General features: G+C 32.4%; 53 protein-coding genes, 2 tRNA genes and 1 pseudogene (1 of these 56 running past the window's edge). 18 read left to right on the forward strand and 38 right to left on the reverse strand.

Going from position 1 to position 57,671, the window contains the following annotated elements:
- From B0A78_RS08005 to B0A78_RS08020, 4 genes are all read left to right on the forward strand, one after another.
- A partial coding sequence (locus B0A78_RS08005; RefSeq protein ID WP_123907276.1) for a DUF4435 domain-containing protein occupies nucleotides 1–362 on the forward strand: 362 nt, incomplete at its 5' end.
- Nucleotides 363–372: 10 nt separating this feature from the next.
- On the forward strand, nucleotides 373–1,458 hold the full coding sequence (locus B0A78_RS08010) for a PDDEXK nuclease domain-containing protein (RefSeq protein ID WP_065213380.1): 1,086 nt from the start codon (nucleotides 373–375) through the stop codon (nucleotides 1,456–1,458).
- 201 nt (nucleotides 1,459–1,659) lie between these two features.
- Nucleotides 1,660–1,932, forward strand: a complete 273-nt coding sequence (locus B0A78_RS08015) for a GxxExxY protein (protein WP_231138892.1) — start codon at nucleotides 1,660–1,662, stop codon at nucleotides 1,930–1,932.
- A 52-nt stretch (nucleotides 1,933–1,984) separates the two neighbouring features.
- A complete protein-coding gene (locus B0A78_RS08020) occupies nucleotides 1,985–4,690 on the forward strand; it encodes a DNA gyrase/topoisomerase IV subunit A (RefSeq protein ID WP_065213381.1) in 2,706 nt (901 codons plus the stop codon).
- A gap of 167 nt (nucleotides 4,691–4,857) precedes the next feature.
- Here the strand turns inward: B0A78_RS08020 and B0A78_RS08025 are convergent, their stop codons facing one another.
- From B0A78_RS08025 to nadA, 13 genes are all read right to left on the reverse strand, one after another.
- A complete protein-coding gene (locus B0A78_RS08025) occupies nucleotides 4,858–5,598 on the reverse strand; it encodes an acyl-[acyl-carrier-protein] thioesterase (protein WP_097609553.1) in 741 nt (246 codons plus the stop codon).
- Nucleotides 5,599–5,600: 2 nt separating this feature from the next.
- A complete protein-coding gene (miaA, locus tag B0A78_RS08030) occupies nucleotides 5,601–6,536 on the reverse strand; it encodes a tRNA (adenosine(37)-N6)-dimethylallyltransferase MiaA (protein ID WP_097609554.1) in 936 nt (311 codons plus the stop codon).
- Entirely contained in the window at nucleotides 6,533–7,894 is a 1,362-nt protein-coding gene (locus B0A78_RS08035) for an exonuclease domain-containing protein (RefSeq protein ID WP_065213383.1), read from the reverse strand. Before B0A78_RS08035 ends, miaA begins: the two co-directional genes overlap by 4 nt.
- Nucleotides 7,895–8,507: 613 nt before the next feature.
- On the reverse strand, nucleotides 8,508–9,170 hold the full coding sequence (locus B0A78_RS08045) for a YggS family pyridoxal phosphate-dependent enzyme (RefSeq protein ID WP_014165631.1): 663 nt from the start codon (nucleotides 9,168–9,170) through the stop codon (nucleotides 8,508–8,510).
- A 1-nt stretch (nucleotide 9,171) separates the two neighbouring features.
- Nucleotides 9,172–10,230 (reverse strand): acyltransferase family protein, encoded by a 1,059-nt coding sequence (locus B0A78_RS08050; RefSeq protein WP_014165630.1) that lies wholly within the window; start codon nucleotides 10,228–10,230, stop codon nucleotides 9,172–9,174.
- An 881-nt stretch (nucleotides 10,231–11,111) separates the two neighbouring features.
- Nucleotides 11,112–12,344, reverse strand: coding sequence for a DUF1015 domain-containing protein (locus B0A78_RS08060; RefSeq protein WP_014165628.1), 1,233 nt, complete (start codon nucleotides 12,342–12,344; stop codon nucleotides 11,112–11,114).
- A 75-nt stretch (nucleotides 12,345–12,419) separates the two neighbouring features.
- Nucleotides 12,420–13,313: a 3-hydroxyacyl-CoA dehydrogenase family protein gene (locus tag B0A78_RS08065; RefSeq protein WP_065213386.1), complete on the reverse strand. Its 894-nt coding sequence runs from the start codon at nucleotides 13,311–13,313 to the stop codon at nucleotides 12,420–12,422.
- Between the two features lie 53 nt (nucleotides 13,314–13,366).
- Nucleotides 13,367–14,368 (reverse strand): PDDEXK nuclease domain-containing protein, encoded by a 1,002-nt coding sequence (locus B0A78_RS08070; protein ID WP_065213387.1) that lies wholly within the window; start codon nucleotides 14,366–14,368, stop codon nucleotides 13,367–13,369.
- Nucleotides 14,369–14,376: 8 nt separating this feature from the next.
- Nucleotides 14,377–15,222 (reverse strand): NgoPII family restriction endonuclease, encoded by an 846-nt coding sequence (locus tag B0A78_RS08075; RefSeq protein ID WP_077225008.1) that lies wholly within the window; start codon nucleotides 15,220–15,222, stop codon nucleotides 14,377–14,379.
- A complete protein-coding gene (locus B0A78_RS08080) occupies nucleotides 15,215–16,264 on the reverse strand; it encodes a DNA cytosine methyltransferase (RefSeq protein WP_065213389.1) in 1,050 nt (349 codons plus the stop codon). The genes B0A78_RS08075 and B0A78_RS08080 overlap by 8 nt, the downstream gene beginning before the upstream one ends.
- Nucleotides 16,265–16,339: 75 nt before the next feature.
- Nucleotides 16,340–17,305 (reverse strand): Gfo/Idh/MocA family protein, encoded by a 966-nt coding sequence (locus B0A78_RS08085; RefSeq protein ID WP_065213390.1) that lies wholly within the window; start codon nucleotides 17,303–17,305, stop codon nucleotides 16,340–16,342.
- 49 nt (nucleotides 17,306–17,354) lie between these two features.
- A complete protein-coding gene (gene nadB / locus B0A78_RS08090) occupies nucleotides 17,355–18,929 on the reverse strand; it encodes an L-aspartate oxidase (protein WP_077225009.1) in 1,575 nt (524 codons plus the stop codon).
- The gene (gene nadA, locus B0A78_RS08095) at nucleotides 18,929–19,921 is read right to left on the reverse strand and encodes a quinolinate synthase NadA (protein ID WP_097609555.1); all 993 of its coding nucleotides are present in this window, start codon (nucleotides 19,919–19,921) and stop codon (nucleotides 18,929–18,931) included. The genes nadB and nadA overlap by 1 nt, the downstream gene beginning before the upstream one ends.
- 120 nt (nucleotides 19,922–20,041) lie before the next feature.
- Here nadA and B0A78_RS08100 point away from each other — a divergent pair, with 120 nt between their 5' ends.
- Nucleotides 20,042–20,683: a protein-L-isoaspartate(D-aspartate) O-methyltransferase gene (locus tag B0A78_RS08100; protein ID WP_014165620.1), complete on the forward strand. Its 642-nt coding sequence runs from the start codon at nucleotides 20,042–20,044 to the stop codon at nucleotides 20,681–20,683.
- Nucleotides 20,684–20,692: 9 nt separating this feature from the next.
- On the opposite strand, the gene smpB is transcribed toward B0A78_RS08100, so the two are convergent.
- Entirely contained in the window at nucleotides 20,693–21,148 is a 456-nt protein-coding gene (gene smpB, locus B0A78_RS08105) for an SsrA-binding protein SmpB (RefSeq protein ID WP_014165619.1), read from the reverse strand.
- Between the two features lie 119 nt (nucleotides 21,149–21,267).
- Between smpB and B0A78_RS08110 the strand changes: the two genes are divergently transcribed.
- Together B0A78_RS08110 and B0A78_RS08115 are read left to right on the forward strand one after the other, a co-directional pair.
- On the forward strand, nucleotides 21,268–22,779 hold the full coding sequence (locus B0A78_RS08110; protein WP_014165618.1) for a S8 family peptidase: 1,512 nt from the start codon (nucleotides 21,268–21,270) through the stop codon (nucleotides 22,777–22,779).
- 257 nt (nucleotides 22,780–23,036) lie between these two features.
- Nucleotides 23,037–23,594, forward strand: coding sequence for a hypothetical protein (locus B0A78_RS08115; RefSeq protein ID WP_097609556.1), 558 nt, complete (start codon nucleotides 23,037–23,039; stop codon nucleotides 23,592–23,594).
- Between the two features lie 133 nt (nucleotides 23,595–23,727).
- Here B0A78_RS08115 and B0A78_RS08120 read toward each other — a convergent pair whose 3' ends face one another.
- Nucleotides 23,728–25,179 (reverse strand): amino acid permease, encoded by a 1,452-nt coding sequence (locus B0A78_RS08120; protein ID WP_097609557.1) that lies wholly within the window; start codon nucleotides 25,177–25,179, stop codon nucleotides 23,728–23,730.
- 580 nt (nucleotides 25,180–25,759) lie between these two features.
- On the opposite strand from B0A78_RS08120, the gene B0A78_RS08125 reads away from it, so the two are divergent.
- The 6 genes and pseudogenes from B0A78_RS08125 (at nucleotide 25,760) to B0A78_RS08145 (ending at nucleotide 29,958) form a co-directional block, all read left to right on the forward strand.
- Nucleotides 25,760–27,151 carry an RtcB family protein gene (locus B0A78_RS08125; protein WP_097609558.1) on the forward strand — a complete coding sequence of 464 codons (1,392 nt, stop codon included), beginning with the start codon at nucleotides 25,760–25,762 and terminating at the stop codon, nucleotides 27,149–27,151.
- A gap of 8 nt (nucleotides 27,152–27,159) precedes the next feature.
- Entirely contained in the window at nucleotides 27,160–27,789 is a 630-nt protein-coding gene (locus tag B0A78_RS08130) for a hypothetical protein (RefSeq protein WP_014165614.1), read from the forward strand.
- Nucleotides 27,774–28,523 (forward strand): peptide chain release factor H, encoded by a 750-nt coding sequence (prfH, locus tag B0A78_RS08135; RefSeq protein ID WP_065213395.1) that lies wholly within the window; start codon nucleotides 27,774–27,776, stop codon nucleotides 28,521–28,523. Before B0A78_RS08130 ends, prfH begins: the two co-directional genes overlap by 16 nt.
- A gap of 159 nt (nucleotides 28,524–28,682) precedes the next feature.
- The gene (locus B0A78_RS14870; protein ID WP_231138891.1) at nucleotides 28,683–28,895 is read left to right on the forward strand and encodes a hypothetical protein; all 213 of its coding nucleotides are present in this window, start codon (nucleotides 28,683–28,685) and stop codon (nucleotides 28,893–28,895) included.
- Nucleotides 28,896–28,955: 60 nt separating this feature from the next.
- Nucleotides 28,956–29,102 (forward strand): hypothetical protein, encoded by a 147-nt coding sequence (locus tag B0A78_RS14875; RefSeq protein WP_242658810.1) that lies wholly within the window; start codon nucleotides 28,956–28,958, stop codon nucleotides 29,100–29,102.
- Between the two features lie 94 nt (nucleotides 29,103–29,196).
- A pseudogene (locus B0A78_RS08145) lies at nucleotides 29,197–29,958 on the forward strand (S8 family peptidase).
- A gap of 158 nt (nucleotides 29,959–30,116) precedes the next feature.
- Here B0A78_RS08145 and B0A78_RS08150 read toward each other — a convergent pair.
- From B0A78_RS08150 to B0A78_RS08210, 13 genes are all read right to left on the reverse strand, one after another.
- Nucleotides 30,117–32,600, reverse strand: a complete 2,484-nt coding sequence (locus tag B0A78_RS08150) for a S8 family peptidase (protein ID WP_097609559.1) — start codon at nucleotides 32,598–32,600, stop codon at nucleotides 30,117–30,119.
- A 7-nt stretch (nucleotides 32,601–32,607) separates the two neighbouring features.
- A complete protein-coding gene (locus tag B0A78_RS08155) occupies nucleotides 32,608–33,561 on the reverse strand; it encodes an AAA family ATPase (RefSeq protein ID WP_097609560.1) in 954 nt (317 codons plus the stop codon).
- A 26-nt stretch (nucleotides 33,562–33,587) separates the two neighbouring features.
- Nucleotides 33,588–35,711: a methylmalonyl-CoA mutase gene (gene scpA / locus B0A78_RS08160; RefSeq protein WP_097609561.1), complete on the reverse strand. Its 2,124-nt coding sequence runs from the start codon at nucleotides 35,709–35,711 to the stop codon at nucleotides 33,588–33,590.
- 5 nt (nucleotides 35,712–35,716) lie between these two features.
- Complete coding sequence (locus B0A78_RS08165) at nucleotides 35,717–37,045, reverse strand: methylmalonyl-CoA mutase subunit beta (RefSeq protein ID WP_041253424.1); 1,329 nt, start codon at nucleotides 37,043–37,045, stop codon at nucleotides 35,717–35,719.
- A 174-nt stretch (nucleotides 37,046–37,219) separates the two neighbouring features.
- A complete protein-coding gene (locus tag B0A78_RS08170; protein WP_014165604.1) occupies nucleotides 37,220–39,175 on the reverse strand; it encodes a lipase family protein in 1,956 nt (651 codons plus the stop codon).
- Between the two features lie 88 nt (nucleotides 39,176–39,263).
- Nucleotides 39,264–39,593: an FtsB family cell division protein gene (locus tag B0A78_RS08175; protein ID WP_014165603.1), complete on the reverse strand. Its 330-nt coding sequence runs from the start codon at nucleotides 39,591–39,593 to the stop codon at nucleotides 39,264–39,266.
- A gap of 42 nt (nucleotides 39,594–39,635) precedes the next feature.
- Nucleotides 39,636–40,244 (reverse strand): uridine kinase, encoded by a 609-nt coding sequence (gene udk, locus B0A78_RS08180; protein WP_014165602.1) that lies wholly within the window; start codon nucleotides 40,242–40,244, stop codon nucleotides 39,636–39,638.
- A 104-nt stretch (nucleotides 40,245–40,348) separates the two neighbouring features.
- A tRNA-Pro gene (locus tag B0A78_RS08185) sits at nucleotides 40,349–40,423 on the reverse strand.
- A gap of 27 nt (nucleotides 40,424–40,450) precedes the next feature.
- A tRNA-Pro gene (locus tag B0A78_RS08190) sits at nucleotides 40,451–40,525 on the reverse strand.
- 379 nt (nucleotides 40,526–40,904) lie between these two features.
- A complete protein-coding gene (gene tpiA, locus B0A78_RS08195; protein ID WP_097609562.1) occupies nucleotides 40,905–41,654 on the reverse strand; it encodes a triose-phosphate isomerase in 750 nt (249 codons plus the stop codon).
- Nucleotides 41,655–41,739: 85 nt separating this feature from the next.
- Entirely contained in the window at nucleotides 41,740–42,234 is a 495-nt protein-coding gene (locus tag B0A78_RS08200; RefSeq protein WP_014165600.1) for a TlpA family protein disulfide reductase, read from the reverse strand.
- 1 nt (nucleotide 42,235) lies between these two features.
- Nucleotides 42,236–43,324 carry a MauE/DoxX family redox-associated membrane protein gene (locus B0A78_RS08205; protein WP_041253223.1) on the reverse strand — a complete coding sequence of 363 codons (1,089 nt, stop codon included), beginning with the start codon at nucleotides 43,322–43,324 and terminating at the stop codon, nucleotides 42,236–42,238.
- A gap of 57 nt (nucleotides 43,325–43,381) precedes the next feature.
- The gene (locus tag B0A78_RS08210) at nucleotides 43,382–43,924 is read right to left on the reverse strand and encodes a DUF1599 domain-containing protein (protein WP_097609563.1); all 543 of its coding nucleotides are present in this window, start codon (nucleotides 43,922–43,924) and stop codon (nucleotides 43,382–43,384) included.
- A gap of 67 nt (nucleotides 43,925–43,991) precedes the next feature.
- Between B0A78_RS08210 and folP the strand changes: the two genes are divergently transcribed.
- Entirely contained in the window at nucleotides 43,992–44,819 is an 828-nt protein-coding gene (gene folP / locus B0A78_RS08215) for a dihydropteroate synthase (protein WP_014165597.1), read from the forward strand.
- Between the two features lie 145 nt (nucleotides 44,820–44,964).
- Here folP and B0A78_RS08220 read toward each other — a convergent pair whose 3' ends face one another.
- The 9 genes from B0A78_RS08220 to B0A78_RS08260 form a co-directional block, all read right to left on the reverse strand.
- Nucleotides 44,965–45,381, reverse strand: a complete 417-nt coding sequence (locus B0A78_RS08220) for a tetratricopeptide repeat protein (protein ID WP_014165596.1) — start codon at nucleotides 45,379–45,381, stop codon at nucleotides 44,965–44,967.
- Nucleotides 45,382–45,449: 68 nt separating this feature from the next.
- Nucleotides 45,450–45,866 carry an acyl-CoA thioesterase gene (locus B0A78_RS08225; RefSeq protein WP_014165595.1) on the reverse strand — a complete coding sequence of 139 codons (417 nt, stop codon included), beginning with the start codon at nucleotides 45,864–45,866 and terminating at the stop codon, nucleotides 45,450–45,452.
- A gap of 7 nt (nucleotides 45,867–45,873) precedes the next feature.
- Nucleotides 45,874–47,625: an ABC transporter ATP-binding protein gene (locus B0A78_RS08230; RefSeq protein WP_065213403.1), complete on the reverse strand. Its 1,752-nt coding sequence runs from the start codon at nucleotides 47,623–47,625 to the stop codon at nucleotides 45,874–45,876.
- On the reverse strand, nucleotides 47,612–48,358 hold the full coding sequence (gene truA, locus B0A78_RS08235; protein WP_014165593.1) for a tRNA pseudouridine(38-40) synthase TruA: 747 nt from the start codon (nucleotides 48,356–48,358) through the stop codon (nucleotides 47,612–47,614). Before truA ends, B0A78_RS08230 begins: the two co-directional genes overlap by 14 nt.
- 124 nt (nucleotides 48,359–48,482) lie before the next feature.
- Nucleotides 48,483–49,052 (reverse strand): hypothetical protein, encoded by a 570-nt coding sequence (locus B0A78_RS08240; protein ID WP_014165592.1) that lies wholly within the window; start codon nucleotides 49,050–49,052, stop codon nucleotides 48,483–48,485.
- An 81-nt stretch (nucleotides 49,053–49,133) separates the two neighbouring features.
- Nucleotides 49,134–49,715 (reverse strand): Maf-like protein, encoded by a 582-nt coding sequence (locus B0A78_RS08245; RefSeq protein ID WP_014165591.1) that lies wholly within the window; start codon nucleotides 49,713–49,715, stop codon nucleotides 49,134–49,136.
- Nucleotides 49,702–50,628 carry a geranylgeranylglycerol-phosphate geranylgeranyltransferase gene (locus B0A78_RS08250; protein WP_050855776.1) on the reverse strand — a complete coding sequence of 309 codons (927 nt, stop codon included), beginning with the start codon at nucleotides 50,626–50,628 and terminating at the stop codon, nucleotides 49,702–49,704. Before B0A78_RS08250 ends, B0A78_RS08245 begins: the two co-directional genes overlap by 14 nt.
- 25 nt (nucleotides 50,629–50,653) lie before the next feature.
- Entirely contained in the window at nucleotides 50,654–51,181 is a 528-nt protein-coding gene (locus tag B0A78_RS08255; RefSeq protein WP_065213404.1) for a KdsC family phosphatase, read from the reverse strand.
- The gene (locus B0A78_RS08260; protein WP_065213405.1) at nucleotides 51,174–51,926 is read right to left on the reverse strand and encodes a Rossmann-like and DUF2520 domain-containing protein; all 753 of its coding nucleotides are present in this window, start codon (nucleotides 51,924–51,926) and stop codon (nucleotides 51,174–51,176) included. The genes B0A78_RS08255 and B0A78_RS08260 overlap by 8 nt, the downstream gene beginning before the upstream one ends.
- A 162-nt stretch (nucleotides 51,927–52,088) precedes the next feature.
- Here B0A78_RS08260 and B0A78_RS08265 point away from each other — a divergent pair, with 162 nt between their 5' ends.
- The 4 genes from B0A78_RS08265 (at nucleotide 52,089) to B0A78_RS08280 (ending at nucleotide 57,225) form a co-directional block, all read left to right on the forward strand.
- Nucleotides 52,089–52,532, forward strand: coding sequence for a hypothetical protein (locus B0A78_RS08265; protein ID WP_014165587.1), 444 nt, complete (start codon nucleotides 52,089–52,091; stop codon nucleotides 52,530–52,532).
- 150 nt (nucleotides 52,533–52,682) lie between these two features.
- On the forward strand, nucleotides 52,683–55,814 hold the full coding sequence (gene ccsA, locus B0A78_RS08270; RefSeq protein WP_041253222.1) for a cytochrome c biogenesis protein: 3,132 nt from the start codon (nucleotides 52,683–52,685) through the stop codon (nucleotides 55,812–55,814).
- Nucleotides 55,815–55,833: 19 nt separating this feature from the next.
- On the forward strand, nucleotides 55,834–56,367 hold the full coding sequence (locus B0A78_RS08275) for a glutathione peroxidase (RefSeq protein ID WP_225556218.1): 534 nt from the start codon (nucleotides 55,834–55,836) through the stop codon (nucleotides 56,365–56,367).
- Nucleotides 56,368–56,607: 240 nt separating this feature from the next.
- Complete coding sequence (locus B0A78_RS08280; RefSeq protein WP_097609564.1) at nucleotides 56,608–57,225, forward strand: glutathione peroxidase; 618 nt, start codon at nucleotides 56,608–56,610, stop codon at nucleotides 57,223–57,225.
- Nucleotides 57,226–57,246: 21 nt separating this feature from the next.
- Here B0A78_RS08280 and B0A78_RS08285 read toward each other — a convergent pair whose 3' ends face one another.
- A protein-coding gene (locus tag B0A78_RS08285) for a serine hydrolase domain-containing protein (RefSeq protein WP_014165583.1) crosses the window boundary here: on the reverse strand, nucleotides 57,247–57,671 show its 3' end. It continues 661 nt past the right edge of the window; the window shows 425 of its 1,086 coding nt (coding positions 662–1,086); its start codon lies beyond the right edge, outside the window — the gene reads right to left on this strand; it ends in the stop codon at nucleotides 57,247–57,249.

A 57,671-nucleotide genomic window follows, 5' to 3' on the forward strand; every position in this document is an offset into this window, starting at 1 on the left:
TAGATGATAAATTTCCTAAAAACTTTATAAACTTTACCATTGATCAAGTTTCAATAAATTATGATCTTTCAAGATTAAATGCAGAATTTCCTTCTGCGATTGATATTGATGAAAATATATTGACAGCGAAAATTAATGAGTTCCAAGATTGTGATAAGTTAAAGGTATTTAGAGGGAAATATGAAATGGAATTTCTAATAAAATTTATTGATATGATGATATTAGAAGAAAAAACAAATAATAAAAAATTAAAATTTTCATTTGCTGGTGCTCTAAATAATGAGAGAGCTATCGCGATTTTTAGTAATTATGCAGAAACCCCAGAAAGTTTGAATCTTTACATTCAGAAGGTGATTAATTAACTAGATTTTAATGGAACAAAACAACAACAATAAAACACCCCTCAATCCTGAAAATAATTTCTTTCAGGAGGTGATTACTATTGTTAAAAGTTCACATCAGCAGTTAGTAAGTACTGTAAATCAAACACTGGTTACTACTTACTATGAAATTGGTCGGAAAATAGTTGAAGAAGAACAAAAGGGCAATGAACGCGCAGAATATGGCAAATATTTAATCCAATTACTATCTAACAGACTCACACAAGAATTTGGCAAAGGATTTAGTATTCGTAATCTTGAGCAAATGCGCAGATTTTATCAAGTATTTACAATTCCGCAGACACTGTCTGCGGAATTAGAAAACTCAAAATCCGAATCACTGTCTCGGATTTTTGATATAAAACAAAAAACGCAGACACTGACTGCGCAATTCAAACTTTCTTGGTCACATTATATATTTCTTAGTTCGATGGATGATAAACTAGAACGCAATTTCTATGAAATAGAATCTATCAAACACAATTGGAGTGTTCGAGAATTAAAGCGTCAATACAATTCGGCATTATTTGCAAGATTATCATTAAGCAGAGATAAAGAAGAAGTTTTTAAACTTGCCCAAGAAGGTCAAATTATTGAAAAACCAAAAGATTTAATAAAAGACCCGTATATATTAGAGTTTTTAGGATTAGCTGAAAAAGTACAATATTCGGAAGAAGAACTTGAAACTGAAATCATAGATAAATTAGAAGCCTTTTTGATGGAATTAGGGCACGGTTTTACCTTTGTGGCGCGTCAAAAAAGAATTTCATTTGATGAAAAACATTTTTATATTGACTTAGTATTTTATAACCGAATTTTAAAATGTTTTGTACTTATTGATTTGAAAATAGGCGAACTCAAACATCAAGATTTAGGACAAATGCAGATGTATCTCAATTATTATGATAAGGAAATGCGTTTGGAAGACGAAAACAAAACCATTGGAATAATATTGTGTCAAAATAAAAGCAATTTACTGGTTGAATATTCTTTACCAGAAGAAAATGACCAAATATTCGCTAGTAAATACAAAACGGTTTTACCAACAGTAGAAGAATTTAAAAAGATAATTTCGTAAGAAAGCTACACAAAGTCACCCTAAGTTTAGCACAAAGTCAAAGAAGTTAAAAAAACTTTGTGAAACATTGTGAAGTACTTTGTGTAACAAAAATATGATTATGCAAGAAGAAAACGATATCAGTAAAATAATCTTAGACTGTGCCTATAAAGTGCATACAAAATTGGGCTCAGGATTATTGGAAAAGTATATCGCGAGTGTTTGGTTTTTGAATTAGAAAAATGTGGATTGAATGTTAAACAAGAAAAAGGATTTCCAGTCGTTTATGAAGATATCAAATTTGATTGCGGATATAGAGTAGATATAATAGTAAATGATAAAGTTATTATTGAGTTAAAAGTACTTGAAGAATTTAGAATCGAACATATTGCACAATGTTTAACATATATGCGGTTAACAGATTGTAGATTGGGTTTACTTTTAAGTTTTTATAAAAAATCATTAAAAGACGGAATAAAAAGATTAGTAATTTAAAAGCCTTGTGAAACTTAGTGTTTGACTTAGTGGAACATTGTGACCCTAAATTATGAGTGAAGAAAACGAAAATATAGAAGACGATTTAACCCTAGAAAGCAAAAACCAATCTGAAGAAAACACTTCTGAGGAAGGATATTTTTTGGGAGAACATTTTTATGAAAATAATGAAGAAAATCCTGATGCTACGATTACCAAAGTAACGGGTATGTATAAGGATTGGTTCTTGGATTATGCTTCTTATGTAATCCTTGAGCGTGCTGTACCAGCTATTGAGGACGGTTTTAAACCCGTACAACGTCGTATTATGCACTCCATGAAAGAGTTGGACGATGGACGTTATAACAAGGTAGCAAATGTAGTAGGGCATACCATGCAGTACCATCCACACGGTGATGCCAGTATTGGTGATGCCATGGTGCAAATTGGACAAAAAGATTTATTAATTGATACCCAAGGAAACTGGGGAAATATACTAACGGGAGACGGTGCTGCGGCATCCCGTTACATCGAGGCACGTTTAAGTAAGTTTGCCTTAGAGGTGTTATATTCTCCTAAAATTACAGAATGGGGATTGTCTTATGATGGTCGTCGTGCGGAGCCTATTAACTTACCTGTAAAATTTCCACTACTCTTAGCTCAAGGAGGAGAAGGTATTGCGGTAGGTTTATCAACTAAAATTTTACCCCATAATTTTAATGAGTTAATTGATGCTTCTATTAAAATTTTAAAAGGAAAATCATTTACACTTTATCCTGATTTTCCAACAGCTGGTATTGCAGATGTTTCTAACTATAATGATGGTTTGCGAGGCGGACGTGTGCGAGTACGTGCAAAAGTATCGCAATTAGATAAACAGACCCTTGTTATTACTCAAATTCCATTTTCTACTAATACGACTTCTTTAATTGATAGTATTTTAAAGGCAAACGATAAAGGGAAAATAAAAATCAAGAAAATTGAAGACAATACGGCAGCGGAAGTTGAAATATTGATTCATTTGCCACCTGGTGTTTCTCCTGATAAGACAATTGATGCTCTTTATGCCTTCACAGCTTGCGAAACGTCTATTTCTCCTTTAGGCTGCGTGATTGAAGATAATAAACCATTGTTCATAGGGGTATCGGAAATGTTACGTATTTCTACACACCGTACACTTGATTTATTACGTCAAGAACTAGAAGTACAATTGGCAGAACTAGAAAATAAATGGCATTTCTCAACTTTAGAGAAAATATTTATACGAGAGGAAATGTACATCGATTTTAAATTGTATGCCAATAGAGAATCGTTGTATGAATATATGTACAAACGTTTTAAACCCTTTAGAAAGTTATTAGTACGTGATATTATAGATGAAGATTTGCAAAAATTAACGCAGATTCCTATGATTCGTATAACCCGATTTGACTCTGATAAGGCAGATGAATTGATAGCTAAATTAGAGGATGAAATAGCAGAAATTAAACATCATTTGGATAATTTAATTGATTTTGCAATTGCTTATTTCGCTAGGTTAAAAGAAAAATATGGTAAAGGTCGTGAGCGTCAAACTGAAATACGAAATTTTGAAAATATAGAAGCTACTAAAGTGGTTCTAAGAAACACAAAATTGTATGTAAATCGTGAAGAAGGTTTTGTAGGAACATCCCTCAAAAAAGACGAATATGTGGCCGATTGTAGTGATATTGATGATGTTATTTGTTTTTTACGTAATGGTAAGATGATTGTTACAAAAGTAGATGAAAAGAAATTTGTAGGTAAGGAGATCATTCATATAGCTGTATTTGATAAAAACGACAAGCGTACCATTTATAATATGATTTATCGCGATGGTAAATCAGGTCCCTCATTTATCAAACGTTTTAGTGTTTCAGGTGTAACTAGAGATAAAGAATATGATTTAACTCAGGAAAAAACAGGTTCGCAAGTCTTGTATTTTTCGGCTAATCCAAATGGTGAAGCAGAAACAGTAACTATTTTACTGCGTCAAGTTGGAAGTGTCAAAAAATTAAAATGGGACATAGATTTTGCTGATATTATGATCAAAGGAAGAGCTTCTAAAGGGAATACAGTGGCTAAATATCCGATTAAAAAAATTGAGTTAAAAGAAAGAGGCATTTCTACCTTGCGCCCAAGAAAAGTATGGTTTGACGATACCGTACAACGTTTGAATGTTGATGGAAGAGGGGAATTATTAGGGGAATTTAAACCGAATGACCGTTTGCTAATCATTCATCAATCAGGTAAAATTAAAACAGTAATTCCTGAGCTAACCACGCACTTTGAAGACGATATGATTGTATTGGAAAAATGGCATCCTCAAAAACCTATTTCGGCTATTTATTATGATGGTGAAAAAGAGCGTTATTTTATAAAACGTTTTTTAGTTGAACATGAAAATAAAGAAGAGCTTTTTATCTCTGAACATGAAAAATCCCAATTAGAAATTGTTTCTACGGATTGGCGACCTATGGCAGAGGTTATTTTTGCTAAAAAAGGTGGGGTTCAAAAAGAAAATTTAATAGTTAATTTAGAGGAGTTTATTGCTGTAAAGGGAATAAAAGCATTAGGAAACCAATTAACAGCAGATAAAATTAAACAAATTAATATGTTGGAATCGCTTTTATATGAGGAACCAAAAGAACTTTCTGAAGAAAATTTTAAAAAGGATACAGAATTAGAAGAAGGAACTGATATCAAAGATTATGATATTACCCTAGAAGATGATGGGCAAATAACGTTGAGTTTGGATTAATACCACCATAAAAAGAGACTTTTTAAGGAGGATAATCTCATTTATAAGCTTCTGTTCTAGTTGACCTAAAAGAGAAATCACATAACGTTGATAATGTGGTTTCTCTTATTGAAGGTTTTGGACTAGACGTTGAAAGGAGGCTTTCTCCTAAACAGTCCTTGTTTTATTTATACTTTTAAATGGAGTGCTAAAGCATAGCAAGTTTTATTATTTTTTGTTATCGTGAACGTAGTAGTTTCTTTGTCTTCTTTACAATTTACTTCAATTTTATCGCGAAGATTTATTTCCTTTAAAAAATTAATTGTAAAGGATTTTATTTTTTGTTCCAGAATAATTTTCGGATCCATTTCATCTAATGACCATTCTAAATATTTTACATTATTGGCATGATTCACTATATCAATATCTGAAAGTTTTACAATTTTATCGGTTAATTTTATCGGATCTTCAGGAATATTAATTTTATGAGTTCTAGTCTTAGTAGCATCATTAGGAAAAAAAGTAAAAGGATCATAAGAAAGAGCAAAGTTTTCTGGTCTTCGAGTATGGGTATTAATTACTACCCAAAAAGTTTCGCAACCAATAATCTTTTCTCCTTTTAGATACATTTCTAGACATCGAACAGATTGATACCCATTTAAGGATTTAATCCAAGTTTTGATTGTTATTTCGTCTTGCCATTTAGGTAAATCTATGATTTCAACCACCATTCTACTTAAAACCCAAGCTTGGTTAAAGATTTGCATATCAGAATGGCTAAACCCTCCTTGTTCCGCATGAGAACTGGCTGTTAATTGAAAAAGATTGCATAAATCCGTATATTTAAGGATACCATTAGGAGTACAATGTAAAAAATTAATTTTATGATTTTCTTCAAAGATTGATGAAAAATCGGGTGAAATAGGCATTTTTATATGAATTTTGAATTAATAAAAGTAATGATTGTATTATAATTTATTTGATAATCAAACCATTGTGTGTTATCTGTACGCTTGAACCAGGTCATTTGACGTTTGGCAAAGCGACGGGTATTCATTTTAATTTGTTCAATGGCTTCATCTAAAGAGGTTTCTCCTTTAAAATAATCAAATAGTTCGCGATAGCCTACAGTTTGTAAGGCGTTGAGTTCTTTGTGCGGTAAAAGTGTTTTAACTTCTTTTAATAATCCTTGTTGCATCATCAAGTCAACTCTAAGGTTGATACGTTCATACATCAGCGTACGGTCAGCTTCTAAACCTATAATTATAGGCGTGAAGTTGCGCTGGTTTTTGCGTTTGCCTAAAAAACTAGAGTAGGGCTGTCCTGAACCGATACAGACTTCTACAAAACGTTTCATGCGTTGTGGGTTCTGAAGGGTTTGTGGATTTTCGTTCGTAATTTTTTGATAATAATCAGGGTCTAAATTTTTTAAATTATCTTGAAGATAGGAGATACCTAATTCATCATATTTGCTGTTAACGGTTTCACGTACGGAAGCATCAATATCAGGAAATTCATCAAATCCTTTTAAAACAGCATCTACATACAAACCACTACCGCCCACAAGTACTTGGATGTTATTTTTCTGAAATAATTCGTCTAATTTCTGTAAGGCTTCAATTTCATAATCGCCTACCGAATAACTCTCAAAAATGGATTTGTTTTGGATAAAATGATGCGGTGCTTGTGCTAATTCTTCCTGTGAAGGTACAGCTGTTCCGATATACATTTCTTTAAAAAACTGTCGACTATCACAGGAAATGATTTCGCATCCAAAATGATTAGCTAATTGGATAGCTAAAGCGGTTTTACCAATAGCTGTGGGACCTATAATGGTAATTAAATAATTTGGTTTATTCAAAATCAAAATTTTATTATTTTTAAAACTTTTCTTTTATTGATGAAATTCTGAATAATGTTTCGACTATCCCTATTGTTTTCCATGGGGATAATAATTTTTTTTAGAATTTCTATAGTATGTATTTGATGATTTAAATTATAAAAACAATAGCCTTTATACTCCCCATTTTCAATAAGAACTGCACTTCTTTCTTCCAACGTTCTACCTTTGTCTACAATAACCATGGTTTGGTTTTGGAATTGGTGATTACGTATAAATTCTAATACTCTTGTATTGTAATCTTTTGGTTTTTCTTGATTGATACAAGCTCCCAAACATTGTTTAATTTCGTATTGAAAACAACTGTTTTTAGAATCGTATAAACCATTGATTTTTTGACACAATTGGTATTTTTCTGTAATTAGGAACAAGGCATTTTTCCCTTCTTCTTGGCTACTAAAAGAGATGATTTCTTTTTTTCGACCATCGGCTTTTAGAACTTTTAGGATCAAATAACCATGAATGTCTTTTTCTGTATAAAGTGCCCATGGAAAAAGGGTTTTACGTAGAGACTTGTTATAAATAGGTTTGTTTATTTTTATTTCTTCGCTTTCTTTTAAGAGAGCAATCAACTCACTACCTGTTTCTTCAAAAGTAACTGTAAAGACTTCTTTTTGTATTTTTTTACTTTTTTTAGAAAGTCCAGTAAAATGCTGATTGATTCGTTTTTTTATATTTTTACTTTTTCCAATATAAATGATTTCACCTTGTTCATTATGAATGTAGTAAATACCTGTTTTACTGGGTACATGGTCTAAAATGTCTAACAATTTAGGGGTTACACCCGATTTTATCTCTGTTTTTATAAAACTTTTAACAATCGTTTTTTCTATATCTTTTGAAAGAAGTAACTTAAAAAGTTTAACGGTTGCCATGGCATCACCATTTGCACGATGTCTATCGGTTACAGGAATTCCTAAACTTCGTACTAGTTTTCCTAAACTATAAGAGGTCTGATCGGGAATTAATTTTTTAGATAATTCAACGGTACAAAGTGTTTGTTTTTTATAATCATATCCCAAACGCTTAAATTCGGTTTTGATGACTCTATAGTCAAAAGAAGCATTGTGAGCTACAATTATACAATTTTCTGTAATTTCTATAATTCGTTTGGCTATTTCATAAAATTTAGGAGCACTACGAAGCATGGCATTATTAATACCTGTTAGTTTTACTACAAATGGTTGAATGGGAATTTCAGGATTAACCAAACTGATAAATTGGTCTAGGATCTCATGACCATCAAATTTATAGATGGCTATTTCGGTAATACCTTCTTCGTTGTATTGACCGCCTGTGGTTTCTATGTCGAGTATTGCGTACATATTCAATGTCAATGTCAAAAAAAAAACAACTTCAAAAATCAACTTCAAGTTTTAGTTTTAAAAATGATTTTGATATTGTATTGAATTACTTTTTATTGTTAATCATTCTTGAAGCTATAGCTATTAATTCTTTCTCCTTCATTTAATAACCATTTCCTTTTTCAAGGTTGCCAGCAGGAATATAATCTAATGTTTTTCAGGATTTTCTTGACTCTTTTAATTCTTTTAGAGATAAAGAAACTTTAAAAATAAAATCTTTATTGGTTATAGTTCCTTGTGTTTCACCATAATTGAAACAAACACTTCCTAATTAACTGATTTGTGTAATAATCTAATTCATATAATTTTTCAAATTGACGAACAAAGAGAATTATTTCTCGAGCAAATCCTATAAGTCTATCCTTGAAATTATAGATTTTGTTAAAATTTGGTTTGTTAATTTCCATTATAATGGTTTTGTCGGAGCTAAGATAATTTAAATTTAAAAGTTAAACTAATTCGCAATTTTTTTATTAATGAGAACATACGTTTTGCAGAAATGACCTGATTTTAAATATGAAGTTTTTATTAAAAATTGAATGGATTATTGTCATTGAAATTACTACTGTTTAATTTATCTCGAGCCAAAAATACTACTTCCAATACGAACCATCGTACTTCCACAGTCAACAGCAAGTTGATAATCACTACTCATTCCCATAGAGAGCGTTTGAAATTTCAGGTTTGAAGTTTCAATAGGTTTGTATTTATCAAATATAGATTTTAAATGTAAAAACTCCTTTTTGATTTGATTTTTATTTTCAGTAAAAGTAGCCATCCCCATCAAACCAACGATTTTGATATTTTGTAAAGGATTATCTTTTTGGATAAATTGAAGAATTTCTTCTAATTCGTTTTCGTCTAAACCAAATTTGCTTTCTTCCTCGGCGATATAGATTTGTAACAAACAATCAATTACACGGTTGTTTTTTTGCGCTTGTTTATTGATTTCTTGCAATAATTTTAAGCTATCTACACCATGAATCAAACTCACGAAAGGCGCCATATACTTCACCTTGTTAGTTTGTACGTGACCTATCATGTGCCACTGGATATCTTTTGGCATTTGTTCCCATTTTTCCGTCATTTCTTGGATTTTGTTTTCTCCAAAAATGCGTTGCCCTGTTTGGTAAGCTTCCATTAAGTCACTCACGGGTTTGGTTTTTGAAACCGCTACTAGAGTAACATGCGGAGGAAGAGATGATTTTATATTATTGAGGTTTTGAGCTATTGACATGTTAATATTTTTTGAGAGTTAAAAATTTTTTTTCAAAAAAATGATATGAAAAGTACGATATACATATAGTAAGAAAAAATACAGATAGATTAAACAATATAATTGAAAAAAAATTATCAAGTAGCAAATACAACTTCATTTTAAGAAATAAATAACCAATGAATTGAAAGGTTATGGCATGGTACATATAGATACCGTATGATATTTCGCCCAATGTAACAAAAAATTTGTTTTCTAAAAAACCTATTGGTTTTTGTGATAAAAAATAAATAGTTAGCGAAAAGCTAAACATACAGAGTAAATGATATGTTTCGTTATTCAGAGAATTTTTGAATATATTGGTAAAAAAAATAAAAAAACTAATTAAGCTAGACACAAAAGTTAGGGGAATAGGTGTTTTAAAAAGATTGTTTGAAAGGTTAAAAGTGTAAGCAACTATTCCGCTAAAAGAAAAGTAAAAAAAAGCCATCCCATACTCATTTAATAACTCGTTTAGATAACTAAAATTAAATATATAGAAATACAGTATTGTAAAAAATATCAAAAAAAGAAAGGCTTTTAAAGGTTTTAAAAAGTAAATTACAGGTGCAATAAATACATAAAATTGTTCTTCTATGCCTATAGACCATAATATTTCAATAATACCTCCAGGGCCATATTTTGCTAAAATGTTAGGAAAAAAAGTAAGGCCTAATGCTAAAGCTAAGAAGATATTGTATTCAGAGGTATGTGTAAAACCAAAAAGAGGAGCTATTAAATGATAAAATGTTAATCCTATAAAAAAAACAAGATAGTATAACGGTAAAATTCTTAAAGCTCTTCTTACAAAGAAATTTTTTAAATGAATTGTACCTTTGCTTTTTTCAATAAATAAATTTCTAATGATTAAAAAACCACTTAGTGAAAAGAAAAAATAGACAGCTTCTGTACCTTTATTTAAAATAGGTAAGGCATCATAATAAGGCAAACCTCTATTTTTACAATAGGAAGGAATATGAAAAACAACCACAATTGAAGCTAAAAAGAAACGAATAGAGGTTAAATTAGGTAATTTTTTCATTTGATAATAATAAGAGTTACTTAGGTAAGTAGAAGTATCAATTGTTGTGGTTTTGTGCTGTTAATAGTCTATTTTTTTAGAATTTACAATACTTTATGGATTGTATAAATTCAATTTTGCATTCCATTTAATATCTTCAAAAATTTCTTTATCGGCTAAAGTAAATAATAGCAATTCTAACTCAAATGGTTTTGAATTTACCCCACAAATTGTTAAATGATTTTGTTTGATAAAGTTACAATATTTATGATGCCTCTTGATGATTATAAAATATTTTTTTATTGCTTATATATTCAGATAAGTGAGAAAGATTTAAAATTGTATTCATGTCAAAATCAGAAATTATTTTATTTCTTCCAGTAGGAATGGGGAAATACGGTACTTTAAAAATTTTTTGATTTTCAGAAGTTAATATAAGCCAATTCAAACTATAAATTACCTTAGAGTCATAAATTACAAACTCATTTGGATTTATAAATGAAGCAACTTTAGAAAGAGATGAAATTGTGCTAAAAGTATCTAAAGTGAGTTTTGTAGTTAAAATTTGGTTTTTAAATTTACTAAGTTTAGCTATATTTTGTCCCGTTTTTTTAAAACCTCTTATACCTCCCCAATTGTTGATTATCCAAAAATCTAAGTCATTATTTTTTTTGTTTTCATTATACTTTTTATATAGAATTTCTTTTAGAAGAATGTTTTTTTTTTTTAAGAATTTTCACCTTTTGATAATCGCTCTTTTTCTGAAAAATTAAAAATCTCATCAGTAATATCAAATCTACTTGACTCAAACCTTTCTGAAAGGTTTATTTTAGAATTATATTGTTTTAATTTTTTGATGACATTTTTCATCTTTAGCTTATTCTCTTACTTCTTTTCTTTACTTATAATTCATACACCAACAACCCACTTCTAAACTTCGGTTCGATATAGGTGGATTTTGGAGGCATAATCAGATTATTGTCGGCTAATAATTTTATTTCACTAATATCAGATGGATACAACATAAAACCTACTTCAAACTCGCCCTCATCAATTAATTCTTTCATGTGTAAAATGGCTTGTTTTCCAGGAATGTAATCAATACGTTCATCATTGCGAAGGTCGCCAATACCTAAAATAGGTTGAAGGACATAATCGTATAAAATTTGCGCATCTAGGTTTTTTAAAATTTGATTAGTTCCATTTTCATTACTATTTCCATTTCTCATATATTCTAAAGCATAAAAACGACCATCCAAATACATCCCAAATTCATATTTGCGTTGGGGTTGGTATAACTCACTTTTTTTATCTTTAATGATGAAATTTTCTGCCAAAAGCTTAATAAATCCTTCCTTAGTATGTCCGTTGAGGTCGTGAATTACACGATTAAATTCATAAATTTTTACATTACTTTCCGCAATTAAAAAACTCATAAAATAATTCAAATTTGGATTGCCTGTTGCTTTGTCTTGCTCATACAACATTTCTGCCGATGCTGAACGATGGTGCCCGTCGGCTATGTATAGATTAGGGATCGACTCGAAATGTTCTATTAATAGGTTAATTTCCATTTCGGTATCAATTTTCCAAAGGATGTGTTTTTCTTTATTAGTGGTTGAAAATTCGTAAATAGGTTTGTTTTTTTTATGGATAGCAATAAAATTGTTGATTTCAGTACTATCAGGATAGGTAATCAATACAGGTTCAGTATTAAATCCTGTTTGATGTAAATATTCTTTAAATAATTCTACACGATATTGCAGGGTGTCTTCATGTTTTTTGATACGATTGTTTTGATAATCCTCTATAGAAGTACCCGCAACAATACCTGTAAAAGAATTTGATTTTGTTTGGATTTCATAAAGGTAAAAAACAGGTTTATCTTCCTGAATGAAAATATTTTCCTTTTTAAAATCGTTGTATTTATGAGTTACCCCTCTAAAACGTTTATCGGCTGTAATTTTTTGCGAATGTGTATAGGCAGGATTAATAATATGCAAGAAAGAATAAGGATTAAAATCCAACCAAGCGGCTAATTCAGCTGCGGAATATTCATCATAGGTTCTACACGTCACTAGCGCTACTTTATCATGTGTGGGGCGAACTGCTTTAAAAGGGATTATTTTTGCCATTTTTTCTTGAATGAAAAGTGATAAGTAAAAAGTAATTAGTTCTTTAACGACTTTTTACTTATCACTAAACACTTTTTACTTTTTACTAAATTGAGATGAAACTTTCTCTGCTTTTTTACTTTCTGAGTAATCATAGAAACCTTCCCCAGATTTCACTCCTAATTTACCTGCCATAACCATATTGACCAATAAAGGACATGGAGCATATTTCGGGTTTTTGAAACCATCGTACATGACGTTTAAGATAGACAAACATACATCAAGACCAATAAAATCGGCTAATTGTAAAGGTCCCATTGGGTGTGCCATACCTAATTTCATAACTGTGTCAATTTCATACACACCACCTACACCGTTGTATAAAGTTTCGATAGCTTCGTTAATCATAGGCATTAAGATACGATTCGCTACAAATCCAGGATAATCGTTTACTTCGGTAGGTATTTTACCTAATTTAACCGATAAATCCATGATGATTTTAGTTACTTCGTCAGATGTGTTGTAACCACGAATAATTTCAACTAATTTCATGATAGGCACTGGATTCATAAAGTGCATACCTATCACACGTTCAGGATGTACTACGTTGGCCGCAATTTGTGTAATAGAAATAGAAGAAGTGTTTGTTGCTAAAATGGTGTTATGGTCGCAAACTTCGCTTAGTTGCTTGAAAATATTGAATTTTAACTGAACATTTTCAGTGGCTGCTTCTACAACTAAATCGCATCCTACTACACCGTCTTTAATATCAGTATAAGTGATGATATTACCAATGGTTTTGTGCTTGTCTTCTTCTGTAATAGAACCTTTAGAAACCATACGGTCTAGGTTGTTAGCAATAGTAGCCATCCCTTTTTCTAAAGATTTTTCAGAAATATCAATTAATTTTACGGTAAATCCACTTTGTGCAAACGTATGAGCAATTCCGTTGCCCATAGTACCCGCGCCTATAACTGCAATTGTTTTCATTGTATGATGCCCCTATTTCTTAAATAATTTTTCCTACTAGGGGTGCGTAGGGATTAATGGTTTGGTTTATTATTGAATTCTTTTTTTATTTCATTTAACAACTGCTCTTCCGAAGGTAAAATCAACTCATATTGACTAGCAAGTATTGTTTTGTTTTCTTCGGGTAAAGAAAATTTTACGACGGCATTGTTTTTATCGGCACACAAAAGTACACCAATTGTTGGTTTTTCATGAGGTAATTTTTCTACTCGGTCAAAATAGTTGACATACATTTGCAGTTGCCCTAGGTCTTCGTGGGTAAGTTTGTGTGTCTTGATTTCGAAGATGACAAAACTCTGCAACATACGATTATAGAAAACTAAATCCACAAAAAAATCATCGCCTTCTAAATGAATTCTTTTTTGTCGCGCCACAAATGAAAAACCGTTGCCTAATTCCAATAAGAAATCTTGAAGATGTGTAATAATGGCTTGTTCTAAATCTTTCTCATAATAAGCACTTTCTCTTTTTAATCCTAAAAACTCTAGTACCATGGGGTCTTTGATAATTTCATTAGGATGGGTAGGAAGTACTTCGTTGCGAGCTACGGCCAATACACTTTCTTTGTCATTACTTAAGAGTAGCCGTTCGTACAATTGGCTATTGATTTGACGCTCCATTTGTCTTACAGACCAATTGTCTTTAGCAGTTTCGGCTATGTAATATTCTCTTTTGTCTTCATTATCAATGCGAATTAGCGTTCGATAATGCGTCCAACTCAATTGTGTACGCAGTGAGTCCACAATTGGGAAAGTTCTGTAAAATTGACGATAGCGATGTAGTTCCCTATACGAAAACCCGCTTCCAAACTCAGGTTGTAATTGTTCCGAAAGATATTTTATCAAATATTCTCCGTAATCAGCTCTATCTTTTCCTTGTTGTTCTTCGTTGAAAATCCGCTCGCCAATGTGCCAATATAATAAAGTGCGCTGATAATCTACAGCCTTTATGGCTGAGGTTCGCGCATTTGATATTAAAGATTTAATATCGGTTATTATTGTTGGATTGGAGAGCATTATATTTATTAGAATCTATATGTAATTAATTTTGTTTCAATCAAATTGACTGGATTGTTAGGGTTTTTAACTTTTATGTTTTCAATTTTGATATTATTAGAATTTTCTACCTTACTTCTACTTTCAATAGGAAATGAAATATATTTATCATTTGGAATAAATGCAAAACATTGGAAGTTAGATTCTTTTTTGTATTCATAATAATCTTTAAAAACTTTGAATGGAGGCTGTAATAACCACATACCTCTAATTCTTAAATTAGTTATTTTTAGAGGGTCGACAAAGTTTAATCTTCCAATTTCGTTCGTTACTGAAAAATGTAAATTTTGGTTTTCTTCAAGACTTTTAGCTAGTTCATTTTTAATTGATAGATAAATTTCTTCATCAGCTGAATAGATTGAGCCATAAACAAACCAAAGTGAAGATAGTTTTTTTGTACCGTTAGGTATATGACCAATAGTATAGATGAAATCTTTCTCATCCCATATTTCACAGTTTTTGCAATGTTTATTTATTAGTGGACTAGAAGAGTATAATTTAGATTTTGGATGAGAACTATTTAATTGTAATTCAGAAGTTAAAGATTCGACTTTTTTTATTTCCAGTGCGTCTCCATTTTTTATCATCAAATCAGGAGGGTTGTTTTTAGAGCCTTCGTATGAAAAAAATGCAGAATATTTTTCAGATAGTATTCTATTATTATCTTCATTAAATGTATTGGCAAATGAATCTTTAATAAAAGATTCAAGCCCTTCCCCCATATTATTTGCTTTATTATTTCCGAAAATAATCTCATCAATGCTTAGGTCTTGAATTAATGAGATGTTATAAATAGCATCTAAAATATTAGTCATTTAGTATAGATAATGTTTGTTTAGTTAGAAAGAGATTTTCTATTAAAATTTCATTTTTTATGATTTGTTCCTTTATACTTTCTGCTAGGTGAAAAGCTAAGTTAACAGGAACAGCATTACCAATCATCTTATAACCTGCAGAAATAGAATTATAATGAAATATAAAATTATCTGGAAATGTTTGAATTCTGGCACATTCTCTTACGCTTAATCTTCTATATAGATGTTCTTTTCCTGGTTCAAATATTCTTATATTTTGTTCTATAAATTTCATTTTAGGCGCTTGTGGATGGATTGGTGCATGTCTTCCACCAGCTTGAATTGTAAATGATTGTTCATCCCAAGACCTTACACGATTACGAGACATAAATATAGTTGAAAAATCACCAGTCATATATTCATGATTTGGATATTTACAATCGCAACTATTGGTTTTATTTCCTTGTTTAGCAGGAATTGCAGTGTCTTTTAAATCGAATATAGCGTTTTCTAGAGTGCATTTTTTAAAATAAGATTTCGGAAAAATAAATTTAAATTTTAAATCCTTTCTTATTCCAATAAAAAAAACTCTCTTTCTATCTTGAGGTACATCATAATCAGATGCATTTAGCATTTCAAAAGATAATTCATAACCAATACCAGCGTTTCTAAACAATTCTTGAATATTTTTAAGTGCTTCTGAATGTCTTCCTAAAAGCATTCCGCTTACATTCTCTGCTAAGAAAAATTTAGGTTGTTTAGCTTCTAATATCCTTATAAAATCGAAAAAAAGTTGACCTCTTTTGTCGTTGATACCTTTTAAAGCACCTGCCTCGCTCCAACTTTGACATGGTGGTCCTCCGATAATTCCGTCACAATCAGGAACTTCGTCGGCAGGGATATTTACTATACTTCTTCTATCTAGTTTTGTATGTGGATGATTTTTTTCGTAAGTTTCCCATATTTCTTTATCGTATTCATTTGCCCAAATTACATTAAAACCTGCTTTTTGAAATCCTAAATCCAAACCTCCGGCACCAGCAAAAAAAGAAACTATTTTCATTTTTTTATAAGTTTTTGAATTAACTACTCTTTGAGTAATAAATTTATTTTAAAAATTTTGAACATTGAATAAGTATTACTTTTCAATACACTCAATAATCTGATACGCCACACGTAAGGCTTCCGTGCCATCTTCAAGTGTAACCACAGGTGTTGCATCTTGATTAATAGCATCGGCAAAAGACTCTAATTCATCTAAAATGGCATTATTTGGATGAATACCTGGGTTGTCAAAATAAATTTGTTTTTTTACCCCTTCAGCATTTTGAAGTATCATGTCAAAATCACCTGGTGTTTCTGGAGCATCTTTCATGCGAACTACTTCACATACTTTGTCTAAATAATCCACCGAGATATAAGCATCTTTTTGGAAAAATCGTGATTTGCGCATGTTTTTCATAGAGATGCGACTGGATGTGATGTTAGCCACGCAACCGTTTTCAAATTCAATACGAGCGTTGGTAATATCGGGCGAATCAGAAATAACCGCTACGCTACTGGCGTTAATCGACTTTACTTTTGATTTTACAACGCTTAAAATCGCATCTATATCGTGAATCATCAAGTCTAAAACCACAGGGACATCTGTACCGCGAGGGTTAAATTCAGCCAAACGATGAGTTTCTATAAACATCGGGTTGCTGATTTTGTCCTTAACCGCCATAAAAGCTGGATTAAAACGCTCCACGTGTCCTACTTGCCCTTTTACGTTGTGTTTTTTTGCTAGAGCCATAATGGCTTCAGCTTCCGCGACGGTTTTAGCTATTGGTTTTTCAATAAAAATATGTTTACCCGCTTCGATAGCTTGTTGGGCACATTCAAAATGTTGTAGGGTAGGAGTAACAATGTCTACTACATCTACTGCCTTGATTAATTCAGTAATGGTGTCAAATTTTTTATAACCAAACTCGGTCGCTACTTTGTTAGCATTGTCTTCATAAGGGTCGAAGAAGCCTATTAGTTCGTATTTTTTAGATTGATTAAGTAATCGTAAATGTATTTTTCCAAGGTGACCTGCACCTAAAACGCCTACTTTTAGCATAATTAAGAATTTGAACAAATGTAAATCTTTTATTCGATTTATTCAAAAATCAATGCAAATCTAAGTTGTAAAAAGCACCTTTGTTTTTACGACTTTCCAGCGAATGTTTTACAATTAAATAAGCGGTAGTATTAATGTTTCGTAATTCACAAATTTGAGGCGAAAGGGTTACTTTTTTAAACAAATTCTCAGTGTCTTCGTATAAGTAATTCAAGTGATCCAAAGCCCGCTCTAAACGTTGGTTTGAACGTACAATGCCTACTAGATCGTTCATAATATTCTGAACCGACTTTTTGTTATGTGAAATAAGAATTAGTTCTTTGGGTTCTACAGTTCCTTTGGAGTTCCATTGCGGTATTTTAGGAAAAAACGCTTTTAAACTGTTGCTATTTTTTATAATATCTTTTGCAATGATATGTCCGAAAACCAAAGCTTCTAAAAGCGAGTTAGAGGCGAGTCTATTAGCTCCGTGAAGACCTGTTTTTGCTACTTCTCCATTAGCATATAAATTAGGAATAGACGTTTGTCCTAGCTTATTTACCTTTACACCACCACACATATAGTGCATAGCCGGTAGTACAGGTATGTAGTTTTTAGAAATATCTATACCTATGCTTTGACATTTTTCAACAATATTAGGGAAATGATTATAGAAATCCTCTTGATTTAAATGAGTACAATCTAGATACACACATTCGTTTCCTGAGGTGTTAATTTCCATGTTGATAGCGCGGGATACAATGTCACGAGAGGCTAGTTCGGCTCTTTGATCATAACGAAGCATAAAGCGTTCGCCAGATTGATTGCGTAAATAAGCCCCAAAGCCTCGTACGGCTTCAGATATTAAGAAGGCAGGGCTCTTACCTGGTTCATACAACGCTGTAGGATGAAATTGTATGTATTGCATGTCTTCAATAACGGCTTTGGCTCTAAATGCCATACCTATTCCATCACCTGTTGCAATGATAGGATTTGTAGTTGTGGCATAAGTTTGTCCTGATCCTCCTGTGGCTAAAATGGTTTTATGGGCTAAATAAGTGTGAATGGCGTTTGTTTTTTCGTTTAAAATGTAGGCACCATAGCAGTGAATGTCTTTTTGTCCTATTTCTATTTTTATATTTGTAAAATGATGTTCGGTAATTAATTCGATAGCAAAATGGTGGGGGATAAATTCAATATTTGACAAGTTTTCAATTTGCCTTAATAATGTTATTTGAATTTCATATCCTGTTATGTCTTTATGGTGTAAAATTCTATTGGCAGAATGACCTCCTTCTTTACCTAAATCATATTGATTGTTTCTGTTTAAATCAAATTCGGCTCCCCATTGTATTAGTTCTTGTAAGCGAGTAGGGGCATTTTCTATTACAAGTTTTACGGTATTTAAATCGTTTTCGTAATCGCCTGCTTTTAAAGTATCTTCTATATGACTCTCAAAAGTGTCTTTTTCGTCCCAAACAGCTGCTATACCGCCTTGTGCATACTTAGTATTCGACTCTTCTTTATTATCTTTAGTAACTACAGTTATTTTTTTATTGGGTAACGCTTTTGCTAACTTAATAGCTGTGGAGAGACCTGCTACTCCTGAACCTAAAATTAAAAAATCGGTTTTAAAAATACTCATTATTTAGAAATTTCTAACATGGCATTAATTGATTTTACGGCTTTTTTTCGTAAAATTTCATCTATTTCTATGTTTGGTAATTCATACTTCATACATAAATAGAGCTTTTCTAGGGTGTTTAGTTTCATAAAAGCACATTCGCTACAATTACAATTCGCTTCATTAGCAGGAGCGGCAATAAACGTTTTGTTGGGAACTTCTTGTTTCATTTTATGAAGAATGCCTACTTCGGTAGCCACAATAAATGTATGGGCATTAGATGTTTTAACGTAATTTAATAAACCAGCAGTAGAGCCAATGTATTTTGCTACTTTTAATACATGAGCTTGTGATTCAGGATGAGCAATAATTTCTGCCTCTGGATTTTCTTTATATAATTCTAAAATTTTGCCAATAGAAAAAGCTTCGTGTACTAAACAAGCGCCATCCCAAAGGAGCATATCGCGTCCTGTTTTTTTTATTAAATAAGCTCCTAAATTTTTATCGGGGGCAAAAATTATAGGCTTATCAAGAGGGATGGCGTTAATTATTTTTTCAGCATTTGATGAGGTACATACAATATCTGTTAAAGCTTTAATGCTTGCCGAAGTGTTTACATAGGAAATCACAATGTGATTAGGGTGTTGTTTTACAAACGGCTCAAAATCAGCAGTAGGACAAGAATCAGCTAAAGAACAGCCTGCTTTTAAATCGGGTAAAACTACTTTTTTGGTAGGATTTAAAATTTTAGCTGTTTCAGCCATGAAATGAACTCCAGCAAAAACAATTAAATCAGCTGTTGTTTCCGCTGCTTGTTGCGCTAATGCAAGACTATCTCCTACAAAATCAGCTATATCTTGAATTTCTGGGCGTTGATAATAATGGGCTAAAATGACAGCATTTTTTTCTTTGCGTAATGTGTTGATTTCTTCGATATAATTAATATCTTGTTTTCCTAGTTTTAAATAACCATTATCAATTAAATTTTTTTTGGCAATTTCTAAATCGTTCATACCTAAAAAGTTTGGACAAAGCTAGGGAGTAGATTAAAATAAAAATATGATAATTGTTAGTTTTATCAGAAAAAGAGGTTTTGTTAAGTGTGATTTTTGTCTTAATTTTACCCAAGAATTATGAGAGATTTACCCAAACATCAAGGACTTAGAAATCAGTTAGTAAGCCTTTTGGAACAAAAAGGAATTACTGATAAAAATGTATTAGAGGCTATTAGGAAAATTCCAAGACATTTGTTTTTGAATTCTAGTTTTGAAGATTTTGCTTATCAAGATAAGGCCTTTCCTATTGGGGCAGGTCAAACTATTTCGCAACCTTATACTGTAGCTTTTCAATCAGAACTTTTACGGGTAAAAAAACATGATAAAATATTAGAAATAGGTACAGGGAGTGGTTATCAAACTGCTGTGTTGTGTGCTATGGGGGCTAAAGTATATTCCGTAGAAAGGCAAAATGAATTGTATAGAACAACTTCTTTGTTGTTGCCTAAATTAGGAATATTGCCTAAGCATTTAACATTTGGCGATGGTTATAAGGGATTGCCTAATTTTGCTCCTTTTGATGGAATTATAGTTACGGCAGGGGCTCCATATATCCCTCAGCCTCTGATGGCGCAATTAAAAATTGGAGGGAGGTTAATCATACCTGTAGGAGAAAATGTTCAAATTATGACTATGCTAATTCGTAAAAATGAAACCCAGTTTGAAAAGCATGAATTTGGAGATTTTAGATTTGTACCACTTTTAGAGGATAAAAATTAAGCCTATAAATTATTTATAGGCTTTTTTAATTCTGTCTAAATCACGCTTGTTATCACGGTCTTTTATGGTTTCTCGTTTGTCATAATTCTTCTTACCTCTACATAAGGCAATATCTAATTTTGCGAGGCCTTTTTCACTCGTAAATAAGCGCAAAGGAATAATGGTTAAGCCTTTGTTTTGAACATCCTTTAAAAGTCCTCTTAATTCTTTTTTGTTTAAAAGAAGTTTTCGTTCGCTTTTAGCTCTATGGTTATAATGCGTTCCAAAAGCATATTCTTCTATCGTAGAATTAATAACAAATAACTCACTTCCATTAAACTCACAAAAGCTTTCAGCAATTGAAGCTTTTCCTAATCGGATGGATTTAATTTCAGTACCGGTTAATACTATTCCAGCCGTGTACTTGTCAATTATTTCGTAATCAAACCTGGCTCTTTTGTTTAGTATGTTGACTGTTTTTTGCATAGGATTGCAAATTTATAAAAATTATTATGGATTAAAATTAATTTATAAGAATGAGTAATTAGTTTTTTTAATTTTTTAATTATTATATTCGTAATTCAAACCAAAAAAAAATACTAAAAATGAAAAAAAAGTTAATTAAAATTTGTTTTTTATCTGTTATAGCTTTTACTTCTTGTGTTAATGATGATTCTTCCTCTCAAGAAGAGAATGTTGTAATTGCTGAAAATCAAAAAGAACCTTTGTCAAATAAAGAAATAAATGATAAGCTTCTTTTCCGTGTAAAAACGGGCGAACAGTTTAACTGGAATATGGCTACGGCACATGAAGTTTGGAGTGCAATTCAAAATGGAAACAAAATTTGTACTATAGGTTTTGGAAATAATAAAAATGAATTTGATAGAAAAAAAACAACAAATCAAGCAGAACTACAAAATCAATTGCTTAAAATTATAGCTAAGTATGAAGAAAAAGAAATAGGAAAAATATTACTAAAAGAAGATCCTTACCTTAATCTTGTAGATGTTTATATTGAAAAACAAGAAACCATCATAGCCCTAAAAAGATTGGGGTACGTACGTTATGTTGAACCAGGAGATTTTAGAATAGAACCAGGATCAGATCCTACAAGTAAAGATTCTTCATCTTCGTCTGGATGTGGGCTAGAAAGCGAAACAATTAGTTCAGGAGATTTTACAACAATTACACCTAATGCCAAAGTTCCTTGGGCATTTTATAATCACAATATACCTTCTGCATGGGGACACTCTACAGGTAGAGGAATTACGTTAGCTATTGTAGATACAGGAGCTTCTACTGTTAATTCATTACTAAATGCAAATTTTAACAATGGCGATTCTTCAGGAAGAACAATTCAAAAATATGGCGTTTATGTAGATTCTATTTGGCCTTGGTCCACAGGATATGACGGAGCAAACGATAAATGTGGGCATGGTACAAGTATGTCCTCCGTGGCGGCCTCTCCTAGAAATGATAAAGGACAGCCCGTAGGAGTAGCATATAACTGTAACTTAATTACCTATAGAGCTGCTTCAAATGTTGTACTAGACGGTTACCAAGAGTTAGAAGCTGTTAAAAAAGCGTTTACAGATTTAGGAAACAACTCTTCTGTTCGTGTTATATCTATGTCAATGGGAAATATTATTTCTTCCAGTAAAATTGAAGACGGTATAAAATATGCTTATAGTAAAGGAAAATTAATTTTTTGTGCAGCTGGAACCTCTACCAATTTTACCTCATCAGTTGGGGTTATCTTTCCAGCATGGATGCCTGAAACCGTTGCTGTTACTGGTTTAAGAGAGGCAAATGGTTATGAAGCATGTGATATTTGTCATACAGGAAATAAAGTTGAATTTGCTATTATGATGCAAAGAAGCAATACAGGAAATAAAATACCTGTAAATAGTTATTATGAAGGGCAAAGTGATTATGTAGGAGGTTCTTCTGTAGCTACGGCAACAACAGCTGGTATAGCAACCTTAATATGGGCTAAAAATCCTACTTGGACGAGAGATCAGGTTTTAAATAAGTTACGCCAATCTTCTGAATTTTATGGTAAGAAACATCCTGAATTTGGTTATGGTATGCCAGATGCTTTGAAAGCAGTTCAATAATAAATAGTACTTATCAAAGAGGTTGTCCGAAAAGGGAGCAATCTTTCGTTTCGACCAAAGGGAGGCTCGAATGAAGTGAGCAGGTGGAGCAAATCACATAACGCTGATAACGTCACTTCGACGATAGGAAAAGTGACAGGCTAGACGTTGTGTTTTGACTTTTCAGACACCCTCTTTGTTTGTATAAGTATTAATAAAATTGGTTCTCCTAAAAGTAAAAACAGTAACTTCGCAAGTTCTATTTTTATTGTAAGAAAATGGCAAAAATTATTATACTCACTCCAATGGAGATTGAAAAGAAGAAAGTAGAAACGGCATTATCGCAATTCTCTAACTTAACACATTCTTATCACATTGTTGTTTCTGGAATAGGGAGAGAAAGTACCGCAAAGACCCTAATGAATTTACCAGCCCATGATCTTTGTGTATTAATGGGCTTTGCAGCGATAGTAGGAAAAGAAAGCGAACTGCCTCCTTATCTAGCTCTGGGGAAACCTATCGAAATTACTAATGCCTCTTTGTATGGATACGAAGGAGGATTGTTTGAAAATGGAAAACCCATAGCGGTCAATCCTCAAACAAATTTACCGTGTTTGCATTCACTAACTTCAGATAAATTTGTTAGAACGACTAATCTAGCCGTTCAAACAGTGGTAAATATGGAGGATTACACTTTTATGTATTTAAAAAAGCCGCAGGATTTTATCATTCGAATTATCTCAGATTTTTTACCTCACGAAACCGAAATCGATTTTTTTGAAGAAGTAAAAGGAATACAATTTCTAGAAGCTGTAATAGAATTAGAAAAAATATGATAGTTACCTAAGGTCAAAATCATCAGGTAAAATCAAATATATATTTTCTCATTAAAATTGAAAAGGCTCGTTTTTTATCCTAATAAAGGAGTATAAAAAACGAACCTTTTGTTATGTTTTAGAAAGCAGAAAATTAATTGCTCGATGTTTTATCGTTTCGCAGCTTACTGTTTTTCTTGCCGTAAAAGAAATAAATTAATATGCCTATTGCCAGCCATGCAAAGAGCCTAATCCAAGTACCTAGAGGTAAAGAAAACATCATTAACAAACAAGTAGCTATACCTAAAATAGGCACAAGAGGAACTAACGGCGTCTTAAATGGTCTAGGTAAATTAGGTTCTTTTTTTCGTAAGATTAAAATACCTATACATACCATTACAAAAGCCAATAAAGTACCTATACTAGTCATTTCACCCACCACATGAATAGGAACTAATCCAGCAAACAAACTAATAAATACACATAACAAGATGTTTGATTTATAAGGAGTATGAAACTTAGGGTGCAATTGCGAAAACACCTTGGGTAACAAACCATCATTACTCATAGCATAAAAAACGCGTGATTGTCCTAATAAGTCGACTAAAATAACAGAAGTATATCCAATTAGAATAGCCATAATTACGGCAGTAGCTAGCCATATATAAGGCGTTTTAGCAATGGCAATAGCCACAGGTGCGGCACTGTTTTTAAATTCTGTATAGTGGGCTAATCCAGTCATTACATAACCAAAAGCAATGAATAAAAGCGTACATACAATTAATGACCCTAAAATCCCAATTGGCATATTTTTTTGTGGGTTTTTAGTTTCTTGAGCCATCGTAGCAACGATGTCAAAACCTATAAAAACAAAGAAAATGACCCCAGCACCACGAAGTATTCCAGAAACACCAAATTCTCCAAAAGTCCCCGTATTAGCAGGGATAAACGGACTGTAGTTTGCTGGATTTATATATTGCCAACCTAAGCCAATAAATAACAATACGACACCTACTTTAAGGGTTACAACAATAGCGTTAAATACCGCAGATCCTTTGGTTCCTCTGATAATAACAGCTGTAATCAATGCAATGATTAATACGGCCGGAAGGTTAATAAAACCGCGAACAATTTCTCCATTTTGTCCTGTTGCAGTTTCAAATGGTGACATAATTAATTGGGGCGGGAGGTATATCCCAAATTTCTCTAAAAATTTGACCAAATATTGAGACCAACTAATACCTACTGTAGCTGCGCCTACAGAATATTCTAAGATCAAATCCCAACCAATTATCCAAGCAAATAACTCTCCTATGGTAGCATAAGCGTAAGTATAAGCACTACCAGAAACAGGCACCATCGAAGCAAATTCAGCATAACATAAGGCACTAAAAGCGCAACCTACCGCGGCAACAATAAAGGATAGGATAACTGCGGGGCCTGTATTGTTAGCTGCGGCAATTCCAGTTAAAGAAAATAGACCAGCACCAATAATAACACCTATTCCAATCATGATTAAATTGAAACCACCTAAGCTTCTTTTCAAACTATGGGTTCCCGTTGTGGCAGCCTCTTTTTGTAAGGCTTCTATAGATTTTTTTAGCATAAAAGTATATTTATAACAGCCCTTTGGACTGGATTTTTTTAAAACGAGGCAAAGGTAAGCCAACTAATTTTGAGTGCTTTAGAAACCAACTGATGAATATTCTGGAGTAAAGTGCTATAGGTTAGTGTTTTTCTTATGACTCGCTCATTAGTTGATAATAAGTTTGTAAATACCCCGCAACGTAATTTTTTTTACTAAAATGATGGTATGAACAAGATCAAAAAAATCAATACAATTGTATAGACTTCTTTAGACTGAATAAAAATTTTAAAAATCATTTGGAAATTAAAAAAAATAATTACAAAATTTGCGTCAGAAAATTAGTAACAATTAAAAACGAAGAAAAAATGTTTGTATTCAATGTAACACTTTTAGGTTATCAATCAGCGGGAGCTGGTGTAACTGCGCTTCGTGGTTTTACTTTAAGTTAGATTCAAAAAACTTCACTATATGTTAAAACCCGAAGACCTTTAGTTTCGGGTTTTTTTATGCCTTAAAATTTCCCGATAACTTCAAAGTTTGATTTCAACCAAGTGCTCTAGCATTTGGAAGAGCAGTCTATTATTCAAAATTTAAATTTATGGGAAATAAATTATCAGGGAGAGACCTAATCAAGATAGGGTTCCCTAAAAATAATGCCATCAATATAACCTTAGGGCAAATTAACAGATATCGCAAAAGAGAAAAAAAAGAAAGTATACTCACCGAAGCCAAAGAGGTTTTACTACACCCTGAAAAGTTCAAAAGTCATGGAACTTGGGGCAAAGTAGCCGAGGGATTAGTGAATCCAGTACAAGTAAAGTTCAACGAATTACGGAACACACGAGCGCCATTTTCGATTTTTGGTGAAAACGAAATCGAAGAGCAAGCCAAGTTTCAATTGTATGATGCTTTGAAATTACCTGTTGCTGTACAAGGAGCCTTGATGCCAGATGCACATTCTGGTTACGGATTGCCTATAGGCGGTGTGTTAGCCACAGATAATGCAGTGATACCGTATGGGGTAGGAGTAGATATAGGTTGCCGAATGAGCTTGTCTATATTCGATTTACCCGCTTCGTATCTCAAAGGAAAAGAACATCAATGGCGAAAAATGCTGTTGGATAACACCAAGTTTGGAATGTACGAAACACACAAAATCAAATCCGATCACGAAGTGTTTTCTCATCCTGCTTTTTCAAATATTCCTTTGGTAAAACAATTGTTAGATAAAGCATACAAGCAATTGGGTACTTCGGGTGGAGGAAACCATTTTGTCGAAATAGGAATCGTAAAAATCGACACCCCTATGAACGAATGGAAATTAGACGTAGGCGAATATGTAGCGGTTTTATCGCACAGTGGTTCCAGAGGTTTGGGGGCCAATATCGCAAAACATTATACCTATTTGGCTACTAAACAATGTCCGTTACCTAAAAATGTACAGCATTTGGCTTGGTTAGATATGAACACACACGACGGACAAGAATACTGGATGGCAATGAATTTAGCGGGCGAATATGCTAAGGCATGTCACGAAGATATTCACAAACGTATTGCGAAAGCCATCGGGAAACGAGTGTTAGTAACCATCGAAAACCATCACAATTTTGCTTGGAAAGAAATGGTAAACGGACAAGAATGTATTGTACATCGCAAAGGCGCAACACCTGCAGCCAAGGGCGAACTAGGAATTATTCCGGGTTCGATGACAGCACCTGGTTTTATTGTACGAGGCAAAGGAAATGAAAGTAGCCTGAATTCTGCTTCGCACGGTGCAGGACGATTGCATTCTAGAGCCAAGTGTAAAGTCAAGTTCACCCAAAGCGATATCAAAAAAGTTTTAAAAGACAAGGAAGTCGATTTGATTGGTGGTAGTATCGATGAAGCACCTATGGCGTATAAAGACATCCATAAAGTAATGGCGCTTCAAGAAGAATTAGTAGAAGTATTGGGAACATTCACCCCAAAATTTGTGAGAATGGATAAATAAGCTTTGTTATGGAAAGGTTTGAGGATAAAAATATAAGATTAGGTAAATTCAATGATTTCATTGATGTCGTTTGTCCAAATTGCAATCAGAAAGCAGCTGTAAAAATCAAGAATGAATTAGAATCTTGTCCTAATTGTGGAAAACACAATTGCGAAAGCAAAAGGGTTTTTGAATGTAAACATTGTTATTACAGTTTCTCTAAAAAGAAAACAATTTTTGAGCCCTACGCTAAGGTATATTGTTCAAATTGTTCTGAAAAGTACGAAGTAAAAGGAGTTCAAACGACTAAACAGGTAAGCGAAATAAAAGTTAAATGTCCACATTGTAATCATAGCGAAACTGTGAAAGCAAAACTTAAAGAAGTAGAGTTTGAATTTAAATTCGATATTGAAGGAGTAAGAGACCCTTTTTATAATTGCAGCTTATGGTACCAACAAGAATTTAAACAGAATGTTTTTTGGGCTTTAAATAATGATCACATTAATTACTTAGAAAGATATATTGAGGCTGATTTAAGAGAGCGCAACTCAAAATACAATGGAGGTCAAACGTTAGTAGCGCGATTACCAAAGTTTGTCAAAGAAGCAAAGAATAGAGACAAACTTTTAAAAATTATAGAAAAATGGAAACAAAAATAAAATCAAATCAAGTCTCTAATAGCCCCTCCTTTGGAGGGGTTGGAGAGGCTATCATACAAATCACCTCAGGAAGAGGACCAGCCGAATGCGATTGGGTAGTGGCGCAAGTGCTCAAAAGAGTATTAGTCGAAGCCGAAGAAATGAAGCTGAAAGTGGAAGTAATTAATAGAGAGCCTGGACCCGAAAACGGTACCGTAGTTTCGGCATTAGTAGCGATAAAAGGTGTCAATACCAACGAATTTGTGCGTAGTTGGGTGGGTACCATTCAATGGATTGGGAAAAGTACGTTTCGAAAGTTTCACAAACGTAAAAATTGGTTTATCGGAATTTTTGAAGTGCCTCCAATCCTCTTGCCTACGTTTTCAGAAAAAGATTTTCAATATCAAGCAATGCGCAGTTCAGGAGCAGGGGGACAACACGTAAACAAAGTGAGTTCTGCCATTCGTGCCACACATCTTCCTACTGGAATAAGTGTAGTGAGTATGGATTCTCGTTCGCAGCACCAAAATAAAAAATTGGCAACCGAACGATTACTAGCCAAACTGAAAGAGACGCAGTACGACCAACTCCAACAGCAAGTGCAAAACCAGTGGACCAATCAAATGGCAGTGCAAAGAGGAAACCCAATTCGCACTTTTGAAGGTTCCGATTTTAAAAAAGAAAAGAAAAGTAAAAACAACAAAAAAGAACGACAAGAAGGAAAGAAGATGATAAACGATAGTTTATATGATTAGTAGTATCACCTATCATCGAACATCCATCACCCAACAAATTCAAAAAAAATGCAATCAATAGATAAATATGTAGTACAAGCCTTGGATAATTATCCCTATTGACTTGAAGGAACCTTAGAGTCATTAGGATATGCCTTGGTGTATGATAACAAAAACGCTATGGCATTAGGATTGTACGGACGCTTGTATGCCGAACAAATGCAAGATTATGAATCGGCAAAACAATATTATGCAGAAGCTTTGGCTGCTGATATTCACGCTTTGGAGATATATCCACATTATGCTGAGGTTTTATTATTGAATGAAGATTACGAAGAAGCGGCAAAGCTAATCGATTTCTCATTGACAATAAAAGGAATTAACAAAGTTTAAATGTGGATAAAGAAAATCCAATTGCTAGAAAGGCAATAGAAAATTAAAGCCGCTTTGAAAATGATTAAAGAAGTAAAATTAATTTCCTTTACCAACGATTCTTATGAAATTGACCAAATAGAAAAACGTTTGAAAAATAAAAAAGAATTGCTCAAACTTAAAAAGTCGAAGAAAAAGAAAGCAGAGAAGAAGAAAAGTAAGAAGTGATTAGTTATAATAGTTAATATTTAATCTGACAGTTACCAATTAAAGCATTAATTTTAATGGAAGTTTTAATAATGGGCTTTCCTCGGGTAGAGTGGTGCAAAAATATGGCGTCTATGTAGATTCTATTTGGCCTTGGTCTTCGGGCTATGATGGCGCTAACGATAAATGTGGGCACGGTACCAGTATGGCATCTGTGGCTGCTGCACCTCGTAACGACAAAGGGCAACCTGTGGGAGTGGCCTATAATTGTAATTTGGTAACCTATCGCGCGGCTTCAAATGTGGTGCTAGACGGCTACCATGAATTAGAAGGCGTAAAAACAGCCTATATTAATTTGGCTAATAATGTTAATGTTCGCGTGATTTCCATGTCGATGGGGAATATTATCTCCTCAGGAAAAATTGAAGATGCGATTAAATATGCTTATAGTAAAGGGAAACTAATGTTTTGTGCTGCGGGAACCTCTACGAGTTTTACCACTTTTGCGGGGGTTATATTTCCTGCTTGGATGCCTGAAGTGGTTGCTGTAACAGGAATTAAAGATGCCAGTACCTACCAAGCCTGAGATGTATGTCATACAGGAAGTAAAGTAGAATTTACCATTATGATGCAACGAGTAACCAGCGGAAATAAAATTCCGGTGAACAGTTATTATGATGGACAAGGCGATTATTCTGGAGGATCCTCAGTGGCTACGGCTACGACTTCAGGGATTGCTACTTTAGTTTGGGCTAAAAATCCTAGTTGGACCCGCGACCAAGTTTTACAAAAACTGCGTCAGTCCGCTCAGTTTTATACCAATCGCCATTCTGAATTTGGCTATGGGATGCCCGATGCTTTGAAAGCGATGCAATAAAATAGGAACTGCCCGTGAGGGCAGTTTTTTTGTGGAGAGCTTTTCATTTATATTGATAGAAAGGTAAAAAAACACTAAAAAAAGTGCTGTTTTTCAATACAATGTCATAGTTTATCACAATGCTTTTTTTTTAAAAGTTCGTTAATTTAGAGTCTACTTTATATCTTAATAATATTTTTTGTCAAGATTTGATTAGCAATTTCTGTATAAATATCAGGAGTGTTTTCAGGGGTTTCAATTGAGACTATTAGAGAATATCGTAACTGAGAGTCATATTTCTTTTGTTTCTCTAATTGTTTCCACCAGCCTGAAGCAAGGGGAAATATTGCTAGTTTATTACAAACTGCTATATCGGCTGCTGAACCATTCCAAAAATTACTATGTATGGATCCTTTGAAAACTGTATCAGCACCTAAAAACCACCTTTTTTCTTGTTTTTTTTCATAATCAACTTCAGATAATTTTTCAACCCCTTGTTCATCTTTTAGATTTTTAATATTAATTTTGTTGGTTCTAACTTTAAAATTTTCAAAAGTTTCGGTTGGATTAATAAGTGAAAATTTTAATGCTGTGGATTGATATGAATATTTAGTTGAATATCCTTTGTCTCCAGGATTAGGTTCGATATAATATGAAAGAGTAACTCTCAAAGTTACATTTGTTTCTCCAAGATTTGCTAATATTTCTGATGGCCATGGAAATTCATAATAATGTATTTCATTTGTTTTTACAGTACCATCAATTTTATAAGGTGTAATTACTTCTTCAGAAATAAATGTCAGGTAGTTAGATTTACATTCTATCGCTTTTTTTAAATTAGGTATTCCATAGCCAACTATTCTTAATAATTTCTTTTTATCTCCGACTTTAGTAATGTCAATTTTAAATTGATTTATTAACTCTTCAGTCCAAGATGAAGAGTGAATCATTAATGCTCTTAATGTTTCAGGCCAAGCATTGGGATAAATATTTCTTAACTTTGCTAAAAAGTTTGATGCAGTTGCAGTTGCTGCACTTGTAGCATTAAAAGTAGTAAAAGCGTTTACAATTCCCATAGTCGAGGTAGTCAAAATTTCTAAGTCTTCATGTCTTTCAATGTTTCCATCCTCACGTTTTTTTAAGTTTCCTCCTTCAAAAACAACTTCTGGTTTTATAGGCCAAAAAGATTCCCATGAACTAGAAGTTCTACTAAAAGGTGACAATTCGAACTTTTTTGCTACTGTGTTAGTATTAGGTAATATTTTTTGAGTAAATGCACCAATAGTTATTGCATTCCATGATTGTGCTGGGCTTTCTACAGAAAGATTTAGATTACTTTCGGGATAACTAAGTAATTCAATATCTTCTCGAACATTCCCTGCACTGATAACAAAAATTTTTTTATCATTTTCAAAATCACCAAAGATAATTTTATCCAAATAAGCTGACCAAGTTGAAGGTTTTCCAAAATCATTTTGATTTTTACCTGTAACTGCCATACAAAAGATCCTTTTATAATCAGGATTATTAATCACTGATATGTTAATAGCGTTTTGGGTAATAAAATGGCATTTGTTTAATTCAGTTGTTTCTCCATCTGGTGGTAGAATTTTAACTGATTCTAATCGGTGGTTTACTTGTAAAGGATTGTTGTATTCTAATATTTTATTTAAATTATCATATAGAGCAATACCTGCCATAGCAGTGCCATGTCCATTATGACCAGCATCATTTATACCCCAGTTAGAATCAGCAGTTAGACAGTCGTTTCTATTTATTGCATTTTTTAATAACTTATGACCAATATTGACTCCTGAGTCTAATATTGTAATGTAATTATTTGATTGATTAAATGTTATATTGTTTATTGCTGATTCAATCCAATTCTCTCTGTTAATTATTGTTTGATCTAACCAAAAACTATTTAATTCTTCAGCTCTACGAACTTCTGCAATATATCCGAACGACATTGATAATTCAACTAGTTGTTGGTAATTTAATTTCGTATAAACTATTATTCTTTCTGGAAAAAAAGTAAATTCTTCGGAAATAGTGATGTTAAAAAAATCAGAAATACCTTTCAGAGTTTGAAACTTTTTATCTATTTCAGATTTATCTATGGCTAACCATAATTCACACCAAACAGCTTCTTCTTTCGGTATATAATCATTTGAGCTATTCCAGATAAAATCTATATTAGTTCTTTGAATTTTATCTATTTTTTCGACAAGTTTTTGGCTAACAGGAAGACCTTTTTTTGTGTCTTCAAAAATATACTTTTGTATTTTTCCAATTAACTTTTCTTTTTTATTGTCAGGGATGTAAATAGTAGCTATTTGTAATTTGTTTTCCTGATTGCTTTTAACATTTAGTAATTTGGCTCCATCAGAACTCAAAGAACTTAATTCTAATAATTGTTTTTCAGCACCAATAAATGTAATGTATTCACCATCTTTAACAGGTAAACTTTTCTTTGTTCTATCGACAACCTCTTGAATATGTGTGTTCCAAATCTCATTTAAAGATGAAAGTAAAAAATTTCCGTGAACTTTACGATCTCTTTGAGGTAATATTGTTTTAATCGGCGGACTTGGAGGCGTGGTGTAAGCTTGTGAAGAGTGAACATTTTTTACAAAAAGATGTGGTTTGAAATCTTCGTTCATTTTTTATCTATATCAAATGATTAGTTTTTCGGTCTTTTATCATCTGAACCAATAATTTTTGTGTTATTGTATTTTTATCGGTTAAAATAATTTCTTTCAAAGCGTCATTACAAGCATTTGTTATTTCAGCATGACTTAATCCGTATGCAACTTCAATTAGCGATTTAAGAGAATAGTCTCCAAGAAATTTATGTAGTTTTAGTTTTATTAATTCTTCTATGTCTTCTTTATTTGGTAAAGAATATGTTATGATGTCATCAAAACGTCTAAATAACGCAGAATCTAATATTTTTATATTGTTAGTAGCTCCAAAAATTATACTTTCTGATGAGTCTTGTTCGATAAATTGAAGAAATGAATTTAATATTCTTCGCATTTCTCCTACTTCGTTGTCTCTTCCTCTTTCTGCTCCAATGGCATCAAATTCATCAAACAAATAAACTCCTCTATTTGAAATCATCATGTCGAAAATCTGTCTCAATTTAGAGGCAGTTTCTCCCATGTATTTAGTCATTAATTTGTCCATCATCACTACGTATAATGGTAATTTCAACTCTCCTGAAATGGCTGAAGCTGTGGCGGTTTTACCTGTTCCTGGCAAACCTGATAGTAAAACTTTTCTACGGTTTTGCAAACCAAATTTTAATATTTTATCTCTTTCTCTATACTCTCTAATTATCCTATTCAATTTATTTGAAACTTCATTTGAAAGTATTAATTCATTTAATTTGTTCTCAGGATAATATACTAATACTAAGTCGCTTAAATCAGGATTGATTTTGATGATTTTAAAACCATCTGTTTTTGATTTATCGACTAAATCTTTTATTTCTTTTGCAATAGCCATATGTCCTTGCCGTGCTTCATGAGCTGCCATTTGAAGGGCAATAGAAGTAAACCTTTCATTGTCATTTTTATAATGAGAAAGTAATAAAGATTTTATTTGTTCAGCTGTTGCCATAAAACAAATTTATATTTTTTTAATAATTATTCCGCTATTAAAACCTCCAATATTGTAATTGCCGCATCACTAATTTTAGTTCCAGGACCAAAAACAGCCACAGCACCTGCCTCAAATAAGAATTCATAATCCTGTGCAGGAATTACTCCACCTACAATGACCATAATATCTTCGCGACCGTATTTTTTCAATTCTTCAATTACTTGAGGGACTAAGGTTTTGTGTCCTGCCGCTAAAGAAGAAACGCCTAAAATGTGTACGTCGTTTTCTACCGCTTGTTTGGCTGCTTCTTGCGGGGTTTGAAATAGTGGTCCAATGTCTACGTCAAAACCTACATCGGCGTACCCTGTGGCGACTACTTTAGCACCACGGTCGTGTCCGTCTTGCCCCATTTTAGCAATCATAATACGCGGTCGACGTCCTTCTTGTTTGGCAAAGGCATCTGCGAGTTGACGGGCTTTTTCAAAGCTTTCGTCATTTTTTATTTCTTTACTATACACCCCACTAAAACTTCTAATTTGTGCTTTGTATCTTCCAAAAACGCTTTCTAAAGCGTCGCTTATTTCTCCTAAAGTCGCTCGGTTACGTGCGGCAGCTACAGCTAAATCTAATAAGTTGCCGTTTCCTGTTTGTGCACACTCCGTCAGTTTGGCTAAACAGTCAGTTACTTTTGCCGTATCGCGAGTGGCTTTTATTTGTTCCAAACGCTCGATTTGTTGCTTACGAACGGTTTGGTTATCGACCTCTAAAATATGTAACGGGTCTTCTTTTTCCAGTCGGTATTTGTTAACCCCCACAATAATGTCTTGCCCGCTGTCAATACGCGCTTGTTTACGCGCTGCAGCTTCTTCAATACGAAGTTTCGGGATACCTGCTTCAATAGCTTTGGTCATGCCACCTAGTGCTTCCACTTCCTCAATCAAAGTCCACGCTTTTTCAGCGATTTCAGCCGTTAGACTTTCTACATAATAACTTCCCGCCCAAGGGTCTACCGTTTTGCAAATTTTGGTTTCTTCTTGCAAGTAAATTTGGGTATTACGGGCAATACGTGCCGAGAAATCGGTAGGTAATGCAATAGCTTCGTCTAAGGCATTGGTATGTAACGATTGGGTGCCTCCAAAGGCAGCCGCAGCCGCTTCAATAGCCGTTCGAGCCACATTGTTAAAAGGGTCTTGTTCGGTTAAACTCCAGCCTGAGGTTTGACAGTGCGTACGTAAAGCAAGTGATTTTTCGTCTTTAGGTTCAAATTGTTTTAAGAGTTTTGCCCATAGCATACGACCAGCACGCATTTTGGCAATTTCCATAAAATGGTTCATTCCAATAGCCCAGAAAAACGAAAGGCGTGGAGCGAACTCATCAATATTCATTCCTGCGGCTAAGCCCGTGCGTATGTATTCTAGACCATCGGCTAAAGTATAAGCTAATTCAATATCTGCAGTAGCTCCCGCTTCTTGCATGTGGTAGCCTGAAATAGAAATCGAATTGAACTTTGGCATATTTTTACTGGTATAGTCAAAAATATCGGCAATGATTTTCATCGATGGGGTAGGTGGGTAAATGTAAGTATTACGAACCATAAATTCTTTTAGGATATCATTTTGAATGGTTCCTGAAAGTAGGTTAGTGGCTACGCCTTGTTCTTCGGCAGCCACTATATAAAACGCCATAATAGGTAAAACAGCACCATTCATGGTCATAGAAACCGACATTTCGCCCAATGGAATTTGGTCGAAAAGGACTTTCATATCCTCCACCGAGTCGATGGCTACACCAGCTTTTCCAACGTCTCCCACTACGCGCTCATGGTCTGAATCGTAGCCTCGATGCGTAGCCAAGTCAAATGCTACAGATAAACCTTTTTGCCCAGCGGCTAAGTTTCTTCTGTAAAAAGCATTACTTTCTTCGGCAGTAGAAAATCCTGCATACTGACGTATGGTCCACGGACGACGTACGTACATGGTAGCATACGGTCCGCGCAAGTTGGGAGCAAAACCTGCTCCAAATTCTAAATGTTCTAGTCCTTTTATATCTGATTCGGAATAGGTAGATTTTACCTCAATGCCTTCAGCAGTTGTAAATGAGCTATCAGCAGTAGGTTTTTCTTTTTCGGCTAATGGCTTTAACGTAATATTTTGTATGTTTTTTCTCATAATTATTATTCTTGAGATAAACGTTCTTGTTCTAGTTTTTCAGCCAAACGTTTTTCGATAATGGGTGTAATTAGTGTTTTTCTAACGTTTTGTTTTATAAATGGGTACAATTCTAAATCGTTTTTCATACGGTCATTTTTATTAGGGTATTTATTAGTTCCTAATAAAATTTCTTTCCCCTTGTTAAAAAAATCCTGTTCTTTTTCAGCGCTTTCTTTTATTTTTCGTTGGATTGTTCCCTCTATTAGTTGAGTGATGAATCCGCCACCATTTTCGATATCTTTGAATAAAGTTAAAGCTTTTTCCGCTAATTGTTGGGTTAATTCTTCTATGTAATAAGAACCGTCAGAAGGATTTTTTACTTTGTCAAAATAACTTTCATGTTTTAAGACCAATAATTGATTGCGTGAAATTCGATCTCCAAATTCATTGTCTTTATGATAAATAGCGTCATACGCTAAATTAGCAACTGCGTCAGCACCCCCTAAAATTGCACTCATACACTCAGTTGTGGTACGAAGCATATTGACATTGTAGTCATATAAAGTTTTGTTACGTTTGGTTGGTGTAGCCATAATATGGCAATCGGAAGTATAATTGTATTCTTTCGCTAGAGTATTGAATAATAGACGTAAGGCGCGGATTTTTGCAATTTCAAAGAAGTAATTGCTTCCAACTGCTACGTTGATTATGATGTTGGAAGTTAAGTTTTTAACTCTATTAAAATATTCATTGCAATGTGCTAAAGTGTAAGCTAATTGTTGAATAATGTTGGCTCCAGCATTTTGATATATTTCAGTATTAATACTTAAAGAGGTTTTAGACTGATTTAAAATTAAAAAATCGCTTTCTAAATTACTAAACCAATTGCCATCTTTTGTTAGTTGGCCAATCGGATCAATTTCTAAAAAGGTTGAAGGTCTAAGTGTTTGTACTTTTTTTATGAAATCGGGACTAAGAAAAAGAGGTTTTACATATACTTGAATTTCTTGTGGAATTGTATGTAGTAGTTTTTCTAAATCTAAGGATTCGTTTTCTAATGTAAAACGAATGCTTTCGGCTCCTCTTGACAAGGTTTCTTTGGCTCTATTGATAGATTTTTCTAAATCGTATACAAAAATATTTTGAACGATCTTAAAACTATTTTTGTTAGAAGTTATTTCTAAAGGCGTATTGGTTTCATCTATATGATAAAACGGCTTAACTTTTATTCCTTCAGGACTTTCCCAAACAAGTGTTTCGTTATAATCAGCGCCTTTTAGTTCATATTGAATTTGTTGCTTCCATTGTTTGGAAGTAACTGAGTTGAATTCATTGAATAGTTTTTCTTTCATGTTGTGTGTAAACAAACTATTTTTAGATGAAATAGTTGATTGATTTTTCACAAATTTAAAAAAATAACGTTTAAGAATAGAATCTTGCTTTAAAATGATTATAATTTGTTGTAAAAAAAGAAAAGGAGATAGTTTTAAAGCCATCCCCTTGTTGTTTTATCGAATTAAATTCAATTACCAAATGATTTTTTTGGTTTCGTAATCTCCGTTTGAATAAGTTACTCTGGTAATAATTACGTTATTTGTTTTAGGTACGTTTTTAGTAAAACTTTGAACATTAGGTACTGTTTGTTGTAAAAGGATTTTACCTTGTGCATCAGTTATTAAAATAGCACTAAATTCTTTGTTGGATTTTAGGTTAATTTGATCTTCTTCTGTTGCTATTATTAATTGATTTTCTATCTCCATTGATTTACGTAATACTTCTGTGTTTAAAGAAACAGTAGGCGTTACTAATTCTAAAGTATATTGATCTGTATTAAGTTTAGAGTAATCAATTGTTATATTCTCATTTTTACTAAAATTATGAGTTTGAATTAAATTGTTTTTTTGATCAAAAAGGTAGATTGTTATGTCTTCGTTTTCAAATCCTTTTCTATTGATAGTCCAAAGTCCTTCTTTGTTTTCGGTTACTAATTCTTTAGTAGCTACTTTTATAGAATTTTCTTTTGCATAAGCAACTTTGTACGTTTGATTGTTATGTTTCATTTCTACAATGTATGCGCCTTCTTTTAAATCCTCTAGTTTTTTGCTGATCATTTTATTACTAGCTGAATTTGCGTCAAAACCATAAATATTTGTGATTTCGAAGTTACCATTCTTGTTTTGAGTTGGGATAAGTGGGTGTAACTGGGATTTGTTAAATTCTATGATAGGTTCTTTAGAAGTTCTGTCTGAATACATAGCGTTCCAATTGAGTAAGCCTCCTGTTCTATGCCAGTTGAATTTAGCAATAGAAGCTATTAGCCAAGGGAAAACACCTCCTGCATGTCCTAAAGGGCCTAAGTTGGTAGCGTTAATTTTGTATTTAGATAAATCAAAAAGTGAATAATAGTTTCTTTGTACTTTTTCTGTTTTTAAAGCATTTTGAAAAGGTATTTCAGCATCTGCAGTAGTGTATGACATCGTTGTAGGTGTTGTGTTATGAAAATCATATACATCACTTTTTTTTAAGAAATCTCTTAAAGGATTACTAGGACCAGATGCGGTTTTAATATATTCTTTAGTGAATAGAGTTTTCCATTTTAGAGGCCCCCAATCAAGTCCTCCTTCTTCCTTAAGAACGTGTTTTTTGTAAGTTTCTTGAAACTCTGGAGAAATCATTTCTGTAAAGCTTTTCTGATATTGTTTGTATCCTAAACTGTGTGCACCGTTTACGATATAAGCAATAAAAGCAGATGAAGGGTAATCTTCATTAGCTAGTACGCGATCTTCATAAGTCGTTTTAGATAAATCGTATGGACCTGCTCCAGCATATACTTGTTTGAAGTTAAAACGTTTGTATTTTTCTGTATTGTATTTTAATACAGCCATAGTCGAGTGACCTCCTTGGGAGTAACCAGATAGGAAATATTCGTTATATCTTTTTACTCCTTTTTGGTTCAAGAATGTATCTGCTGCTGTAAGCATATCTATACTAGCAGAAGCTTCTGTTTTTGCATCAGCATATGGGTGTACGCCTTCTGAATCACCTAGTCCTAGGTAATCAGGTGATACAACATAGTAGCCATTAAGTGCATATAGCATATCAAGAATAAATCCGCCTTCACGGGTGCTTTTAAGATTAGAAGGAACATTTGCTCTTTTGTCTGCTGTAGGGTGTTCTAATAAAACGGTTGAAAGAGGATAATCAACTTTAGGGAACATTACTAGACCATGTGCCTTTACAAGTTTGTCGTGGTGGTCTGTAGTCCAGTAAGTTAGTTTGTATCCTTCTAAGCCTTTAACAAGAAATTGAAAAAGTTTAGCTACACCTGTGGGTAATTTAATGTTTCCAAAACCAGCCATTCTTTGAAGTACTTGGTGGGCAGAATCGTCCATTTTTTTTTCAACACTAATCAAATCACCTGGTTGCTGGGCAAAGGTTGATAGTGAAATAAATAATGATAATACGAGTAAAGTTTTTCTCATAAAAAAAAAGATTAAATTATTGTTAATAAAAACGCAAATTTAATCTTTTTTCAAAATACTGTGATGGTATTTTTTGTTTTGATGTTTTTTACTCTAATGTATCGTTTTCAAATTCTATAATATATATATCTTCGTTTTCACGTTTCATATAGTATTTTTCACGAGCATATTTTTCAATTTCATTGGAACTTTTTAACTTTTTGATTTGTTCAAGGTCTTTTGAAATTTCCTCTTTGTAATATTTTTTATTATCTTCTAGTTCTTCAATTTCTTTGTTTAAGACTTGATGATCTAAATAAGAATAGTTGTCTAGAAAAAGCATCCAGATTAAAAAGAAAGCACTGACTAAAAAGTATTTGTTACTGATTATTTTAAACCAATATTTTCTTTTTAAGAAGTTTTTTAAAGATTGAAACATATTCTAATACAAATTCTTTTGATAATAAATAAAAAAGCAAATTTAAGAAATCCGTTGATTAATAACAGCTCTTACTACATCAATGGCAACCGTGTTGTATTTGTCATTTGGTATAATGATGTCAGCAAAAGCTTTAGTAGGTTCTATAAATTGTTCGTGCATTGGTTTTAGTGTGGTTTGATAACGATTTAGAACTTCTTCCATATCTCGACCTCTTTCAGCAATGTCGCGTTTTAATCGTCTGATTAATCGTTCGTCTGAATCTGCATGAACAAAAATTTTAATATCAAACATATCTCGGAGTTCAGGGTTGGTTAGGATTAAAATACCTTCAACAATCATTACTTTTCGGGGTAAGGTATGAATGGTGTCTCCAGTGCGATTATGTTTAACAAACGAATATACCGGTTGATCGATTGCTTTTCCTTCTTTAAGATCTTTTAGGTGTTCGACTAACAAAGTAAAGTCAATTGAACGAGGGTGGTCAAAATTAATTTTTGTTCTTTCTTCTAAGCTTAAATCGCTTGTTTCTTTGTAATAATGATCTTGTGAAATAATACCTACCTCTGTTTCAGGTAGTTCATTCATGATTTGATGAACTACAGTTGTTTTTCCTGAGCCTGTGCCGCCTGCAATACCTATAATTAACATACTTTTTTGGAATTTTAAAATGCAAAAGTAGTTTTTTTTGAAGTTCTATCAAATTTAGTTAGTAGAGATAATAAAAAAAACCTTTCGATAAAGAAAGGTTTTTGTCGGGGTGGCAGGATTCGAACCTGCGACCTCCTGGTCCCAAACCAGGCGCGATGACCGGGCTACGCTACACCCCGTGGTGTTCTTGGGTTTATAAGCTTTCGTCGGGGTGGCAGGATTCGAACCTGCGACCTCCTGGTCCCAAACCAGGCGCGATGACCGGGCTACGCTACACCCCGAAAGCGGGTGCAAATATAAAGATATTTGTTTGTAATATGCAAGTGTTTTTTAGAATATTTATTGTTTAGGATTGATTTTTTTAGTAAAATGGTTGAATATTGGTTTTTTGTGTTTAGATGAATCGTTTTAAGGTTGAAATTGTTGTTTTGAATTATATTTATGATTTGTATATGAAAGAGTTTTATACAACAAAATAAAAGAGGTTTGGAAAAAGTAAAAAAAAGAACTTCTTTTTTACTTTTTTAGAAGGGTTAAAGAAAAATAGAGGGATTGGGTTTTATTGAGTTTCTCTTTTTTAAGTTTGTTGTAGAAAAAGAATGGGTTTGATCGTTTATAACCACTTCAAAAAACTCCGTTCTTTGAAGTGGTATTGTTAACTTATATTCCTTTTATAATATTTATAAAATCATTTGTGGTTAAAGAGGCTCCTCCTATTAAACCTCCATCAACGTCAGGTTGAGAAAAAATTTCTTTGGCATTTTCTGGTTTAACGCTTCCTCCGTATAAAATGGAAACATTTTCTGCAATCTCATTTCCGTAACGTTCTAGAATTGTTTGTCGGATGAATTTATGCATTTCTTGTGCTTGTTCAGGAGAAGCTGTTTCTCCTGTGCCAATGGCCCAAACGGGTTCGTAAGCTAAAATTATATTTTTCCAATCAGAAGCATTTAAATGGAATAGAGCGTCTTTTAATTGGTATTCTACTATATTAAAATGTTGTGTGTTTTGACGGTGTTTTAATTCTTCCCCAAAGCAGAAAATAATTTTCATTTCGTGCTTTAGTGCTGTGTTTACTTTATTGGCTAATAAAGCATCGGTTTCATGAAAATAAGCACGACGTTCAGAATGTCCTAAAATAACGGTTTGAATCCCAATATTTGTTAGCATATCAGCGGATATTTCTCCCGTAAAAGCACCGCCTTCTGCTTGGTGCATATTTTGAGCAACAACTTCTATAGAAGTCCCTTTAGTTTGTTCTACAGCTTGAGTTAAGTTAATAAAAGTAGGGGCTATGATGATTTTAGCGTCTGTTTTTGGAAGATTTATAATTAAGTCCGCTATCAATTCTTGTGTTTGTTTAGCATTTTTATTCATTTTCCAATTACCAGCTACTATTTTTTGTCTCATATTATAAATAATTAGGATTTAAGAGTGCAAAGATATGTCTTTTAACAAGTTAAAATATCTTTTAATTCGATATGATTTTGTTTGTTTACAAAGTTTTTAAAAGGGTGTTTATTTTTTCAGTATCTTTTTCGATGGCTCTGAATAGAACCACTTTCCCTTTTTTATCTAAAATAATGTATCTGGGTATCCAGTCTAAATTTACTGATTTTCCGAAATTGCCTTTCATGGTTTCTCCTACATACAAATGGTCTCCTATTAGTTCGTGTTTTTCAATTCCTATTTTCCACGTTTCTGGAGTTTTGTCAAAAGAAATGAAAACAAATTTAGTATCTGGATTTTCTATTTGTAATTTTTTTAGGTTGGGCATATTTTTAATGCAATCGCCACACCACGAAGCCCAAAATTCTAGAACAATACTTTTTTCTGTATTTTGAGATATTATTTCTTTTAATGTAATTTTTTGACCGTTAATGTCAGTCAAAGAATAATTTAAGGTTTCATTATTGAGTTGTGTATCCTGTGCTTTTGAGCATGAGATGTTAAGTATTATTGTGAGTATTAATGTTATTATTTTTTTCATTTTATTTTAATTGAGTAAAGGGTTTATTAATTAATTCTTGATAATTCTTAGGATTGAATTGATTTTCATTAATGCCAAAATAATATTTGTATTCATGTCCATTCCATAAGTATTTTACACCAGGAGTATCTTTTCCCGTTCCCAATAATTTCCAGAAGGGAATGATTTCAATTATTTTGTAAGGGTATTCAGCACCTGTTTCTTGAAAGAAATCGGGTATTTTTTCGGGTTCTTCGTTCATAAAAAGAACTAGTATTTCAGGAAAATTTTTATTTGTACGTTTTAACTCTGTTAGTTCTTTTGCTGCTTGACGGCAATGATCACAACCAGGAACAAAGAAGCATAAGGTTTTACGGCCATTATCAATGTTAGAAAAGAACTGGGCGTAACCTGATTTCTTTTTGGAAGGTTCATTAATTGTTTTTTCTTCTTTTATTTTTTCTAATGGTTGTTTTATGGAGTCTTTAATGACTGTTTTTTGTATAACAGAATCTTTTTGAATCATTGAAGAATCAATGTTAGTTGTGTTTGTCGAATCTATCGTGATCTCGGTTGGTAAGTCTAATTCACTTGCTGATTTGATAGGAGCTAATATGAAAATTATAAGGATAGAGATTAATGTAATTAGATTTATTGGCCAAATTTTATGGATTTCTGTATTGTCTTTTGGTAACATAAAAAGAATTAAGCCAAGAAGGATAATAGCAACTACGTTTTTGATGATGGCTTCTATGGGAGTCATAGGTATTAATTCTCCAAAACAACCGCAGTTGCCTGAATTACCACCATTAATGAACGTTTCGTAAGATAAATGAATTACAAAAACAATAAGTAGCGTAATGGTTGCAGGGATGATTATTTTTTTTAGATAGTTATTTTGTAGAATGAGTATCCCTAACGCCATTTCGATACCTATTAAAATTCTTGAAAACCAAGGGGCTATACTTTCAGAAAATCCTAAAGGATACAATTGTTTTACTTCAAAAGTTGAGATTGCAAAATAGGGGGACGGGTACATTTTTGCAATAGCTGATATGATGAACAGCAATGCTATTATGATTCGGAATAGGATCGTTAGGTTTTTTTTCATTTTTTTTCATTTTTAAAACATATAAGCTCTATAGATTTAGGTCTTATGTGATTGAAATTATTTTATGTTTTCTAATAAAATTAGGGCAAAAACGGAATAATTAATCATGTCTTGGTAATTCGCGTCAATGCCTTCACTTACTAAAGTTTTTCCTTTGTTATCTTCGATTTGTTTTACTCGTAAAATTTTTTGTAAAATAAGATCGGTTAATGAACTTACTCGCATATCGCGCCAAGCTTCGCCATAATCATGGTTTTTAGCTTCCATAAGCTGTTTGGTAATTAGTATTTTTTCGTCATATAATTTTATGGCTTCCTCTACATTTAGATCGGGTTGTGTTGCAACCCCTTTATCTAACTGGATCAGAGCCATGATGGAGTAGTTTATGATACCTATAAATTCAGAAGTTTCGTCCTCGTTTATTTTTTTTACTTCGTTTTCTTGTAAGGAACGGATGCGTTGAGCTTTTATGAAAATTTGATCTGTCAGAGAAGGTAAGCGTAAAATGCGCCAAGCACTGCCATAATCTTTCATTTTTTTAGTGTATAAATCACGACAGTTGTTTATTATTGTATCGTATTGTTGAGATGTATTACTCATTTGTATGTTATATTTGCGTCAAATTTTTTCAAAAATAGGGATTTTTAAATAAAATGCTGTTAATAAAATGCAAATGGCTACGATAAACTGTAAAGGAAAACTGGTTGATTTAAGGAAGCCCAAAGTAATGGGAATTTTAAATATAACGCCTGATTCTTTTTATGATGGAGGAAAGTTAAAAACGGATCTTTTCGTTTTAGAACAAGCTGAAAAAATGGTACTTGATGGTGCTTTTTTTTTAGATGTAGGAGGGCAATCAACAAGACCTAATGCTCCGTTTTTGTCCGCAGATGAAGAATTGGGTAGGATAGAGGAAATCGTTTTGCTTTTGATAGCTAAGTTTCCAGATGTATTAGTGTCTATTGATACCTTTCATAGTAAAGTAGCTGATGAGTGTTTGCAAATAGGGGCTTCTTTGATTAATGATATTTCAGCCGGTGGATTAGATGCGAATATGTTTCGTGTTATTGCTAAACATAATGTGCCATTTGTTATGATGCATTTGAAAGGGACTCCTAAGACAATGCAGCAAATGGTGGATTATGATGATTTGCTTAAGGAAATTTTGTTTTATTTTTCGGAAAAAATAGCAAAGGCAAGGAGTTATGGTATTAACGATTTGATTCTTGATCCTGGTTTTGGGTTTTCTAAAACCTTCGAGCAAAATTTTGAATTATTATCTAAAATGGAACTTCTATCTATAGCTGAATTACCTATTCTTGTAGGGATGTCTAGAAAATCAATGATTTATAAAACATTAGATCTTACAGCACAAGAAGCATTAAATGGGACTACTGTTTTAAATACGATTGCAATAACTAAAGGGGCTTCTATTTTGCGGGTACATGATGTGAAGGAAGCGGTGGAGGCTATTAGACTTTGTGAAATGATATGAGGCAATGGAAATAAAAAAAGGATGTTCAAGAATGAATATAGAATATGAACATCCTTTTTTCGTGTAGGTATTTTGAACCTTTTTGGATAAAATTTCTTATATCCGATTTTTTTTCTAAAGGGAATATTGTTAAGAAAGGCTTTTCTTAGTTACAATATTTTAATAATTCTTTTTCTTGAGTGCCTGATTTTTTTAAATCGTTGCATACTGAATCGGTTTTCCCTAATTCAATATTAGCCTTAGCTCTATAATAATTTAATAAATTTTCTTTTGGACCAATAGCTAAACCTTTAGTGCAAATTTCAACACATTCTGAATATTGTTTGTTTTCAAAATAGGCTTGTGTTAAGTAAAAATAAGGTGATTTATGCTCTTTATTAGATGAAATTAATTTGTTTAGCATCTCTATAGCATCAGGGTATTTTTTAGAATTTAATTTTTCTAGTGCTTTAGAAAAAAGCGTATTTTCTTCAGGTGTAAAAGGATTATCAACTATTTCTTCATTTTGAGCAAATGTGATAAGACTTGATAATAAAGTAATAAAGAAGATTATTTTTTTCATATTAGTAGGTTTTAAAAATCAAATTTAATCAAATTTAATCACTTGGTTATTTGTTTTAGAAAAAAGTTTTATGATTCAATAACTGCTGTTGTAAATAATTGTGCTATTTGTGGGATGGTGTCTGGAGCGACAGGGCGACCATCTTTTATAGCTACACCTGTTACTTTAGCAGACACCATTAGTTTGTTGTCGGATAGGCGAATGATGTTTTGATGGAAGATTACTTTTAGATTTCCTTCTTTTTCAGCACGTACTTCTACTTTAAAATGGTCTCGGCTAATAAGTGAATTTTTAAAATTGATTTCAATGCTTTTTACGACTAATAAGATATTTTTTTGAGCAAATTCAACAAAGTCTACTCCATGGTGGTGTAAAAACTGATGTCGAGCGTGCTCGAGGTAATTTTGATAAACGGAATTGTTCACGATTCCTTGTACGTCTAATTCGTAATTGCGAACAGACATTTCAATAAAAAAATTTTCCATTGTAGATTTATTTGATATGATTAATAAATTGTGCTTCGTATAATTTTCGATAGGCTCCTTTTTCCTTTTTTAATAAAGAGGTATGGGTGCCTTCTTCTATGACTATTCCTTTGTCTAGCACTATGATTCTATCTGCATTTATAATTGTTGCTAAACGATGCGCAATAATAATAGAAGTTCTATTTTTTGTTAAAGTTTCTGTGGCTTTTTGGATCTTTTCTTCTAAATAAGTATCTATAGAAGAAGTGGCTTCATCTAAGATTAGGATGCTAGGATTACTTAAGTAGGCTCTTAAAAAAGCAATTAACTGTCTTTGACCTGATGAAAGTGATGCTCCACGTTCTTTTACATCATATTCATAGTTATTGGGTAGAGCCATGATAAAATCATGTGCCCCAATGGCTTTGGCCGCTTTTATTACCTGATCCTTAGTTATAAAAGGATTTTTTAAAGTTATATTATGGTAGATGCTGTCTGCAAATAAGAACACATCTTGGAGAACAATAGCTATTTGAGTTCTTAAACTTTCTATGGTGAAATCTTTTATGTTTTGATTGTCTATAGAAATAGATCCTGATTGAATATCGTAAAATCTATTGAGTAAATTAATAATGGTTGTTTTGCCAGCTCCAGTGGCTCCTACTATGGCAACGGTTTGACCAGGGTTTAAACTTAAATTAAGATTCTTGAGTATATATTCATCAGATTTATAACCAAAAGATACGTTTTTGAACTCTATTTTGCCTATAAATTTAGGAGCTTTAATACTTCCATTGTTTTCTATTTCTTCTTTAAAATCAAGAACTTCAAATACTCGTTGAGCAGCAATCATCCCCATTTGCATTTCATTAAATTTATCGGCTATTTGTCTTAAAGGGGTAAAGAAGATAGTGATGTACATAGTATAGGCAAAAAGATGGCCTACATTGGTAAACGGATCGTGTTGTAATAACAAAATACAGCCAAACCAAATGATTAGACTTAAGGTTAAATAGGTTATAATGTCAGCAATTGGAAAGAAAATAGAGTTGTACCAAACGTTTTTTACCCAAGCTTTACGATGTAAATGGTTTATTTTTTTAAAATTTTTATATTCAATTTCTTCTCGTGTGAAAAGTTGAACGATTTTCATTCCTGTTAGTCGTTCCTGAATAAAAGTGTTCATGTTAGCAATTTGAGTTCGAACATCTTCAAACGCGCTTTTCATTTTTATCTGAAATATCCGAATAGCATATAGGAGTATTGGCATGGTAGCTACGACAATCAGAGTTAGTTTCCAATTCATGTATAGCATGAAAAAGAAGATAGTAGTCATTTTCATTAAATCACTCATAATCATGAATAATCCTTGACTAAAAATACGGGCTATGGATTCTATGTCTGAGACGGAACGGGTGATTAGTTTTCCTACAGGCTCTTTGTCAAAATATTGTATTTTAAAACAGCTTAAGTGGTTAAATAATTTTATACGAATATCCTTGACTATATCTTGTCCGAGTACGTTTGCCCAATAGACAAAGTAAAATTGGGCTAATACTTCAAGTACTAATGTCAAGGCCATGATGCCTAGCATAACTAAAAAACCTGTTAGTTTTTTAGGAATTACGTAAAGATCTATAATGTTTTGTAACAAGTAGGGGCGGAGTGCAGCAAAAATAGATAACAGAACAGCCCATAAAATAACGCTGTAATATCGCCATTTGTAGGGTTTTGTATAAGTGAGTATTCTTTTGAATAATGTACTATCAAATGCTTTCATTTATGTAAGGGTAGGTTACTTTGCTTAAAAATAATCCTTGTGCAGGAACCGAAAAACCTGCTTTTTTTCGGTCTTTACTTTCAATAATAGATACTAGATCTTCTTTTGTGATTTTATGGGTACCAATGTTTACCATAGTTCCCACAATAGCTCTTACCATATTCCGTAAGAAACGATCGGCAGTGATGGTGAAAACTAAATTTTGGTTTTCTTTACGCCAGTAGGCTTCTGTTATTTTGCAGTTAAAAGTGTGTACGTCTGTATGTGTTTTTGAAAAGCACTCGAAGTCTATGTATTCAAAAAGAATTTTACAGGCTTCATTCATCGTGTTTATATCTAAAATATGATGATTATACCAAGCAAGTTCTGTATTGAAGGCATTTTTTTGAGTACTGATGTAATAATGGTAGGTTCTAGAAGTAGCGTCAAAACGAGCATGCGCTTCATCATGTACTGGAATAATACGAAATAGAGCAATATCTTTTGGTAAAAAGGAATTAGCTCTTTGTTTTAGTTTTGCTAGATCTAGTTCTTTTTGAGTATCAAAATGCCCATACATTTGTGAAGCATGTACTCCTGTATCAGTTCTACCAGCACCTACAATTTCTATACTTTCTTGTAAAAGTGTAGAAAATACTTTATTTAAAGTTTCTTGTACTGAAATGGCATTGGGTTGGTATTGCCAACCATGATAATGGGTGCCTTTATATGCAAATTCAATAAAATATCTCAAGGTGTAAAAATTTGTGAGCAAAGATAAAAGAAATGAAACAGATTTTGAATAATATGATAGGACTATAAGATCTAAAAAAAGCAGTGTATTACCTCACTGCTTTTTTAGATCTTATTAGGCTGTTTTAAAATCGTCTACCATGAGCGCGATTTTCTCCTTGTTCGTAACTTCTTTCGTTATTTTTATATTCTTGTTGATCTCTATAATAATCACGGTTTTCTACTCTGTTTTCGTAACGATCTTCATTTTTTCTGTAGTATTGGTTATCTCTATTTACGTAAGCGATGTGATTTCCTCTTCGTGAATAAGCAGGGCCATAATATTCGCTATGATAGTTTCGGTAATTATTTTTCCAATGGCTTTTTCTGTGATCATTAAAAGAAGTCCAAGGGCAGTTTCCTCTATAATCTATGATGACTCTAGGTGCCCTTTGAATATCATATCCTCTACAATAGTCTGGTAGATGACTTGATCGACACCAGCCTCTTGGTCCTGAATAAATGTACACTTGGTTAAAGTTATCATAGTAACATTCTAGTTCAGGTAAGTATACATATTGTACTCTTTCTTCTGAATAATTTGCACACCTGTTGGGATGTTGTTCGCCTATATTTAAACTTACTGAAACTTGTGCCAAAGTTTGAAAGTTTAGTATCATTAAAAAGGCTCCGATTATAAATGATAGTTTTTTCATATTCTATGGTTTTGTTGCTATTGTTAATTTCTTAGTAAAGTATCCAATTACTATGCCAAAAAAATATGAAGAATGAATCATTTAAAAATTCACTAAATATTGATAGACTTTTTCTGTTGGTAACCCCACTACGTTGGTATAAGAACCTTCGATTTTTGAAATACCAATTAAACCTATCCAGTCTTGAATGCCGTAACTTCCCGCTTTGTCAAAAGGTTTGTAGTTTTTTAAGTAATAATGTATTGTTTGGTCTGTTAGTACTCCAAATGTTACTTTTGTGATTTCATTAATAAGGTCTTCTTTTTCTGTGGTTTTAAAACAAACAGAGGTAATGACTTCATGAGTGCTATCAGATAAACTTTTAAGCATTGCAAATGCGTTGTCATAGTCTGTAGGTTTTCCTAAAGCTTTGTTGTTATGCCACACTAAGGTGTCGCTTGTAATAAGCAATTCGTGGGTTTGTAATTCACCATCAAAAGCAGAAGCTTTTAGCTTTGCTAAGTAATCGGTAATCTCTAAAAATTTTAATGTTTCGGGATAATTTTCTTCAATTTCTTTTAGTTTAATACTGAAATCAATATCAAAATCTTTGAAAAATTGTTGACGACGAGGCGAGCCAGAGGCTAGTATTATCTGATGTTTTTTAAATTTAGTGCGTAGCATAATAATTCATGTTTAAACCAATAACTCCTATGGAAAGACTGCCTAATACTATGATTAGTTTTAAAACACTACTCAGATGTCTATAGTCCTTTTGAGATTGAGCATTCCATACTTTTATAGCAAAATACAAAAGGGGACCAACAATAAAGAAGAGAATATATAAAGTAGCGTATAGTAATTCAAAAAGGTTACTATATACATAAGATAAAATCAAAGTAATAGGTATGAAAGTCAGACCAAAAACAAGTTTTAAAGTTCTGTTAGTTCCTAAAATAATGGGTAAAGTACGGATATCTTCGCTATAATCGCCTTTTATATCTTCAATGTCTTTTATAATTTCTCGTAAGAAATTAATCATAAACGCCATTATTGAAAAATCAATTAATACGGAAAACAAAAAGAGTAAATGTCCTTTATCCCCCAAGGGAAGTACAGGGAAGAGTGTAAATAAGCCAATAATAATAACGCTAAAGGCTAATAATAGAGAGACAATGATGTTTTTAACGAGTACTATTTTTTTTAGATTGGTAGCATATAAATATAATAGAGAGGCACATAGAATGAAGACAATTACAAAGTTAGGGTGCTTAATTACGTGTGATAAATAATAGCCTATAAGAACCCCTACGGAAGTGAAAGCTGTATAGAGGTTGTAGGCAACCGATTCGTCAATGGTATTGCCTATAAGGTTTTTGTTGGGTTTGTTAATAGCATCAGTACCTTGATCAAATAGATCATTTATAATATAACCACCTGCTGTAATAAAAAGAGTAGCGAGAACTAGAAGTATATATTGCCAATTGGGAATAGCTAAAAGAGTAGGTTGAAGTTTTAAAAAACCAAAATAACAGACTAATTGCATTAATGCAATTAGTAGTAAGTTTTTGTATCGGATTAGATGTAGGAATTTCATGTTTTTTAAAATTTATATTGAATGTTTAAAAAAACTTTCCATCAAAATAGGTATTCCATTTTTCTTGGACTTTCATAACTTGTTCAATGACATCTCTAACGGCTCCTTTACCTCCATTTATATGTGAAATATACTTAGAAATTGTTTTTATTTCGGGACTTGCATCTTGTGGACAAGTAGGAAGGCCTACTAATTGCATAACCTGATAATCAGGAATATCATCGCCCATATATAATACGTTTTGGGGATGGATGTTATAAATGTCGCAATATTCTTTAAATGTTTCGACTTTGTTAGATGATCCAAGATAGATGTCTGTTATACCCAAGTTTCGTAATCGGATTCGAACCCCTTCATTACTTCCTCCGGAAATAACACATACATTGTAGCCGCTTTCTATGGCTGCTTTTATAGCAAATCCGTCACGTATGTTCATTTCGCGTAGCATTTCACCTGTAGGCGTTACGTGTACAGTTCCATCGGTTAGAACGCCATCTACATCCAATACAAATGTATTGATTAGGTTCATTATTTCTTTATAACTTTTAGACATTGTCAATAATAGATTTTGTTAGCAATTTATAGATTTCTTTATGGGTATCGTTTTGTAAAAAATAAAGGTGCTCATTAATTGTAATGGAGTCTTTTCTTTTTGCAGGGCCAGTTTGTGCATCTTTGGGATTAAGTTGTTTTATTTTATTAGCAGTTTCTTCTATAAGGGGATGAAGGATTTCAAAAGGAACTTCGTGCTCTGTACAAATTTCATGTCCGATTTGATATAGGTGATTTACAAAATTGCAAACAAAAACGGCTGATACGTGTAATGATTTTCGTTGATCTGAATTTATTTTAAGTACTTGATTACTAATTGATTGTGCTATTTTTTCTAGTAATAAATAATCTTGATCGGATTCTGCTTCAATACAAATAGGAATTTTATTGAAGTTAATGGCTTTGTTTTTAGAAAAGGTTTGCAATGGATAAAAAACACCTTTTCTTGAGGTTGCAGGTAGCGCTTGTATGTTGACGGTTCCTGATGTGTGAATAATTAATTTATTTTGAAAAGGAATTTTTTCTGCTAATGAGGGTATTGCTGCGTCAGTTACAGATAGTATATAAACATCGGCTTCTTTTAATTCCTCTAAAGTATGAACTATATTTTCTTTTTTAAAATTAGGTATTTCAATGGTAGTGTTTCTTGTATACACTTGAGATATTTTTACCTCTTCTGTTCGTTGAAAAGCATTTATAAGATGAGAGGCTACATTTCCTGAGCCTAAAATTACTACTGTTGTCATAAGGCGAAGTTACTAAAAAAGAATTTTTACCCAAAATTTTCAGGCACAATGCGTAGGTAAGCACTTTTTAATAAAAAAAAGTTAATATATTTTTAATAGAATCGATAAACGAAAAGAAAAAAGTTTTATTTTGCAAATATTCAATTTGTAAATTAATATTTTATGAGAAAGTTATTAAGCTTATCCCTATTTTTTATTTGTTCTTACTCTGGTTTTAGCCAGATAAAAGTAATTCCTACGACTCCTATAGAGCGTTTAGGAAGGGTAGGGAACAATAGTATATATGTGCATAAAGAAGGAAATATTTATACCTTTTTTTATAAAGATATAGAAAATCCAGAAGAATCGCCTATACGTAATTTTTCTTTTAAAAATTTAGAGAATGATTATGAGAATCTTTTTAAAATTATAGTAGATGGTTTTAGTGCTTCACCTATATATGATATTAAATTAGAATTACCAAATGATTTTATTTGGTTGCATTATGCTAAGTCTACCGCTAAGACAACCGTACAGTTTATGACTACTAATAAAGCCACAGCTACTACAGGTATTTCAGAAGCAATGACGTTAGATGACGTTAAAAAATTATTTGAGAAATCTTAATTTTTTTGAAAAATTATTTGTATGACGAGATCTTTTATCATAAGGTCTCGTTTTTTATTTATAAAAAAATCTTAAAAAAAACAAAGATAAAAGTATTAACGGAACAAAATAAGTATTTTTGTACAGCTTAAAAATTTGAATTTCCCAATCATGGATAAAAAGATCTTTTCCTTTCTATTTTCAACTCGATTGATGGCTATTTTATTTCTAGTTTTTGCAGCGGCTATGGCGGCAGGAACTTTTATAGAAGATGCGTATAATACAGATACTGCACGTATTATTATTTATAATGCTTGGTGGTTTGAGGTGATAATGGTATTTTTTGTTATCAATTTCTTAGGAAATATAAAACGGTATGAATTATATAAAAAAGAAAAATGGGCAACCCTTATGCTTCACCTTTCCTTTTTGTTTATTATACTAGGAGCTTTTATTACCCGTTATATTAGTTATGAAGGGATAATGCCTATTCGAGAAGGAGCTACTGAAAATCAATTTTATTCAGATCGTACCTATTTGACTTATTTTGTGGATGGTATGCACCAAAATGAGTTTAAAAGAAGAGTTTTTGAAAAACCTCTATTAGTATCAGCCGCTGTTAATAATCATTTTGTTGATGAAGAACAATTTGATAAAATTCCATTCAAAGTAGAGTTGGTAGATTTTATAATGGGGGCAAAGGAAACTGTAAAAGAAGATCCAAAAGGTAAATTGTATCTTAAAATGGTAGAAGCAGGAGGAGGACAGCGTCATGAGCATTATCTAAAAGAAGGAGAAGTTGTCAGCATACACAATATTTTGTTTTCACTCAATCAACATACTAAAGGAGCTGTTAATATTACAATTAATGATAAGGAATCCACAATCGAATCGCCTTTTGATGGTAATTTTATGAGAATGGCAGATCAGTTAAAAGGAGTTGTTGTAAAAAACAATAAATCAGCTTTGATGTATCGTTCCTTATATAACGTGGGGGGTGCGCAATTTGTGTTTCCTGAAACGGCAATAAAAGGAGTAAAAGAGTATCAGTCTAATGGAAACTATAAAGACAAAGAAAGCAATGATGCTTTGATCCTTAAAATAACAAATGAAGGAAAGGAAAAAAGGATAACGTTATTAGGACAAAAAGGAAGTCCTGGCGAGCCAGTGGCCTTTAAACAAGGAGGTTTAGAGTATACTTTTCAGTACGGTAGTAAAATTTATGAATTACCATTTAAAGTGCGTTTAAATAAATTTATTGCTTCTAAATATCCAGGTACCGAAAAAAGTTATTCCGCTTTTGAAAGCCAAGTAAGCATATTAGACGAAAAACCATTTGATGCACGTATTTATATGAATCATATTTTAGATCATAAAGGATACCGTTTTTTTCAATCAGGATTTGACCCTGATGAAAAAGGAACAAAATTATCCGTAAATCATGATTTTTGGGGAACTTGGATGACTTATCTAGGCTATACCTTATTATATATAGGATTAATAGCGATATTGTTTTTTGGAGATACTCGTTTTAATGATCTTAAAAAGAAATTAGAAAAAGTGCGTAATAAGAAGGCTAATATGATAACTATTGTTATTTTATTTTTTGCACTCTCTTTAAATGCTCAAAAAAAACAGGCACACGCAATTCCTACAGAACAGCAGATTGATTCTATACTAAATCGTTATAAAGTACCTGAAGAGCAAGCAGCCAAATTTGGTCGATTAGTAATTCAGGATCAAGGAGGACGTATGAAGCCAATTAATACTTTTTCATCCGAATTATTACGGAAAGTCAGTAAAAAAGATACCTATAAAGAAATGAACTCTGACCAGGTTTTCTTGTCTATGACACAATTTCCACAAGTTTGGTATGAGATTCCTATTATTTTTATGCAAAAAGACAACGATAGTATTCATAAGCTATTAGGTATTGAAAACAAAGCTAAATATGCCAAACTAATTGATTTTTTTGACGAAAGAGGGAATTATAAATTATCTGAACAATTAGATAAAGCGTATAAAGCAACAGTTCCTAATCAATTTGAAAAAGATTTTATAGAAGCAGATAAAAAAGTAAACTTATTATATTCGGCTATTTCAGGACAAATTTTAAAGATATTTCCAGTACCCGCTGATAAAAATAATAAATGGGTTAGCTTTTTAGAAATTAGTCATTCTACAGGAACTTCATTAGATACAATTAAAAACGTTTTGCCTTTTTATTTGAACTCTTTGGATAAAGCAACGGCTTCTAAAGACTATACATTAGCTAATAGTTTGATAACAGGATTAGAAAAATATCAAAAAAAATACGGATCAACCGTAAGACCTTCGGATAAAAAAATTGATGCAGAAATATTATATAATAAATATGATGTTTTCAAAAAATTGTACTCATGGTATATGTTAGCGGGACTATTAATGTTTGCTTTTGTAATTATGCAAATATTTAATAAGACAAAATGGGTTCATTTTTCAGTTAAAACTTTTCATGTTCTTTTGGGAGTGTTTTTTTTAATCCATACATTAGGGCTTGTTGCCAGATGGTATATTTCAGGACATGCTCCTTGGAGTAACGCGTATGAATCTATGATTTATGTAGGATGGTCTATTATGTTATTTGGGTTATTCTTTGGAAGAAAGTCTGATTTAACAGTAGCTTCGACAGCTTTTGTGGCTTCTATGATCTTATGGGTGGCACATCAGAGTTGGTTAGACCCTCAGATAGCTAATCTTCAACCCGTATTAAACTCGTATTGGTTAATGATTCACGTAGCAGTCATTGTGGGAAGCTATGGCCCCTTTGCTTTGGGTGCCATTTTAGGATTAGTAGCTATGTTCTTGATGTTATTTACCAACAAAAAGAATCAAAAAGTAATGGACTTAAATATAAAAGAAATTACTTATATTAACGAAATGGCATTGACAGTAGGTTTAGTTATGTTAACAATAGGTAACTTTTTAGGAGGGCAATGGGCAAATGAAAGTTGGGGACGCTATTGGGGCTGGGATCCAAAAGAAACATGGGCCTTAATTAGTATCATGGTTTATGGCTTTGTTATTCACATGCGTTTTGTACCTGCTTTAAGAGGAAAATTTATTTATAATTTCTTTAGCGTTTTAGCTTTTGCATCTGTATTAATGACCTATTTTGGAGTTAATTTTCATTTAAGTGGACTTCATTCGTATGCTACAGGAGAACGACAAAATGTGGAAATCTATATAAAAGTTCTTGTAGGCTTTTTATTGTTTTCAATCGTAGTATATTATAAAATTTTAAAATCTAAAAAAAATGAGTAGAATTATTGCAACTGTATGTATGCTTTTTTGCGCCATAACATGGGCCCAGAAAAGCCAGCCGAGTGATGAATATGTAAATACAATTTACCAATTTAAAGTAAAAGATATAAACGGGAAAGAGTTTGATCTAGCGCAATTAAAAGGTAAAAAGATAATGATTGTAAATACAGCCTCAGAATGTGGATTAACGCCACAGTACGCTCAATTAGAAGAGTTATATAAAACTTTTAAAGAAAAAAACTTTGTCGTTGTAGGGTTTCCTGCCAATAATTTTGGAGAACAAGAACCAGGAAATAATGAACAAATTGCTACTTTCTGTAAGAAGAACTATGGTGTTTCTTTTCCTGTAATGGAAAAGATATCAGTAAAAGGGGCTGATATACACCCTCTTTATTTGTTCTTAACTCAAAAAAAGCTAAATGGAGTATTAGATAGCGACGTGAAATGGAATTTTCAAAAATATCTGATTGATGAAAAAGGAAAATTAGTTCAGATGATAATGCCTAAAACATTACCTAACTCAGATGAAGTTATTAATTGGATAAAATCATAAAGAAAGTATCTTAACAACTGAAGAATCAATAGTATGTGATTTGTTTCATCTGTTTCCTTTATTTTTTCCCTTTGGTCAGCCAAGGTAAGGAAACTAAACGAAGTTAATGGCAAGATTGTCGACTTTTTTGATAACTTTATTCTTGAATTGTTATTTTTACATAAAAAATAGAGGTGTAGTTTTAACTTTTTTTTAAATTAGCTACATCCAAAAACAGCCAAATTAAAATAAGACTAAAAAATGAAAAAAGAAGTTTTATTATTAATGTCAATACTTGTATTTTCGTGTAAAAACCAAGAGGAGACTTTAAAAAATGATGATTCAGCAAAAGAAGCTTTTAAAGGGTTAGAAGAAGTTGTTATTGAAAAAAATTTAGAAGGGCAGACTATTTATCAATACCAAGTTGTAGATATAAATGGAAAGACTTTTGATTTCTCAAAATTAAGAGGAAAAAAAATCCTGATTGTTAATACAGCTACTGATTGCGGATTTACGGATCAGTTAGAGGCCTTACAACAAATCTATGCTAAGTACAAAAGAAAAGGCTTAGAAATTGTTGCATTTCCTTCTAATGATTTTGGAAATTCTGAGCCTTTAGAAAATTCTGAGATTAATGCTTTTTGTAAAACCAAATACGGTGTAACTTTTCCAATAATGGGAAAAGTGAATTTAAAAGGAAATAATAGACACCCTGTCTACCAATTTTTGATGAGTAAAAACAAGAATGGTTTAAAGGATAATGTTTTGCATTGGAATTTTCAAAAGTATTTAATTAATGAAAGTGGTCACGTTGATCAAGTTTTAGGACCTCATATAACACCCGACAATCCAGTTGTTTTAGAGTGGATTAAATCATAAAAATAAATGCGCTATATTAATTTAATTGATTAGCGCATTTATTTTTTTCCATAATTCATTGTCAAAACCAGATAAAGAAAAATTAGGACTATTAGGAGTACTAGATTCCCCCATTCTTATAACGACCATTTTTTTACTAGGAACGATATATATTCTTTGATCAGCAGCTCCCATAGCAGTATACATATCAGAGGGTGCGTTTGGAATTAATGAGCCTGCAAATACATTTTGTGAATTAGGCAGCATAAAAGAATCTTTTCCATTTAACCACCAAAAATACCCATAGGCTTGATTTATATTTTGAGAAGTTGAAATACTTTCATTAAAAAAAGCTTCATTTAGTATTTGTTCATTATTCCATTTTCCTTTATTGAGTGCTAGCAGGCCAAATCGTGCCATACTTCGGGTAGTGCTATAATAAATCCTATAAATAGGTCCCAAATACC

Source organism: Flavobacterium columnare NBRC 100251 = ATCC 23463, assembly GCF_002530675.1.
Classification (GTDB): domain Bacteria; phylum Bacteroidota; class Bacteroidia; order Flavobacteriales; family Flavobacteriaceae; genus Flavobacterium; species Flavobacterium columnare.

What these genes read in the sequence shown, in the direction of transcription:
- B0A78_RS08010 (WP_065213380.1), top strand. Translation starts at nt 373, where the DNA reads ATGGAACAAAACAACAACAATAAAACACCCCTCAATCCTGAAAATAAT.
- B0A78_RS08020 (WP_065213381.1), top strand. Translation starts at nt 1,985, where the DNA reads ATGAGTGAAGAAAACGAAAATATAGAAGACGATTTAACCCTAGAAAGC.
- B0A78_RS08025 (WP_097609553.1), bottom strand. Translation starts at nt 5,598, where the DNA reads ATGCCTATTTCACCCGATTTTTCATCAATCTTTGAAGAAAATCATAAA.
- B0A78_RS08035 (WP_065213383.1), bottom strand. Translation starts at nt 7,894, where the DNA reads ATGTACGCAATACTCGACATAGAAACCACAGGCGGTCAATACAACGAA.
- B0A78_RS08045 (WP_014165631.1), bottom strand. Translation starts at nt 9,170, where the DNA reads ATGTCAATAGCTCAAAACCTCAATAATATAAAATCATCTCTTCCTCCG.
- B0A78_RS08050 (WP_014165630.1), bottom strand. Translation starts at nt 10,230, where the DNA reads ATGAAAAAATTACCTAATTTAACCTCTATTCGTTTCTTTTTAGCTTCA.
- B0A78_RS08060 (WP_014165628.1), bottom strand. Translation starts at nt 12,344, where the DNA reads ATGGCAAAAATAATCCCTTTTAAAGCAGTTCGCCCCACACATGATAAA.
- B0A78_RS08065 (WP_065213386.1), bottom strand. Translation starts at nt 13,313, where the DNA reads ATGAAAACAATTGCAGTTATAGGCGCGGGTACTATGGGCAACGGAATT.
- B0A78_RS08070 (WP_065213387.1), bottom strand. Translation starts at nt 14,368, where the DNA reads ATGCTCTCCAATCCAACAATAATAACCGATATTAAATCTTTAATATCA.
- B0A78_RS08075 (WP_077225008.1), bottom strand. Translation starts at nt 15,222, where the DNA reads ATGACTAATATTTTAGATGCTATTTATAACATCTCATTAATTCAAGAC.
- B0A78_RS08080 (WP_065213389.1), bottom strand. Translation starts at nt 16,264, where the DNA reads ATGAAAATAGTTTCTTTTTTTGCTGGTGCCGGAGGTTTGGATTTAGGA.
- B0A78_RS08085 (WP_065213390.1), bottom strand. Translation starts at nt 17,305, where the DNA reads ATGCTAAAAGTAGGCGTTTTAGGTGCAGGTCACCTTGGAAAAATACAT.
- nadB (WP_077225009.1), bottom strand. Translation starts at nt 18,929, where the DNA reads ATGAGTATTTTTAAAACCGATTTTTTAATTTTAGGTTCAGGAGTAGCA.
- nadA (WP_097609555.1), bottom strand. Translation starts at nt 19,921, where the DNA reads ATGAACGATTTAGAAATTGCCAAAAAAAATTTAATTGATAATGGTTAT.
- B0A78_RS08100 (WP_014165620.1), top strand. Translation starts at nt 20,042, where the DNA reads ATGAGAGATTTACCCAAACATCAAGGACTTAGAAATCAGTTAGTAAGC.
- smpB (WP_014165619.1), bottom strand. Translation starts at nt 21,148, where the DNA reads ATGCAAAAAACAGTCAACATACTAAACAAAAGAGCCAGGTTTGATTAC.
- B0A78_RS08110 (WP_014165618.1), top strand. Translation starts at nt 21,268, where the DNA reads ATGAAAAAAAAGTTAATTAAAATTTGTTTTTTATCTGTTATAGCTTTT.
- B0A78_RS08115 (WP_097609556.1), top strand. Translation starts at nt 23,037, where the DNA reads ATGGCAAAAATTATTATACTCACTCCAATGGAGATTGAAAAGAAGAAA.
- B0A78_RS08120 (WP_097609557.1), bottom strand. Translation starts at nt 25,179, where the DNA reads ATGCTAAAAAAATCTATAGAAGCCTTACAAAAAGAGGCTGCCACAACG.
- B0A78_RS08125 (WP_097609558.1), top strand. Translation starts at nt 25,760, where the DNA reads ATGGGAAATAAATTATCAGGGAGAGACCTAATCAAGATAGGGTTCCCT.
- B0A78_RS08130 (WP_014165614.1), top strand. Translation starts at nt 27,160, where the DNA reads ATGGAAAGGTTTGAGGATAAAAATATAAGATTAGGTAAATTCAATGAT.
- prfH (WP_065213395.1), top strand. Translation starts at nt 27,774, where the DNA reads ATGGAAACAAAAATAAAATCAAATCAAGTCTCTAATAGCCCCTCCTTT.
- B0A78_RS14870 (WP_231138891.1), top strand. Translation starts at nt 28,683, where the DNA reads ATGGCATTAGGATTGTACGGACGCTTGTATGCCGAACAAATGCAAGAT.
- B0A78_RS14875 (WP_242658810.1), top strand. Translation starts at nt 28,956, where the DNA reads ATGATTAAAGAAGTAAAATTAATTTCCTTTACCAACGATTCTTATGAA.
- B0A78_RS08150 (WP_097609559.1), bottom strand. Translation starts at nt 32,600, where the DNA reads ATGAACGAAGATTTCAAACCACATCTTTTTGTAAAAAATGTTCACTCT.
- B0A78_RS08155 (WP_097609560.1), bottom strand. Translation starts at nt 33,561, where the DNA reads ATGGCAACAGCTGAACAAATAAAATCTTTATTACTTTCTCATTATAAA.
- scpA (WP_097609561.1), bottom strand. Translation starts at nt 35,711, where the DNA reads ATGAGAAAAAACATACAAAATATTACGTTAAAGCCATTAGCCGAAAAA.
- B0A78_RS08165 (WP_041253424.1), bottom strand. Translation starts at nt 37,045, where the DNA reads ATGAAAGAAAAACTATTCAATGAATTCAACTCAGTTACTTCCAAACAA.
- B0A78_RS08170 (WP_014165604.1), bottom strand. Translation starts at nt 39,175, where the DNA reads ATGAGAAAAACTTTACTCGTATTATCATTATTTATTTCACTATCAACC.
- B0A78_RS08175 (WP_014165603.1), bottom strand. Translation starts at nt 39,593, where the DNA reads ATGTTTCAATCTTTAAAAAACTTCTTAAAAAGAAAATATTGGTTTAAA.
- udk (WP_014165602.1), bottom strand. Translation starts at nt 40,244, where the DNA reads ATGTTAATTATAGGTATTGCAGGCGGCACAGGCTCAGGAAAAACAACT.
- tpiA (WP_097609562.1), bottom strand. Translation starts at nt 41,654, where the DNA reads ATGAGACAAAAAATAGTAGCTGGTAATTGGAAAATGAATAAAAATGCT.
- B0A78_RS08200 (WP_014165600.1), bottom strand. Translation starts at nt 42,234, where the DNA reads ATGAAAAAAATAATAACATTAATACTCACAATAATACTTAACATCTCA.
- B0A78_RS08205 (WP_041253223.1), bottom strand. Translation starts at nt 43,324, where the DNA reads ATGAAAAAAAACCTAACGATCCTATTCCGAATCATAATAGCATTGCTG.
- B0A78_RS08210 (WP_097609563.1), bottom strand. Translation starts at nt 43,924, where the DNA reads ATGAGTAATACATCTCAACAATACGATACAATAATAAACAACTGTCGT.
- folP (WP_014165597.1), top strand. Translation starts at nt 43,992, where the DNA reads ATGCAAATGGCTACGATAAACTGTAAAGGAAAACTGGTTGATTTAAGG.
- B0A78_RS08220 (WP_014165596.1), bottom strand. Translation starts at nt 45,381, where the DNA reads ATGAAAAAAATAATCTTCTTTATTACTTTATTATCAAGTCTTATCACA.
- B0A78_RS08225 (WP_014165595.1), bottom strand. Translation starts at nt 45,866, where the DNA reads ATGGAAAATTTTTTTATTGAAATGTCTGTTCGCAATTACGAATTAGAC.
- B0A78_RS08230 (WP_065213403.1), bottom strand. Translation starts at nt 47,625, where the DNA reads ATGAAAGCATTTGATAGTACATTATTCAAAAGAATACTCACTTATACA.
- B0A78_RS08240 (WP_014165592.1), bottom strand. Translation starts at nt 49,052, where the DNA reads ATGAAAAAACTATCATTTATAATCGGAGCCTTTTTAATGATACTAAAC.
- B0A78_RS08245 (WP_014165591.1), bottom strand. Translation starts at nt 49,715, where the DNA reads ATGCTACGCACTAAATTTAAAAAACATCAGATAATACTAGCCTCTGGC.
- B0A78_RS08250 (WP_050855776.1), bottom strand. Translation starts at nt 50,628, where the DNA reads ATGAAATTCCTACATCTAATCCGATACAAAAACTTACTACTAATTGCA.
- B0A78_RS08255 (WP_065213404.1), bottom strand. Translation starts at nt 51,181, where the DNA reads ATGTCTAAAAGTTATAAAGAAATAATGAACCTAATCAATACATTTGTA.
- B0A78_RS08260 (WP_065213405.1), bottom strand. Translation starts at nt 51,926, where the DNA reads ATGACAACAGTAGTAATTTTAGGCTCAGGAAATGTAGCCTCTCATCTT.
- B0A78_RS08265 (WP_014165587.1), top strand. Translation starts at nt 52,089, where the DNA reads ATGAGAAAGTTATTAAGCTTATCCCTATTTTTTATTTGTTCTTACTCT.
- ccsA (WP_041253222.1), top strand. Translation starts at nt 52,683, where the DNA reads ATGGATAAAAAGATCTTTTCCTTTCTATTTTCAACTCGATTGATGGCT.
- B0A78_RS08275 (WP_225556218.1), top strand. Translation starts at nt 55,834, where the DNA reads ATGCTTTTTTGCGCCATAACATGGGCCCAGAAAAGCCAGCCGAGTGAT.
- B0A78_RS08280 (WP_097609564.1), top strand. Translation starts at nt 56,608, where the DNA reads ATGAAAAAAGAAGTTTTATTATTAATGTCAATACTTGTATTTTCGTGT.